We start from the raw sequence: 53434 nt of genomic DNA, 5'->3' as shown, positions 1-53434 counted from the left end.
CGCGATCCGTGAGCGCATCGAGCTGATCCTCGGCGAGGCCGCACCGGTCTACAGGTCGCACGTGCGCTACGTCGAGGCGGCCGCCGTTGACGCCCGCGCTGGTGGGCAGCTGGCTCACGAGTTGGAGCAGGAAGTGTTGTCCGGGCCGTCCTGGGTGGAGCAGTTGCGTAATCCCGAGCTGCGCAGCCACCGGCTCGCCTCGTCGCAGTCGGCGGCCGGCTTGGCGGGGGACTACCAGAACATCACGACGGAAACGTTGCACTACATCCGTGAGCACGAAGAAAGGCTGGCGGGGGCAGTCGCATGACCAGCGAGGACACCACGAAGAGCAACACGCAGATCAAGCCGCCGGGTAACCGCAACCCAGCGCCGGCGCAGTCTCTGGGCGCCGCGTTCGGTGGCCCGAACCGCGGGGCAGCCGTCGCCGGCGTACTCCAGCCGTTGCCAGCGCCTGCGGCTGAACCGCCAGTGCGGACGGAGGCGGCGCCCGCGCCCACTCCGCGTCCGGTTGAGCAGAAGCCGCAGCCGACCGCTCAGGCTCCGAAACATGCCGTCGACGAGTCGGTCGACGGGGACGCCCAGGAGCAGGCGGGCGAGGATACGCAGGAGCAGAAGCAGGCCAAAGCCCGTACGCGGCGGGCGGGGCAGCGCAAGCCGTCGCGGCGCGCGGTGGGCAGGCGCCCGTCGACCTCGGCCAGGCTCGGGCATTCGCTCAAGAAGCGGCTGGAGCGTTACTCCGCCAGGACGGGTGGGCGGACCTACGCCGCGGTGCTGATCGAGGCATTCGAACTACATCATCAGGAGATCCCGGTCCTGTTCGCCCCGAAGCCGGCTGCGGCGGCACCGCTGATGCCCGCGCTCGGTCGGCTGTTCCCGCCCCGGCCGGAGGTGGTCAAGGCAGTGAGCAGCGAGGGGACCGAGCAGGTGAACTTCACGCTCACCGCTGTGGAACGCGACATCCTGCATGGCCTGCTGGATCAGTACCCAGACGTGCCGGACCGCAACAAGTTGATCGTTGCGGTGCTGCGTCGGCATCTGGACGATGTCGAGCCTGAGATCCCTTCCGACCAGCACTGATTCGACTGGCCCTGTCGCGGTCGATCGGCCGCGACAGGGCCAGTACCCGAGAGGCTTGGATTCGGCCCTGAATTCGCCGTAGAGCGCCGTTCCCGCCGCGTCAAGCTAGGGCTACCAGGCGGCCGTAACAGCGGTTGCGCAGGCCGCGCAGTAGTGCCGCTCGCGGCCGCCGTCCCAGGGCTCGCTATAGGCGGCGACCTCACCCGAGCAGCCGTGCCAGGAAACCTCGCATTGGTCGACGGCGGCCGCCGAACGCGGCGAGCCAGGCTGCTCGGCGGGCTTCTCGCGGCGCGGCCGCACCACAGCGGGGGACTTGACCTCGGTTGTTGTGCCGGATCCGGAACGGTTAGCGATCGCGCGGGCCTGGTCGCGGGCGCTGACGCCGGCCGCCGACAACTGGGTGTCGTCCCTGCGACGCTCGGCCTCGGCTCGTGCGGAGGCCTGCTGTTCACGCAGCTCAGACGCCTGATCGGCCACAGTCTCGCGGCGCAGCTCGGCCGCCAACCGGGCGGGGAAGGGCGGCTCTTCGAGGCCGCTGAATGCCTGCGTCAGCTCGTTCTTGAGCCAGCCCGCGCCACTGTGGATCGTGTCGGGCAGTGGGCGGCCGCTGCGCTGTTTCATGATCCAGGCGGCGAGTCCGGTGGCGGTCCAGTCGGGGCCGGTGTTGCGCCCCAGTACCGCCGCGATCATTTTGCTGGGCGAGCTGCTCAACTGGGGCCAGAGTCTGCGCAGGTCACGGGCTAAATCGGCCGCCCAATCGGCCCAGTCGGGACGCTGTACTCGCTTGCGTGGCTCAGGTCGCGTTGCCTGAAGCGTCCTAGGGCGCTGTACAGGGTGTGACCTGCGCTTACGCAGTGCCACATTGGATCGGGGACCATCAAGATCAGCTCGGTTGCTCCTAGTCGATGAGCGCGAAGCGCGTTCTCCTCTCCGGCCGTCAGGCCGTCCACCCACGAGGAGCGCGTGAGTCCGGGAGGGTTCTATACCCCAGTACGAACAGGAACTTAAGTACTCACAGCTAGACGCCATGCGGGGGGGGAAGAAATTTCTATCGATGTCTTGGGCTGCCGTGGCGACGCGCCCGGCGGTCTGGCGCATCTGAGCCCGCCGGGCGCGTTCGGGCCAGTCCACATCGGCACCCGAACGGCCGCGTAGCCCGTCCAGCGCGACGTAGGCGGCCGAAACCAGGCTCAGGATGGTCTGGATAAGGTCGCCGACCGTCGCGAGTGCCAGGGGCTCGCTGGCGGCCCGTAGGTCGCGGTCGACGGGGGAGCGGTGCACCGGGGCGATGTCGAACGCGGCCCGGGCCTGGCAACGGCCGGTGGCAACACGCTCGACCATGGACAGTCGGCGGCCCTGCTCGGTTCGTGTCAGCCAGCCCAGCTGCTCCATGCGCTTCCAGGCCGCGGTGACGGTGCGCTTGTCAACGCCGGCGAGCCGCGCCGCCATCGCCCGGCCGGGCAGGCTGCGGCGGCCCGAGCGCGGGTCGCAGTCGAGCACCATCACCGCGCCGACGCGGGCCAAGGCTTCGTTCGGGCGCCCACGCAGCGTCGTGCGAGCTGCGGCGTCGCGCGCCATCAGGTCTGCTAGCAGCACGATCGGACGGCCCCAGCCGCGGCCGACGAGGTAGGCGTCGACGACCGAGCGGGCGTGCTCGAGTACGCGCTCCAGGCCGGCGATGTCCGTCTCGGACTCGGTGATCGTGGAGATCCGCTCGAACTCGGCGGCGATCGCGGCGTCCTGGGCGGCCTTGACGGCGGCCTGCTCGGCCTCGAACTCCCGGCGGGCCCGGTCCAGGTAGGTGAAGCTGCACAGCCAGCACTCCGGTGTCGGCTCGCTGGCACCGCACGCCGGGCACAGGTCGGTGTCCAGCTCGCCGACGCTGTCCCAGTAGGCGGCCTCAGCCGCCCGGATCGCGTCGGCTACCTCGCGGTCGCGGCCGCCGCGCCAGCACGGCACGCACAGCGGCTCAGAGCCGGATCCGGAGCGCGGCTCGCCGTAGCGGTGGACCCCGGCTCGGGCGCACGCGGCGCAGGGTCGGCGGTTCCAGGCCGGGTCGACCGGCCGGGCCTGACGGGGGATGCCAGGCAGCTTCAGACCTACCTGGCCGTTCCAGTCGGTGCCCGTGACCAGGGCCATGGCGGTCGTGGGGGCCGTGGCGAGCGTGGTTTCGCGGCGGCCGCCGCCGCGTAGGACGTAGTCAGGATCGTTGCGATGAGTCAGGCAGGCATCCGCGCCGGCGGCTGCAATCACGTACTGCCCGAACCGCGCCGCACACACGACGCAGTGCGTCGGGTGCATGACTTCTGACGTGCCGTCCTCGGCACGCCGAGCGTGATTTATGGCCCGGTGGTCGCGCAGGACCTCCGGGTTAGGTACCGTACGAGGCGGGTGAGAGCCCATAAGCGTCACCCACCCACAAACTTGATCACGAGATCGCACCTCTGATCAGGGAATTTGGTGGGGTTGGCCCTTGGACTGCTGTCTGCTTGCCGGCTTGAAAGCAGTCCAGGGGCTTTTTCTTATTCTGTTGTTGATCTTGCTCGGGTGACGCGTCTCGCACCGGCGTCGGTGGTCATCTTCGCCTGAAACCCCGACTTCTGCGGAGTCGGCGCGCCGACCGGGTTCCACGTCCGGCACGTGTCGCCCGTATCGGCATTCGTCCTGTTTGGACCGTTCCTGACAGTCGCCCGTCTATGCCCGCACACCCCTGCGGGAACGCCGGTTCGGTGCCGCCGTGGCGGCGGTTCGGTCCGGTTCGGGGACTGATCCGAACCCCGGCCGAACCAGACCCGAACCGTTCCGAACCACCTTCCGAACCGGGCCGAGCCAGGTTCGGAAAGCGGCCGAACTCGGCTCGGTGCGCACTCGCGCACACTCGCGCCCGTCGCGGTCTGGACGGCCGCTGCGGCGGGATGGCGGGCAGGTGGTTCGGAAGCAGCGCCGGTACCAGCGGCGCCGCTTCCGAACCAGTTCGGGCCGCTACGCAACGTGAGCCCCGTTGATCGGCGTGCCCGACACCGGCGCGTCCAGGCCGGCCTCCGCCGCCCACCGCTTGACCCACCGGCTGCACAGGCTGTCCGACGCGCCCGAGGCCATCTTCAGGTCCTTGGGGCGCGGCATGTTACCTGCGGCGATCTGCTCATCCCAGTACGCCCGAGCGAGCTGGATCTTGCTCGCGGTGGGCTCCACCGTCTCGTCTTCGTCGGCGTCGTCAGCGTCGTCTTCGTCCTTCCCGAACTGGTTCGGGTCGGGTTCCGCAGCGGGCTTTCCGTCACTCTGCGCATTGGCTCCGGCGGTCCAGACGGCCCGCAGCAGCGCCTCCAGGTCGGGCTTGCTGGGGGTGGGCTCGCTTGTGGTTTCGAACCCGGATCCGAACTGGCTCGAACCGGTTCGGTCGAGATCCGAACCACCCTGGTCGAGACCAGAACCACGCCCGTCGAGACCCGAACCGGCGCTCTGGAGGACCTTCTCGGGTTCGGCCGCCGGGCTCCAGGAAGGGACCGGCCGGTTGTCCTGGCCGTCGCTGGACGACGGCTCGTCAGCGTCGGTTCGGTCCGCCGCGTACGTGGTTCGGGAGTCGGTTCGGTCCGCCGTGACGTCGGTTCGGTCGGTCGTGCCGACCGGCAGGGCGGGAATCTCGGCGGCGTCCAACGCGGCTCGCCCGGCGCGGATCGGCTCGCGCTGGGTGACGTGACCGCCGACGCGCACGGCCGACAGCTCGGCGGCCAGGATGGCGGTCAGGCCGTCGTAGTCGGCCCCAGCGCGCAGCCGCTCAGCGACCTGGTCCATGTCGTAGGTGAGGATGGCGATCTCGGCCATGTCCTTACCCACGGTCTTCTTCAGCCGCTTTTGCAGGGCCGCCGACAGCGCTTCGTTGCGCTTCTCCTGCCGGGTCACGATCAGCGCCGCCTCCAGCGAGCCGTAGAGGCCCAGCTGCGGGTACGCCCGAGCCAGGCTGCGGGCCCGCCGGGTCAGCAGCGGGTGACGCAGCCAGTGGCCCCACAGCTCGTAGGAGGGGGTGACCGCGGCCAGCTGGTTCTTGGCGCGCAGCCGGTCGCGGCGGCGGTTCTCCATGTCGGTCCACCAGCTGATGAAGCCCAGGGCGCTCATCAGGGCGAAGAATGCTCCGAGCATCCAGTTGGTGTCCCAGTGCGAGACCAGGTTGAACGTGATGGCCGAGACGGCGACCAGTACCGCAACCACCCGCGAGACGGTGGCGTTCTCGCCCAGACGCCGGCGTACGTCGGCGTTGGACAGGAACGACACGCCGCCCAGCTCCAGGGCGATGACCGCGCCGAACGCGACCAGCCACCCGGTGCCCAGCTTCTCGACCACGCCGGACGCCTGGCCGACCAGGGCCAGCAGCAGCACCACGACGTAAAACACCTTGCGCTGCTTGCGATCCAGCCGCACCGCCTTGCGCAGGCTCTCGTCCTCTTCCTCGGCGGCGGCCGAGGCCTCGCCGTCGAGCCGCGACAGCCGCTCCAGCAGCTCCGGCTCAAGACTGACGATCATTCGTCCATTCCCCTCAGTCATGCGACAAACTTCTTTGTCGCTGTCGCTATCGTAGTAGCGACAAACTTCTTTGTCGAACTAGTGTCGGCTGGGCGACAGTTCGAGTCTGTACGGTTCTGTCCAGGCTGGTCAGTGCCGGTGAGTGACGGTGACGATCGTCTGGCAGACCCGAGGGCCGGCCTTCGCCGCGATCACGGCAACCACGACCAGGCCACCGATGACGAGGACCAGGTTCGACGCCAGCCACGCCAGGGCGACCGCGACCGCCCAGGCCAGCACCGCCAGCACGATGAACGCGAACGCGGCCGCCACGAGGGCCCGCCGGGGCGTCCAGAACGGCGGCTGCACGGTGCTGGCCTGCCGGTGGGCGATCGTGCGTGGAGCGAGCTGGACGACCAGGGCGTAGCGGCCCGGCGTGCCGTCTGGCTGCGGAATGTCCGCATGCACCAGCCGTCCCTCGGCCCGCCACTTGGCCACGTGCTGGTTGAGCTGGTGCGGAGTGCCGGTCACCATCACCCGGCCGCCGGTCAGGCTGATCAGCTCGGCAGGGGCGACTGTGGCGACTGCGTTCAGGACGACCGGCGCGGGCCGGTCGCGCTGCTCCACATAGAAGGTGGGCCGGGCCTGGATCTCCCCGTCGAGAGCCCGACCAGGCAAGGGCTCAGATGATCTGTACTGCGTGGACATTGATCATGCCTCCTCGCGGGTGGGCTCGTCGACGCCGATTTGCTCGGCGGCGTAGACGAACCAGGGCTGCTGACGGCGGTTGAAGCGGATCTTGTGGGGCTTGGTCTTGGGGAACTGGTGCAGCTGGCGCATCTTCTCGGTGCGCTTGCCCCAGGGGTCGTTGGCTGCGGGAACGTCCAGGCGCAGCCGACCGCGCCGCCACCAGGCGGCGGTGCGTAGGTCGCCAGCGCGGATCGCCCACAGCGGGAAGCTGACCTGCCGGGGTCGGCCGTCCTTGCGGTCGCGGCTCATCAGCAGCCAGCGCAGCGTCGTGACCTGCACGGTCACCATGCCGTCGCCGTGCACGGTCAACCGCCGGTTGAGACCTTTGGCGTCGTACACGAGCGGCTGGGTCATCTTGCCGAGGATTGCCAGGGTCTTCATCGCCGTCCCCACTTCCACCAGGCCAGCGCCGCGACCGCGATCGCGACGGGCAGTACGAACCGGCGCGCGGACTCGGCCAGGGCCGCGAGCCAGGCCCGCCGCACCACCGGCAGCTTGGCCCGAACGTCCTGGTAGTCGGCCCAGGCGCGGCGCTCGCGGGCGTGCCCGGCGCCGGCCAGGCCGCCAAGCACCGACGCCGCCACGGCGGCCGCGGCCGCGACCGTGATCACCGTGGCCAGGCGTTGATCACGCACGAGGCCGCAGCCCCACACGCAGCCGATCACCGCCAGCCCGGCGGCGATCATCACGAACTTCTTCACGTCACGTCCTGTCGTAGGGGTAGCGGTGCCCACGCGAGCCCACGCACGCCACGCCACGCACGCCACGAGCGGGCGCGGGCCCGTCTCTAACGCGCGCGCGCGAATCGGCCCCTGTGGGGGTCGTGGGGTGGCGGTCATGGGGAGCGTGGCGTGGGCCGAAACCCACGCCACGCGGGCCGTCAGGGCGCTCATGCGGCTGCTCCGGCCAGAACTGGGGGAGCGGCCAGGATCTCGTACCAGCCGCGGCTGTCGGAGCGGCGCAGCCACTGCGGCTGCTCCTTGATGAACTCGCCGAGGACCTTGTCCAACCAGGACGCCTTGTAGCCGACCTCGCCTAGGACCTCGCCCATCATGGATTCCTTCTTGACTAGCACGATGCCGCGCTCGTACAGCCCGGCCAGCCAGGTCCGGACGTAGACGCGGGCCTCGGCTTGCGGCATTTGCGGCGTCAGGGCCAGCCGCATGCCGCCGGTGTTCTCGCCCGGGTGGATCTCGTCGCGCAGGTTCACGCCCGCCAGCTCGCCGGCGACGTCGCCGGGAACATCCGGGTGGGCCAGGTCGACGTCGTCGAACTCGTCCAGGTCCGAGCCGTCCTCGCTGTCCAGCTCGTCGTTGAGGTCCTTCAGCAGCCCGTCGACGTCGTCCGGGTCGTCGTCGAGCGGGTCGACGTCGACGTCCTCCGCAGCGACGGCCAGGTCGTCCACGTCGGTGTCGTCGAACTCGTCCAGGTCGTCGTCGGGCTCGTCGATGTCGATCAGGTCGTCGTCATCGGCGGCGGGCCGGTTGACCGGGCGGGCCGCCTGGGTTGCCACCACCGATCCGGCGATGACCGGGTGCGGCGTCGGCTGGGCCGAGGACATGCCTCGGTCCCGCAGGTTGATGTAGTGCTCGGCCCACTGCGCCAACAGCTTGTCGTCCGGCTTGAACGTGCGGGCGGCCTCCGACCACTCCTCGCTGGGCACGCCCGGCGCGGTCATGTAGATCATGCCGGGCTGGTGGGCGCCCCACAGCCAAGGCGATGCGCCGGCCGCCAGGACCTCGTCCGGCAGCGCCATATCGGCGTCGTCTTCGGCCTGCACGCCCAGGCACATCTGGGTGTTGAAGTTGGACCGCGCCGACGTCGGGAACCGGTCGTAGCTTGCCCGCTGGAACCCGCCCACGAAGTGGATGCCCAGCGAGCGGACGGTCTCCGACAGGTTGACGAAGATCTTTTTCAGGTCGGTGGCGACGTCTGCGAACTCGTCGCAGATGATCACCCTGAACGGGATGTTGGCCCCGGGCATCCACTCCTTCATGCCCTGCTGGCCCAGGATGCGCGACCGGTCGCCGAACTCGTTGTAGAGGTCGTGCAGCGCCTGGGCAACGCCCTTGCGGGTGGACTCGTAGCGGGCCGCGCCCCGCTTGACCCAGTCGGGTTCCTGGTCGGCCTTGCGGCTGTTGAGGTACCAGTACTCGACCTCGGCCTTGGAACCACGCGACAGGACCCCGTCGATGAGCAGCATCTGGATCAGGGCCGACTTGCCGGCGCCGCTCATGCCGGTCACGGTCGCCACCGACGCGTTGCGGCCCTGGCTCGGGTCGCCCGGCATCCAGTACTGCAACGGATCGCCGCCCCGGCGTACGCCAAGCACGACCGGGTCGAGCACCGTACCGCCGCTGCGGATCGACGGCCCCGGCCACGGCGGCGAAGTCTTGAGCGGGTTGTGCGGTGCCAGGACCATCTGGCCGGCGTTCGCGTTGTCCTTCGACGGAATGATGCGCACCGCGTCCGGCGGCAGGTTGTACATGCTGGCGATCGCCGTCGCGGATTCCTGCAGCTCGGTCGCCGAGACGCCCGGCTCCATCTGGTAGGCGGCCTTGACCTGCCCGCCCTGCGTCGTCGTGATCTCGTTGATCCCGCGAACCTTCTCCAGAGCCCCACCGAGCTTGTCGAACATGCCCGTCCCTGGCTCACCCGGGCCGTGCTTGAACACCGTGTAGACGTTCGCCCCGCCGCAGGCCAGGATCGCCAGCAGCCCGTAGAAGGCGAACGGCCGCCAGGTCAGGTCCGGCAGGCCCGCCAGCACCCAGGACCACAGGCCACCAACGGCGACGCCGCCCGTGGCCAGAGTGCAGGTCAGGTTGCCGCGCGGCCGCGTCGACCGCCACGTGATCGCCGCGAAGCCGGCGTACACCGCAGCGGTCAGCACCGACCACATCCAGGAGAACGCCGAGTCGCTGGCCAGCCCGAAGCGGACCACGACGGCCAGGACGACCATCGCGACCGCCAGCAGCCACGGCAGCAGGTACGGCATCGGATTGCCGGAGGCAGAGGCCCGGATGCCGCCGGCCGAGAACCCGAAGTTCCCGCCAGCACCGGGCTTGAGCGTCATCTTCGCCATGGTCAGCTCCCGAACGTGATCGTCTTGTTGCCCGCGCGGCTGGTACGGCGGTTAGCCGCCTGGATCTCCGCCTGGTATTCGACCTGGAAGCGTCGCGCCGCCAAGGTCACGTAGCGGCAGATCAGCATCATCACCGCAGCCGCCAGGCCCAGCGGCCGCACGACCTTGTGCCGCCTGCGGACCTTGGCCCGCTTGTCGTGCGCCTTCAACATCGCCGACAGCTCAGCCGCAGTGTTCGCGTACTCACGCGCGAACATGAGCATGAGCTTGCGCTGGTACTGGAAAAATTTGATCAGGTCCTCGTCGGTCTGGACGTCGTCGATGGTGGCGATCCGGACGATCCTCATGCCTGCCCCTCCCCGGTGGTGGCGGCGGCCCGTACGGGCCGCCGCGTGGTCTTCATCGTCACTGCGCTGCCGCCTTGGTCAGCGCCTTCAGCTCCGTGTCAGTCGGCGTCCACAAGCGACGCCCACCGGTCGCCAGCACCGGGCGGGCCAGCGGCACGATTCCGGTGAGCTGCCAGTGGTACAGGTCGGGATCGTCCTGGCCCGGGTGCTGGCCCCAGCCCCAGCAGCAGTTGTCGGCGGCCAGGTGCACGTCGATCAGCTGGGCGATTGCCACGAACGCGCCTCGCTCGATGTACTGCGCGTCGGGCGTCAACTTCGGCAGAGCCGCGCCCTTCCGGGGCCGGTCCAGCCACCATGTGCCCCACGCCCGCAGCATCTGCTGCGACCGGGCTCCCACCGGGTCGAACTTCAGCCCGGCATGAATCGCCAGCAGCCCGCGGTAGGACGTCGACCAGGACCGGTTCTCGACGACCTTGCCGGCGTGCGCGATCGCCCACGCCCACGGCTGGCGCACGGTCAGCGCCTGCATCACTTTCGGGCCGGTCACCAGCCACCCCCAGGGGTGAGGCTGGCGACTCGGGCCGCCAGCAGCTCGTACCGCCACCGCTCGGCCGCCGCGAGGAGGGTCCAGCTGACCGCCTGAACGCGGCGGCCGTGCACCCACACCGACAGCTGGTCGCCGCCCGGCAAGTGCCGATCCAGCTCGTGCATGAGGTCGAGGAAGTCGGTGAACATCGCCAGGGCCTCGTCGGCGAGGGCTTCCGTGGTCTCCCAGGTGTTCCCCGGCCGCAGCGACTGCACCGCCGCGCTCACGGCCTTGTGCAGGTCTTTGCGCGTCAGCATGCTCGGATTCGGGCCGACCGCTGCGCTGAGCAGGATCCCGGCCTTGGTCAGCACGTCCGGGCCGAGGTTGGCTGTACGCGCGTCGGGAACGGTCAACGTCGTCATCGGACACCCCCGGCGAACACCAGCGGTACCGAGTCCAGGTCGGCGACCGTGACGGTCGGGCTGCCTGGCAGCTGGACCGCAGTGGCGGCCGGCGGCTGCCACACCTCCACCTGCTTCGAGCCCTTCGATACGTAAACAGCGAGGTCAGCCCGATCCAGTAGCGTCGTCAGGTCGACGGTGGAATCGCCGTCGACCAGCCCGACCGACGTCGTCACGGTGATGACCAGCTCGGCGGCGTCGCCGTCAATCTGGTCGGTCGACGCGGGCTCGATCAGCGTCGGGTCGGCCTGGATCCGGATCGGGCATGCGACGCTCTCCGCCACGCGCTCCATCACCGGCGCTGCAATGTCGGCGCTGTAGGGCGCGATGATCGCAAACTCGTCGCCGTGCATCCGCATCGCAAGGCCGTGCTCTCCGGCGCCGATCTCCAGCCGCCGAGCGACCTCCTGCAACACGAAGTTGGCGTTCTCGTGGCCGTACCTCTTGTTGACCGCCCCAAACTTGTCCAGATCGAAGCGGACGAGCGACCAGGAGCCGCCCTGAGCCTGCCGGGCGGTCAGCTCCTCGATGAGCGTGCGCCGATTGCGCAGACCCGTCATCGGGTCGACATGCTCGGCCATCCACAGGCTCGCCCGCAGCTCGTCCAGCTCGGCAAGCGTCCTCCGCTCGCGGCGGATCGATGCCCGCACCGAGATAGCGATCAGGCCAAGTCCTGCACTCGCAGCGGGCAGGGCGGTGATGAAGTTGAGGTCCATCACGGCCGACCTCCTCGCACGATCTGACGAATGCGCGTGTAGGTCATGCCGAGCGTCGCGGCGAGCACCCGACCGCTTACACGACGGGCGACCAGTTCCTTGAGCGCCAGCTGGCGCTCGGCGAGGGCAGCTTCGTACTGCTTACGCAGTGCACGAGGGCGTAGCGCCGTGGTGATTAGTTCGGCGTTGCTGAGGTTCGCCAGTTCTCCTGACGAAGGGTTGTGGACGATGATGGTCATGGGTCGGGTTCCTTTCGACGGGGCTTTTCGACCCTGAGGTCCGGATCGTTGCGAGCGGTCCGGACCTCGCTACTACTCATGTACGCCCCAACGCCACTCCTGCGACGTTGTACGTACAACAGCTATTGCATCGACGGTAGGCGAGGGCGCGGTACGTGTCAATGACTCTTCAACGGCGTTGTACGTACAATCCCGGGGTATGAGCCACCCACCTGGGATTGATCTCCACTCTCGACGGCCTCTGGCCGAGCAAGTCGCCGATGTCTTGCGGCAGCGCATCGAGTCTGGGAACCTCCCGCCCGGCAGCCGCCTTCCGGCCGAGCAGGAGATCGCTGAGCTGTACGGGATCTCGCGCGACACGGTCCGCCGAGCGCTGACCACCCTCACACAAGAGGGCCTAATCCGGGTTGCCCGCGGCAAGGGCCGGATGGTGCGAGAGCACAGTCGGATTCCGTGGTGGCCGCAGCGGTTCGAGGCGCTCAGCACGCGACAGGACACACCTGAAACCGGGCTCGATGCGTGGGCGGCTGATATCGCGCAGCAGGGTAGCGCGCCGCGCCAGGACGTCGAGGTGAAGATCGTGGAGGCTCCCGCTCTCGTCAGCGCGAGGCTTGGCCTCGATCCAGGTACGTCTGTCGTCTCTCGCCGGCGAATCAGATTCGTCAACGACCTGCCCAATCAGATCGCCGACTCCTACTACCCGATGGACGTGGCGGTGGGCAGCCCGATCATGACCCCCGGTGACGTCACGATTCCTGGCGGCCTGATGGCGGCTGCTGGGCATCCCCAGGTCCGGTTTGTAGATGAAATCGTGGGACGGCTCGCCGATGCCGAGGAGCGCCAGCGCCTGAACCTGCCACCTGTAACAGCGGTGGCCGAGCACGTCAGAACGGGTTTCGACAAGGCTGGTCGGCCCGTACGCGTGATTATCACGATCGGCGAGCGCATGACGATCATGTATGAAAGCGATGGTCAATGAGCAGCAGGTTCGTTGTCCGCCAGGCAACTGGCAGCGACGTTGACACGATCATCGAGTTGCGTGAAGAGGCTGAGCGGTGGCTAGCGGCCAAGGGTGTAGCCCAATGGACCTCGGACTACAGCGACTATGCCCGCTCGGTCCTCAAGCAGTTCGTCGATGACGGGAGCGCCTGGGTTGTTGAGAACCACGGCATAGTTGTTGCCACGTTCAGCCTGTACGCGCAGCCCGATGAGGACTTCTGGGCCTGGTCCGAAGATCGGCACGATGCGCTCTACCTGTCGAAGCTCATCGTTCGCCGCTCTCACGCCAGTCAAGGCATAGCGGACGCTGCGCTGAACTGGGCCGCGACCCGAACCCGGGATTCGGGCAAGCGCTGGCTTCGCATCGATGTTCGACGCGACAACATGGCACTCCAGAGCTACTACTTGGCGCGAGGCTTCTGCCACTTGCGCACATGGCACGCCCCAGAGCGCCGGACCGAGTCCGGTTGGCTAGCACAACGTGCGGCAGGACTGGTGCTTCCAGCCCCCGTCAGCTTGGCGCACGTTTCTTAGCTGAGGCGGCAATCACATGAAGACCCCAGCCTTCCGGCTGGGGTCTTCATGGTTCTCGCTCGTCAGTGGGCGAGCTGGACGGCAAGGGTGACAAGCAGGACGGCGACGCCAGCGGCGAGAAGCCAGACGGCCTGCTGGACGTTGCGGTACTTGGCCAGCGCGAGGCGGGCCATGCCGGGTAGCTGGCCCGCACGGTGTGCGATCACGGCGTCCGCGTCTGCGTACGACTCGGCGAGCTGCGCCGGCGTCATGGTGGACTGGTCGTACAGCGAGCCGGGAAGCCGGGGCAGCCGCGGATAGACCGCGACCAGCAGCGCGGCCGCACTGGCGGCGTAGAGCGACTCGGCCAGCCAGCCGAGAACTGCGGCCGCGCCCTGCAGCTGGGTCAGCAGGACGGAGCCGACCAGTCCGAGCAGGACGCCGTCGATGCCGAGCAGGGTGCCAGCCTTGGCGTCGACGCGGCCGAGCTCGGTGCGCGCGTCGGAAATCGCGGCGCCGATATGGTCGGCTGTGCGCAGGTCAGGGGTCATGATTGATCTGCTCCTTCGGAGTCGCGAGCGGTCTTTGCTTCCAGGCGGGGCCGCTCGTGTTGTCGGTCGGTCGGGAGATCGCGGTCAGGGGCGGTCGAAGATGTCGTGAGTGCCGATGCGGCGCCACACGATGTGAGGCTCGCCTTCACGGACGGGATCTCCGTACTCGAACGTCGCGCGGCCGTCGTCGGCCCACGTCATCTCCCAGATGTCGTCGTGGCCGGCCATCTTCTTCACGCGCAGCCCTCTGCGGAAGCTGCCTGCACGCAGGTCGGTGACGAAGTTCGCGACGGCTCGGCGAAACGCGGCCTGCTGGGCGGGAGTGAGCTTGCCGAACTCGCGCAGGAAGCCAGACAGGGCAAGGAACGTCGGCATCAGTCGTCGCTGCCCAGCGCCTTCAGGAACTCCTCGTCGCTGTCGTAGCGCTCGAACTCACCGCGAGCCAGTTCGGCGTCGGCCTCGGCTTCCTTCGCCTGCCATTCCGGCGTCCAGAACCACTCCTGGTCACGGGGGATGATGGCGGCCGGGGTGAGCACGATGCTGCCGTCGCGTTCGGTGACGATCACCTGGTCGCCTTCCTCCAGATGTAGCTTCTCGCGGACGGCCTGCGGCAAGGTGATGCCACCCTTGGCACGCAGGGTGGCGGTCATGGTGTTGCGGCCGCGGGCTTCCTTGGCCCGAGACGGCTTGCCGTCGCGGCGGGCGTCGGCCCCAGCGTGCTGTACCTCGGTCATAGACCCAGTCTGACAGTCAGACTTTCCAACTGTCCAACACTGAGTCGTCTGACAAGCATTTTTGTCGAGAATGCGCCCTACGTCACGATCGCCGGCTCGTCGTCGGCGTCGATGCGGTCAAGCGCCCTCTGGGTCTCGCGAACAGCAGGAACGATGCGGCCCGCTGCGAGCAGGCGTATATCGATCGCTCTGGCCATCGGCTCAGCCAGATCCTTGATCCTCTTCGCTTGGTCCGCGCGCGTACGGCGCGACAGGACCAGGCCGTGAACCGTCATGATGTAGCGCATTACGAGATCTCGCAGTCGCCCTGGGTACGCTCCGGCGTAACGCCCGGCGTTGAGGAAGATCTGCTGAGTGAGATCACACAGCTGGTCGTAAGCGCGGCGGCGATCCTCGAGGACGCGCAGGCGAACCTCGGGGTGTAACTGCTTGGGCAGATCTTCTGCCAGCCACGCGGCGCATAGCGCCAACTGCAACAGCAGCGCCTCAAGCTCGCGGCGGGTCGTACGCCCCTCGTTCACAGTGTTGATCAGCGGTCGGAACACCCACTCAACCACCACGAACGTCACCAGGCCACCGGCCACACCGCCCCAGAAGTTCACTTGGCGAGGATAAGAGGGACCCGCACCGGCACTAGACGTGAAGCGACCCCAGCTCGACGGGGGACGGGCTGAGGTCGCTGGTCAAGTGCCGGCGGGTGCGCCACCGGCACGCGGCCAGCGTAGGCAGGCGTTGAGGTCGCGTGCAGCACCCGGAAGGTTGAAGCATGTCGAGGGTCTGTGCCGCCGCCGCAGCTCTGAATCCGCTGCGGTGGCCGCTACGCTGCTGGCCCATGGTGTATCTGCCGAATCCGCCGACGACAGCGCCGGGGTGCCTGGCCCAGTTGGCGCTGTACGCGTCGCACCGCGACTACATCAACTCACTGCCTGGCAGCGGTTTCCAGATCGGCTCGATAGTCAACTGCGAGCTGGAGGACGCTCACGGCGGGCAGCATCTCGCCCAGCTGGCCGGCGCAGGAACGCCTGGGCACCCGGCCGAGGACCTGTGGGTGTATTTCGAACGAGCCGAGACCTACACCTCGATGGTGTTCGCACCCAGCTGCACGGCCGAGTACGGCGTGAACGACCAGTACGACAACGTCCCGTGTACTCACATCGCTGGACATCCGGGCGCGCACAGCTGGGACATCGAGCCTTCCTGACCAGGCTGCCATCCGGCGGGGGCAAGGTCTCTCAACCATTACCGAGGGCGGCCTGCAGGTCGCGTACCGCCGAACGGTACGTCTGCGCTTCTGGCGCACCTCGATACTGGGCTTGCAGCTCCGCGTCCAGCTCGCCCGCCACCATGAGCAGGCTGGGCAGGCTCTGCCGGGCAGCGGCCAGCGCAGCGATCCCACCGTCGACCGCCTGCTCCAGCTCGCCCGCTCGCGCGGCCGCCACCGCCAGGGTCAGCCGGGCCTCGGCCACTCGCATCGGCGAGGTGACCTGACCGTCCGCTGTGGTGTGGGTGTCGATCACGATCTGCGCGTACTCAGCAGCCGTCTCGGTCGCCCCCGCCAGACGCATCGCATCCATCGAGTAGAACGGCCACTTCTGGGTGTCGATCACGAAGTGGTTGTCGGTCCGTCCTTTGTTGCCGTACTGATCGAGCAGACTCTGGCCCAGGTCGAGCACCCGGCGCAGCCCGTCAACGTCTCCCAGCCGGGCCAGGGCCTTGGCTTCCTGGCCGAGCAGTTGCAGCCGCACTCCGTGCTCGGGCGCCGCGTTCTGGCCAGCCCTGGCGTGGTCGAGCACGTCCTCGTACCGGCCAGAGGTCAACGCGAACCAGGCCGCCATCTCATATCCCCAGCCGACGATCTCCGAGGCACCGGCCTCCCGCCCGAGCTGTATCGCCCCGACCCGGGTGTTCTCGGCCGACGCCGACAGACCCATGTCGTACTCAAGGCAGCCGGCCAGCAGCGCCAGCCACCCAGCCTGGACCAGTAGTTCGGTATGCGCGCGCAGGCTTGGCGAACCTCGACGTAGCACGCCGCTCACCCGGCGCAGCAGCCCGTGGGTTTCGGTCCGCAGCTGGCTGGGGTCGTCATGGACGTACCGGCAGCACAGCTGTTCCACCTCGATCGCGAGTTGATCGAGCGTTGCTGCGCCGGCGTCGGCTCGGCGCAGCCGAGCTAGTAGGTCGGTCGTCGCGGACGGGTTTGTATCCCGGCGTGCCGCCTGGTCCAGGTGGGCGGCCGCGATCAGGTCGCCGCGGGCCGACAGGGCAACGTCGAGTTCTCGGGCCGCCCGCTCGCTCGGCGTCCGCCCGGCTTCCAGCTTCGCGATATAGCTGGGGTCATAGATCACTCGCTCGGCCAGGTCCCGCTGCGACAGTCCGCGCTGCACACGCAACCGGCGCAGGCCGTCAGCGAACGTCGACACTCGGTCTCCTGTCACCCGTAGCCGCTGACAAAACGGCGCGCGCCTATTTGTCAGCGCCGATCCGGTGGATCCACTCACGACGCTACGCCCACCATCGAAGTGGCGGCGGCGACGGGCCGCCGAGGGCACCAAGGAATCGGCGGACTGCGACAAAGCCTCCACCTGCTGATTCGAGCCCCAAGGCTTACGCACGGGAGGAGTGATCGGAAAGATGTGGCCTCGTTCCCCCGGACAGGACAAGCGCGTCCCGCTCACAGACGCGCTGGCCCAGGCCGCGTTGGTCGCTCCGACCGTGCGTCTGCCGACCGTCCAAGGAACGCTCACCAGCACCGCGCCGCTGCTCACTCACGTATGGCGGCTGATGCTGCACCGACCAACCGGTGCACGAAGCTCGGCACCGTGACTGCGTGAGCAGGGGTGCCGCACACCGCACCCGGTGTGGAGGCACGGTGCCGACCGGACGCCTGGCTCGCAACCAGGCGGGCAACGGCCGGGCGAGGACACCGCGGTTCGCCCACAAACGACCGCGCCTCGCCCGGCCGTAACCGTTCCTGCCCAGTTCACAGCGCTGTGGCGGAACGCTCTATCCCTTCCAACCACGCCGGACGGTCGTTGAACCGTCGTCGGTAGAACGGAGTCCCCTCATGCGAAGAACCCTCCGAACCACCGCCGCCAGCCTGCTGGCAGTCGCTCTCGTGTTCGCGACGCCGGGCGCCGCCCACGCCATCGAGTCGTGGGGATCGCGGACCGAGTACAAGGGCCCCACGAGCGGCTCGTACGGCAAGCAGACCTGGGACGCCGGCCTGGACTATCTCTACGGCCAGGTCTACGCCGGAGGCACCCTCGCCAGCGGCTGGTGTCTGGACAGCCTGTTCGACTGGAAAGTCTCCAGCGGTCACCACGACGCCCGCGCCTGGCGGACCTGCCGGTCCACCGCCTCGATCGACTCCGAGGTCATCGACAGCGCGTCCACGATCCAGGGGCTTCAGAAGGCTGGCACCTGCTACGGCCCCGACCAGCAGACGAATACGTCCGCCTCGCAGTGCGTCAACGCGACCGGGTTCCTGATCACGGTCGTGAACTCGATCAACGTCGCGTTCCCGAACAACTGCGCGTACCACAAGACGCGCAACGTGGACAACACCGTCATTTCGTTCAGCGGCGGAAACCCGCTGTCGTGCGCCTCATGACCATCCCGCCAACGACCGTCAAGGAAGGTCTCATGCGACACACGCTCATCACCACCACGGCGGCCGCCGCCGTAGCCCTCGGGCTGCTCGCCGGCTGCGCCACGAACCAGGCCGGCCAGACCGATGGAACATTCGCGACCAGTCCGGCCGCCGCCCGCTACGAGCAGCTGGTCACCGACATCTGGGGCACCAGCGCCGATCGGCAGCTCGCCGACCGGCTCGCTCATCACCGCATGCAGCAGGCCATCGCCACCTGCATGCGCGACGCTGGGCACGACTACCAGCCGCCCGCATACCAGGGCATCGGCGGCGCGGCGCCCATCGCGATCGGCGACATCGACGGGGTGGCCCCGCTCGGCCACGACTGGGGCATCGCCGCAGGAAAGATCCAATCGGCGACCGGCGTCCAGCAGACGCGCCTCGCCGGCGGCAACCCAGCGGGGCTCGCCACCGGCGAGGCGGGCAAGGCGTACACCGCGGCGATGGACAAGTGCCAGAACGCCGGCGACACGTTCATCGCCAACACCTACCCGACCGGAGTGGTCGACCAGAGCACCTCGCTGGAGAACGGCCTGCGCGAGGTCACCGGGACCGAGCAGTATCAGCAGCTCGACGCCGAATACCTCGACTGCCTCGGACAGACGGGCATCTACGTCAAGTCATGGGCCGAGCTGCACCAGCAGACCGTGGCCCGGTTCCCCGCCGTCTCGACCGGCGTCGACGAACTGCGGCGCCTGCAACCGTTCCTGGCCGCGTCCGAAGCGGAGAAGGTCGCCGCGGCCGCCGACGCCCAGTGCCGCTCCGACCTGTACGCCTACACCGTGACCGCGATCGGCCCGCACATCGACCGCATGCGCGGGGAAGGCGGCAAGGCGCTCGCCGAGGTCGTCAACGGCTGGAATACCCTGCGCACCGAAGCCACAGCCGCCGGCCTCAACTGATTCCCCGCACCGTCTGACCAGGAGAGCCGAAACCGACCACCACAGGTCGTCCAGGATGCCGAGGACAACCCAGGCTTGATGGGAATAAGGGGCACATCGGGCACGTTGGCCTGATCATGGCGGTAAAGGTAAAGGTCAACCAGCAGGCGTTGCGCCGGATCGGCGACAACGTCGTACTCAAGATCGACCAGGAGATCGTTCAGCCGGTCGCTCGCACACACTCCGGACGGCCCGTCTCCGACGTGGTCGCCGAACTCCACCGCCGCGCCACCGCGCGCGGCCTGAAATGGGACGGCTGGACCGAAATCGCAACCGCGATCAGTGAAGGTCGGCCCGTCGTCGTACGGCGGCGGTAGCTCCCCTGGCGTTCGGCGCCCCGGTCGTGCCCTGGCACGACCGGGGCGCTGTGGTCATCGGCGGCCTTCCGAATCCTCCTGGCCTCAAGCCTTGACTCCACGGAATCGCGTGGGCGCACCGTGGGTCTTCACGTCACGATCAGGCCCATTTCGCGGGCCGGTGGAACACCCTGTTGGCGGCGTCGGTGACGGTCGGCGGCAGCTGGGCGTTGCGCAGTGCTGACTCGTTGATGAAGAACGGCCGCACGTCGCCGATCGCCGTCCAGCGGCCGGAGAAGCCGGAGTTACCGGGTGGCAGGGCGAGGTAGATCGGCCGAGTGGGGGCGACCAGCCGCACCGCTGCGAGAGCGGGCACGAGGTCGGTGTCGGCGCTGATGAGCATGGTGGCGTCGCCGATTCCTTGGGCGGCGTCGGCGACCATCATGGCGCCGAGGGCGACGTCGGTCTCCTTCTCCTCGTAGCTCTTGTAGTCACGGGGGCAGCCGCACTGGTAGGGCTTTGAGCAGCGGCGACACGGCTTGATGGTGCGGTCTTTGAACCGGCCGAGCCGGACGTCGACGAGCTGGCCGTTGTGCGCGGCCAGCGCCGCGAGGTAGTCCTGCTGGTTCTGGGCCGCCGCGGGCTCGTTCTTCACGATCGCGCTGAAGTAGCGAACGACGCTCACCTGGTCATCGCGGCGGGTTCGCCGGACCAGCTCCACGACGTCGAGCCACTGGTACCGGCGGCCGTACTTGTTGTGCATGCCGAAGTACAGGTTGAAGCCGTCGACGTAGGCCGTGATGGCTGCCACGTTGCAGAGCCTCCTGAGCGTCATACGGGCCCGTCCGGGTGGGGAGCGGGAGAGTTTGGGCGGGGAACAGGCAGGAACTGGAGGGAACTGGCGGGGCTTGGTCGTGTACAGTGGGCGTATACGACGCGGAGAGATACCGCAGGAACGGCCCCCGCAAGGGGGTCGTTTTTTTGCGCCCATGCGCTGGCGGGGGAACTCTATCGGACGGGGAGGACAACCAGCCGATATCGCTAACCGTGTACACAGCCTGCAACACCCAGGTCACACGACCAGCGGCCTCGTAGTTCGTCGCTGAGCGTATGAAGCGACCCCAGCCCGCACGGGGGGCGAGCTGAGGTCTCTGGTCTTGGTGCCGGCGGGTGCGCCACCGGCACGGACTGAGCGTAGGCCGACGAGGGACACCAGGTCACCCCTCAACGAGCAGGTCGGCGTTGGCCGGGTGGATCCAGTCGTACGCCGGCGTCTCGATCGTGTGGCCGCAGTCGGCGCACGTGCGCAGCTGGACGTCGCCGACGCGCGGGCCGGGTGGGAACATGCCAGGTCCGCCGTGGCGTGGGCAGTGGGACTCGATGGTGAACCGCAGTGGGGTTCCGGGCTTGTGAGAGGTGAGGGTCATGGCCTGGGAGTGTGCGCCGTCTCGCCAGGGTCAACCGTGGGTGTCGGAAAACGACGGTTTTTCCGACAGTCCATCATGGATGGTCGCCGGAACCATGTGACCTCGGATCCACCCCGGCGCGGAGTGTCGGAAAAGTAGTGTCGAAAAGTCGGAGTGTCGCAAAAGATGCGAAGTGGCTTTTCCCTACACTCGCGGTCATGACGACGCACCCCTCACCATCCGGCGCTCTGGTCCTGGTCGACGGTGACGACTTACTTCAGCCCGTTCCGGTCTCGCCGGGTGGCGTACTGATCGGCTATGCCCGTGTGTCGACCAAGGCTCAGAACCTCGACCGTCAGATGATCGCGTTGAAGGCCGCGGGCTGCGCCAAGATCTTCGCCGACAAGCTGTCGGGCAAGAACGCCGACCGGCCCGAGCTGATCAAGTGCCTGGAGTACGCGCGGCCCGGTGACGCCGTGGTGGTTACCGAGCTGTCGCGGATGGGCCGCTCGCTGAAGGATCTGATCACCATCGTGGGTGACCTGCGTACGCAGGGGATCGGATTCAAGTCGCTCAAGGAGCAGCTAGACACCAGCTCCCCGGCGGGACGGTTGATCTTCCATGTGTTTGCGGCGTTGGCCGAGTTCCTTCGCGAGTTGATCCTGGAGAACTCGGCCGAGGGCTTGGAAGCCGCCAAGGAACGCGGCGTACGGCTCGGCCGGCCACCGGCGATGAACCCACAGCAGGTCCAAGCCGCCCTCGATCTGCTGGCCAACCCCCGCGCCACGGTCAGCTCGATCGCGAAGATCCTCGGCGTGCACCGGTCGACGCTCTACGCACACCTGCCCGAGCTGAAGCTCACCCGGGCCAAGGCCCGCGCCGGGCAACTGGTCGACGCGAGCCGTCCGGCATCGCGCGCGCTGGATCCGGATGGCTCGCGTCCATCACCCGGTGCCTAGATCCATGCAGCCAGGGCAACCCGACAAATACCGACTTACCCGCCTGCTATATAGCAGGGCGTAACCACTTTGGGCACTCATGCAGTTGACGGGTTGAGGGCCCCAGACCTCGTGCATTTCCTTCACGGCTCCGGTGAGCGCACGTGCCCCACTCGGGGGCGGGAAGGAACGCACGATGCGCGATCTGGATCCCCAGCCGGAGCCGAGCGAGATGATCGTGGCGCTGTACGCGCTCGCGACGCTCGTCCAGGCCCTGGCGGCGTTGTTCAACGCCATGAACGGGTGCGGCCCTGCCTGACGGCAGGGCCGCTTCGGGGAGCCTCGCTTCTTGGTCTGGCCGGCCGGGCGGGGCTTCCACCGTCTCTACTCGCGCTTCGTCACGTGACGCGGCGAGGCATGACACCGTGCGCAACGATCCGCTGGCGACACACGACGCGCGACACGCCGTCCAAAAGCGGTCGACACGCGGTCATTCAGGGACATCGGACACCGTCAGACACCATCAGGAAGGCGCGAGCCGGACGTGTTCGGCGGGAACGATCATGCCCGGGAAGGTGCCGCGCGCCTCGATGACGTACTCGGCCGGCGGCCCGGATACCGCCCACTCGATCCCGATCACGAGTCCTGTTGCGCCGGTGTGTTCGCCCGAGCTGACCTCGACCCGGTTTCCCGGGGCGTAGCCACCGCTGGTGGCGGTCAGCGTGGCGTCGAGCACCTGGCGGGCGGCGCGGATCTGCACGCCTGCGTACTGGGGGAATCCGGCCTCGTTGTAGCCGTACGGGACCTTGGTTGCCTGGTGGTACCCGGACGCCACGCGCGCGGCCTCTTCGCGGCGACGCCGGTCGGGCAGCTGGCGTCCGGCTTCGAGCGCGGCGGGGATGCGTTCGCTGTGCAGCCGTTTGTGGTCGCCGTCGACGACGAGCCGGGCGGCGCGGTCCAGTTCGGCGCACGCGGCGTCGACGGCGTCGGTGTCGGCGAGCTCGGCGACCCACGCCAGGTGCTTGGGGTCGGGCCACAGGTCCGGCTGCTCGTGCAGGGCGACCAAGTACAGCAGTTCCAGGGCCAGGACGTTGCTCATCACGCCCGTCCCGCCGAACACGAACCCGTAGTGGCTCTTGGGCTTCAGCGGCGGGTACCGGTCGGCCAGGTGCCAGGCGCGGCCGCCGGCAACGAGGGTGGCGCGGCGGGCCTCGTGGGCGTGCTGTTCGGGCGTCCAGATGGTGACGCGGGCCTGCTGGTAGTACTCGCGCAGCGGGTCCACGCCGGGTGGCGGCGGGACGGACGCCGGGCGACCCGGATCGCCGTTCATGCGGCGCAGGGCGGCGGTGTAGCTGATGCCCTGCTGCGCGGCCAGGGCACGCGCGGCGGTCTTGCGGGTCTTGTCGCTGGTCATGACGGAGTCCATTCGGGCTGGAGGTCCCACACCCCTCCGCCACAGGCTCGACGTCCACAGCTGAGAAGGCGGCGCGCGAGTCGTAGACCCTTGTCCTCGGTCACCGTCGGCGGCGTGGGCGCCAGATGGCTCGGAGTCAGGCGGGCGCGGCCGCCGGGCTCCAGCGTAAAGACACCCACTGACAAGGGCCAGATCGCAGGCTCACGGTTCGTGTACCTCGATGAGGTCTGCCAGCAGGCGGCGGATCGTGTTCAGGTGCTGGTGGATCCGGCGCAGGGTCTCGGCGTCCACGCCATCCAGTTGCTCGCGCAGCTGGTCGACGTCGACCAGCTGGACGCGGTCGAGCTGGTCGACGACTAGCTGCCGCAGGTGCTGTTCGGTTGGTGCGCGCCGCTGCCGGTAGGCCGCCTGCTGGCAGGCCCGGGAGCAGTACCAGGCGCGGCGACCGCCCTGGCGCTGCTCGACGGTCTTCTCGCAGGTCGGCCCCAGACAGACCGAGCGGTCCTCCGTGCTTACGCCGCTCATTCGTTGTCGTCCTCAAGTTCGGCTGGTGTCTGCTCGTCGGCCTGGTCCTCGTCGACGTCGGCCGGCCGAATGGCGAGCAGCGCCCGGAAGTCCTCGATGGCCTTGAGGTCGACGTCGGTCAGCAGGCCGGCCGCTCGGGCGTGCCCGCCGCCGGGTAGCGCCTGACACGACAGCCGGGATCGCCTGGTCACCATCTCGCGCCTCCGTTTCCTGTTGGCCATCAACCGAGCAGGGCTGGCGGGTCATGACGGTTCGGCGGCCTCCACGTCGAGCCATCGGATGCCGTGGTCGCCTTGGACGCCGTGGTCGGCGATGACACGGAAGGTCAGGCCACGGGGGAGCACGACCTCGCCCTCGTCGTCGACGGCGCCGGGGTCGTCGCGGATCGCCACCGCGGCCGCGCCCTTGGGCAGATGCAGCCGGATGGCGAAGCCGCGGTCTTCGGGCAGCCCGGTGTAGACCTCGGCGGTGGCCGCGTTGCCGGTGACCGGCGTGTACCCGGGGCTCGACCAGGCCAGGCCGGTCAGGTCCCGGGTCTGCCAGTCGTTGGGCAGGATGTGGCTGCCGTCGCTGACGCCACGGTAGACGGTGATCTTCTTGCGGATCCTGGACAGCTCCAGGGCCCGGTCGAGCGCGGCAACGTCGGCGTGGGTCTCGTCGTTGTGTGGCATCGCACCGCGCAGGGCCCGGTTGACCGGCGGCTCGGCCATCCGGGTCTCGTCCACCTGGCCTCCGTGTGTGGCCCACCGTTGCAGGGCGGCACGGATCGGTTCCTTCTCGGCGGCCCGGGCGCGGCCGAACCCGGCCGTGGTGTCGTCGTAGGACCAGGATCCGGGGATGGCGTCCCAGGCGTCCATCTGGCCGGAGGCGATCGACGCTTCGCTGGCGGCCCGGTCGTAGGCGTCCATGCGTAGTGCCGTACGCGCGTCCTCGGCGGCGGAGTTCCGATCGGGGGCCGCCCAGACCTGGTCGGAGATGTCTCTGCCGTCTGCTGCGGTCACCCGGTAGCGGCGAGGTTCGCCGGGCAGCAACTCGTAGGTGCCGCCTTCGTACCCGATGACCGCGCCGACCGGCGGCGGCCCCTTCGGGCTGCCCAGGTCCTCCCATGTCATCACCCGATCGCCTGGACTGGGCGGTGCTGGCGGCGGCACCACTGACGAGCCCGTAGATGACGAGCTCGGCGATGACGAACCGGTCGCCGGCGTTGCGGTGGCGTGGCCCTTGCTGCCGCGGCCGCCCATCAGCGGCCGGCCCAGCGACTCGGGTACACGTGCACGGGCGTACCTGCGGTCAGGTCCTCGGGCGGTGGCGTGCCGTAGATCAGGACGCACACCGGGTCGAGCGCGGTCAGCATCGCCGTGTAGCCGGCCGCGAACAGCGCCTGGGCGTCACGGTCGCGTACGCCCACGGTGGACACCGCGACCAGGCTTTCCGGCGCGATCCCGGCGAACGCGAAGTCGAACGTGTCGGGGGTCGACCAGGAGATGGTCGGGATGATGTGCAGGCCGTGGGCGGCCATCCAGGCGCCGCACCAGCGGGCGCGGTAGACCTGCCACAGCTGCATCGCCAGAGGCATGTCGCGCCACAGGCTGAAGTCCGGCGTCAGCGCCGTACCGACCCGCTGCAGGCGGGTCAGCGGCCGCTCGGGCTTGGTCCATACGGTCTCGAACCGGTAGTCGTCGAGGAAGAAGTGCACGCACGAGCCGGGGCCGGCGTTCTCGCAGCCGCGCCGGTCGTTGTACGCCACCAACCGAGCAGGCTCGACCAGACCTCCGGCGGTGGGCAGGTCGGGGATGCCCCATGGGTTGCTGCTGGCGAAGATCATGCGGGTGTTGAGCCGGTCCCAGTTGCCGGGCATCTCGTTCCAGCGGTGGCTGGTGCGGGTGGCGCCGAGGGCGGCGGTGACAGTGGGGCCGCTCGGTTGGGGTGGGGCGAGGGTGGCGGGCACCTGGTTCTCCGTCCTGGTCGACCCCAGCCGCTGGGGCTGGGATGATCGTGGGGCGGTCCGAGGCGAGTACCAGTCGTCTCGGGCCGTCTGTCGTGTCTGGACGTTCGCCGACGCAGGTCCATCGAAAAACATCACACGCGGAAGTGTGACGTTTCGCCGGGCGTGATCACAATGCCAACCCCGGCGACAGCGCGGGCGGAACGTGCCCGTGATGGATACATGGTTCGGATCCCACCAGTGCTCTGACCAGGGATGTTGTGTTCCGCCAGCCAAACCGCCCGTTGACTGATAGCGCTTTGACCAGGGACAACGCCGTCAGATCGATTCTGAGCCAAGATCTGCCCAGCACCCTTGTTCGTACCCGCCTGAACACTGTCAAGGGGTGCGGCGATGGGCGGGGGGCGTGAGGAATGTGGACTCGCCGGGCCTTGCGCCGCACGTCCTCACGCGCGTGCGCGCGCGTCGGCGCGGGAATGTCCGGCACGCCGAGGCGGCCCCACTGTCACGGTGGCCTTCGCCGTAGGCTCGGCCGATGCCGGCCGAGCACGTCACGTCGCTGACCGGGCTCGTGCCAGACGACCCGCCGACCGTCACCGTGCACGGGGTGGACTCCCTGGAGGGCTCGCCGCGGCCGGTGAAGGCGGCACTGCTGGTGTGGGCGGCGTACCCGGAGGGCTGGGCGGCCGGGATCTGCTGGCCGTGGCAGCGGTTTCGCGGCAACCAGCTGCGGGCGCTGCTGACCATGTGGGTGCGCGCTAAGCAGGTCGAGCCGTTCGACGGTGTCGACTACTCGCGAGTGCCCCGGATCTTGGTCAGTGGTGGCGTCGACGCGTGGCCGGCCCTGCCGCCGGCGTACCCGAAGCTGGACCGTGGCGTGTGGCTGCCGCTGCATTTGCACGCGCCCCGGCCCGACGCGACCGGCGAGTACCTGCCGCTGCGGGCGGCCATGCGCGAGTTGAGCCGACTCCGCTCGTGAGGCTGCTTCGCTGCTACCTCGGCGCGGTTGGAATGTTTGCCTGGCGGGACGCCGGGCGGCGGGATGAGACGCCGCCCGGCGGGGACGTCGGCTGGGCGGCCGGTTGGGCCAGCCGCCCGGGTGAGGCGCAGACCCCTCCACATTGGGGCTGTCCTCGGCGCAGTGAACCGGAGAGGAACACGTCATCCGAAGTCTGATTACTCTAAGTAATCTAGGTATCGGCAGCGCACGACAACTATGGCGCACGGTTTTCCTGCGGCATAGCCACGGTTGTTCGCGACCGGCATCCGAGTGCGGCGGCGACACGCCGATTACCTGCTCGTTCACACGCTCGCCGCGCCTCGGAACATGATCGCCGTCGTCGTGTATAGCTTGCTTACCAGCGGCGATCGTTGTTCGGACCGCATCCGAGGTGTCCCTGCGCCGATCACGGAGAGGCACTGTTTTCGGACGCGCCTCCGAAAATCGGATGAGCGCCCGAACAACGTTCAACGTGCCGGATACGCGGCCGAACAACGCCTCAAGATCCACTATGGAGATACTTACGGGTAACCCGGTCTGGTGCGCCTACACCATCGCTCCTTACAGAGAATGCCTCTGGCCTGCTGTTTCTCCTCCTGTTTGGTCTGTACCGGATGGACGGGTCGTCACTCTCGGTTATGTTCGATGGTTTCTCGAACATCGGCTCCTTGGCGCACGCCGTGTAGGGCGGGGAGGATTTTCCGAGCGAGCCGTGTAGCCGGTGCCACATCACCTGCTGCGCCGTGGCTCGTAGGAGAGGAACACGTCGCCTCCATCCGGAGGCGACGTGTTATCACGTCAACCGAGTCAGGAGTTACAGGTGGTAGCGACGATGGACGCTGCCCTGCCGCCGATGTCGGCGGCCTGGGCCCGGGTCATCACCTTCGTGGTGGTGGTCCTCCTCATCCAGGTGTTGGTGGAGGCGGGGTGCGACCCGTACCTCGCGATCGGCTCGACAGTCGCGGCGGCCGGCACGGCGCTGCGTCTGGTCCGCGGGCGCTGATCGCGAGGGTGAGGACCGCGCGATGCCGCGGAAGAAGAAGCCGATCGACCCGACGCTGACCGGTCCGGTCGTGGAGTTCGCGCAGGAGCTGCGCGAGTTCCGCGAACGGGCCGGCAGCCCGTCGTACGCCGCGATGTACAACAGCGGCCACATGAGCGTCTCCAACCTGTCCACCGCGGACCAGGGAAAGACATTGCCCACCCCGGACACGGTGCGGTCGTACATCAAAGGCTGCGGCGGGTCCGACGATGACGTCCGCCGGATGCAGGCGCGCCGGGCGCAGATACAGGGGCTGCTCAGCGGGGAGCCGCCGAGCCCGGAGGGGCGTGGGCGGCGCCGGCGCGGCACGGTGGTGGAGCTGCCTGACCCGTACGGGATCGAAACCCTGCCGGGCCTGCTCGACCACTTGAAGCAGATCAAGGAGTGGGCGGGTAAGCCAACGTTCAAGGAGCTGGCTGAACGTGCGGAAACGGCCGGGCTGAGCCTGCGGCCCAGCACCGCCGGAGACATGCTCACGAAGGATCGCCTGCCGAAGATGGACACCATGGCGGCGTTCCTGCATGTCTGCGGCGTGCCCGAGGATCATCAGGCCGTGCTGGTCTCGATCCATCAGGACCTGGCCCGAGCCCGAGTCCAGTCTCGGCTTCGGCTGAGCGCCCGCCTGGCCAAGGAGGACTTGGCACTGCCGGTGCCGCCCGACCACACCTGGCCGGAGCCTGACGACGAGTCGGAGCCTGGCGTGGTCGAGCCGACGCTGCCGGTGATGCGGGAGACCACAACCACCCAGGCGGCCACGGCCGAGTCTCTGACTCGGATGGCCAGCGAGAGCGGCCCGTTCCGGGCGATGGGCGAGACCGACGCGTTCGTCCGCGACATCGGCACGTCGGAATGGGAGCGGATCGACCCGGCGTACCCGCGTCAGTGGCCAGCCGACCCGCAGGCTCATCCGACCTGGGCGCAGCGAGGCGTGCAGGTCACCGGGTCAACCGAGGACGATTGGTCGCCGGAGAAGGTCGCCGCGGTTGACGCGCTGAATGCTGAAGCCGACCGGGTCCTGATCGAGATGGGCGAGTTGAGGCTGCTGCGGCCAGGCATCCGGAAGGTTGTTCCGATACCGCGTCGCCCGGAGGCGACCTACCGCGTGCCGTTGGACAGGTTGTACTCCGGCACGCTCACGCAGATGGCTCGGGCGAAGACGACCGCTAGCACCGGTCCGGCCCGGACGCAGTATCGGCCGAAGCTGCCGAACCCGCCGTTGGGCAAGGCTCATCGCCCTCGGCACCAGCGGGGAATCTTCGGCCAGAAGGTCAAGACTGCCGACCGCAGCTCGACGCCGCCAGCCGCCGCAACCACCGACAGGACAGACTCCTGGGCGGTTTTGCAGCAGGCGAAGCTGGCTGCGGCGGATCCGTGGGACGCCTGGGCGGACCCGCCCGGTGGTGGGCTGGCGACACGTAGCTGGGAAGGCAGCGTGGCGGGGAAAGTCTTCACCGCCGTCGCGGTCATGCTCGCGGTTGGTTGCCTCGCGTTCTTCGCCATGGACCGCACCGCCCAGGCGACGAATCCGGCCGACAACGCCGCGACCTCGAGTACGTCGCCAGACCCGCAGGTGTTCGCCGAACTCGCCGTCCTGTGGGACCAGATGCGCCGCGAGCTCCACGGCCTGCCGCCGACGCCGTAGGACGGCTCCGCCGAGCAGCCTGGCCTGGTCGGCGGAGCCGAGCCGCCGCCGCTAGCCGAAATGGCGTCACGGCGGACACCATCGACCTGCTCATCTCGCGTTCCGAAGGACGGTGCTTCGTTGTCCACCCCTCTACCAGCGGTCTGGCGTCCTGTCACGGGCCGCATCGTCATCAAGATGCCGTACGACCCCACTGACCCGCGCGGCAACCGCCGCTGGCTGCACAAGCACCTCGGTAGCCGGATCCGTCCGGAGTACGCCGATGGCCAGTGGACCGTCGCGCGGGCTCACCTCCGCCACGTGGTAGGCGGTCTCGCCGACCGGTTCGGGGTGGTCCACGTCTACCTCGACCACCTGGAGCAGCAGAAATGTGACACCAGGTGCGTCACCGCCGAACGCGACGACTGCGTGTGCCAATGCGGCGGCGAAAACCACCGCGGCGCTGACTACCAACGGGCCTGGATCCAGGTCGGCGACACGACGTTGGTGGAGGCTGACCCGGCCACCGTCCGCGTCCACAAGGTCGTCTACCCCTGACCCTCGCGCATCACATTCAGTGCTGGCCAGAGGTCAGTGTCGTTTGCCCAGCGTCGGCAGACCTCCGCTGACCGGCCAGACCGATCCGCCACGGCCACGAGCGGCCTGCCGTGATGTGCTCTTCTTCGACTGCCTGGCCTTGTCCGCCCGGGTAAGACAGGTCCGGCAGTCCGGCAGGGTCGGCACGTTGATCGGACGGTTGAGGTAGCCGGTGGCGTCCGATCCGAAGGTTTTGCCGCACAGGGTGAGCCCGGCATGCTCGGGATGGACCCGGTGCATGCGGCGCGAGTCGCCGGACGGCACGACCCACCAGGGGTTTTTCCAGGTACCCACCGGTCGCATAAGAGGCATGGGATGCACCGGCTGGTACTTGAGCAGGTGGCGCGGTGGGCGGGCCAGCACCTCCTGCGCGTACTCGTAGCCGGCGGCGGCGAGGGCCTGTGTACGGACGAGACCGCACTTGTCGCAGTTGTCCCAGCCTTGTCTACGTCGGCCGACGATCAGAGACAGCTCGTCGAGCGGCAGCCCGCACATCACGATCGCCGGGTGTTCGGGATGACGCCGGTGGTAGATCCTGGCGGCCTCGCCGGCGAGGACCACCCAGCCCGGCCGTTCCCACGTCGGCGTCCGTTCCCGCTCCGGCACCACCGACTCCTCGGATGATCTACCGGTGTCCATGCCATCCACGCTACGGGCTGCTGGCGACACTCTCCAGCTCGTCCGGCGCAGGCATCTGCCCATCGTCGACAGGCTCGCTGACCTGCCCAGAACGCCTATTACCAGGAGTGCCGGACACTTCGAGTGTCCGGCACTCCTGGTAATCGGACCAGGCGGGCTCGGCGTTACTGCGCCTGGTCGGGGAGCAGGCGGGCGAAGAATTCCTCGAACGCGGCCATTTCGTTGTCGGCGAGCTGGCCGTCCATGCTGATCCCGGTGAGCAGGGTGTCTACGGTGATGTCGCGGGGGATGTGCAGCTGGCGTTCGGCCTGGCCGATCAGTTCGCCGAGCATGCCCAGGGCTACGGACGGGTCGTGCCGGATGTACCAGGTGAGCGTGTTGGCCAGGGCCGGCACCAGGCCGTAGAAGTGCTGGGCGTCGGGTTCGCCCGGCCGGATCGAGGCATCGGCGGCCTGTTGGGCGGCGAGGTCGCCGAGGATCGCGTACTGGATAGTGGTGGCCAGCTGCTGCATCGGGACGATGTGGTCCAGGCCCGTGGCCACGTGCCAGCCTAACTGCTCGGCGACCTGCGCGACGGATGCCTCGGTACGCCAGCGGCGCGCCCACCGCCATTGCATGCCCGCCCGCTCCCACAGGTCGTAGGTGAACTGACGGGTGAAGCGCTGCCACAGGTCGGCCACCCCACGCGACAGGTTGTCGCGGTCGCCATCGGCGTTCATCGTGGCGGCGATCTCTTCCGGGCTCTGCCTGCGAGCCTCCGCGTACTCCTCGGCGACCGGGCGGGACCACAGACTGCGCCGGCCGAGGGTCACCTGCGGGTCGGGCACGTTGTTCTCGCCGCGGGCCATGTAGGCGCGCAGCGTGGAGGCGACCATCCCGGCGTGCTCGGCGAGTTCGGCGCTGCCGATCAGTTGGTCGGCGGCCAGTTCCGGCGCGGTCGCGGTGACGACGCATTGCTCCAGGGGTAGGCCGCCTCGGCGAAGATGCTCCCTGGTCCACAGGGCCAGGTCATCGGCCCAGGTGCCGAGGTGCGGCTGGTCGGGGTCGACGTCGATGACCGACAGGACGGCGGCCTTGTCCGGGTCGCCGGCCATCGCGCGAAGGTCGGCTGCGGTCACCACGTGGGCGCCCGGCACCACCCGGCGTATGTACGTCTCGCTGGCGCGGTCCCAGACCTGTAACGGCCGGAACCAGGTCGTGCCGTCCCACCAGTAGCCGCCGAATCGGTACAGCAACGCCGGGCCCCAGAAAGCCATGTGGACACCGGAGGCGTCCTCGGCCTTGTGGAGCACGACCGTCCGGCCGTGCTGCGGATCGAAGCGCACACTCCAGGCGAGGTCAGTGCGGAGCGGGTCGGTCGTGTACGCCACCCAGCCGTCGCCTTCGCGGATCGTGTCCTTGCGGCCCCACATGCCTTCGTACGTCTTGCGGCCCACCTTCTCGACGGCGTCCGGGTCGTCGACCGGGATGTGGGAGTCGTCGACGAAGGGCAGGTCAGGGATCGGGTGGTCGGTACGCAGGCCGTTGGCGATCGGACGCCACTTGTACCTGTACATTGCTGCACTTCCTCCATCTCTGTTGCTGTAGATATCTACAGCATACACAGTGGAGGCATGATGCATCGAACTTTGTTGAGGTCGATATTCGACACTGGACAGGCCTGGCCACGCACAGGCCGCTGGTGGGCCGCGCTGCCCCGTACGGTGACGTGCGTGACGACACCGGACCGCGAATTCACCCTCACCACGCCGATCGAGCTGACCGTGACCGCGACCGGCGGCAACATCAGCGTCTGGCTCAACGGCCATGCCGTCGAAAGCCCCGTCGTCATGCCGCCGCGGCGGCCATCCGAGACGGTCGAGGAGTGGACCCGTCATCGAGATGAACGGGCGGCGGCACTGCACCGCGATGCCGTGGCCGGCCTGGCGCAGCTGCTCCGGGAGGTCATGGAACGGAGAAGGTAGCGCAGCGCCTGACCGAGGGCGGCTGTGGTTAGAAGAGGATGCCGGACTTCCCGCCGACCCAGAGCAGTTTGCCGTCCTGCAGCTTGATGTCGCCGTAGACGGTGATCTCGTACTCCTCGACGACGGTCTTGCCGCCGGTGGCGAACGCGGCGACCTCCAGCCGGGCGACGCCGGCCGTGGCGGTGGTGAGCGTGGCCAGCGGTCCGCCCTGGTAGGGCTTGTCCACTGGCGTGAGCTCGATGACCGGGTACTTGGTGATCGTCCACTTCGCGCTGTTGATTTTGCCGAGGTAGGAACCGTTGCGGCTGAAGGGGCAGGCTGGCAGGTCTGGATCGGCTCGCTGGGCGCACACGTCGACGCGGGCCCTCACCTGGTCGTTGATGGTGGCCAGCGCCTCGGGCTTGACCGTCAGGTCCAGGGTCACGGAGGCCGGCCGTCCGCGTCCGCCGGGCACTGCGACGGTCTTCGCCGCTGCGGTGAACAGGGTGTCCTGGTCGGTGCCGGTCACGGTGTAGACGCCGGGCGGGAGCGCGAGCGCGCCGTCTGTGGCCGCGGTGGTGGTGGGGCGGGGGGTGCGCAGCGTGGCGACATACGCATTGCCGATGCGGGCGCGCTGCATGGCTCCGCCGACGACATCCAGCAGGCCCGTAGTGCCGTCGCTCAGGCTCCATTCGCGTACCGGCCCGGTGCGGTCTCGGGTGACCGCCACCGATGTCTCGACGTGCTGACCGGCCACCGTGTAGGAGACGGCCACGTACGCCACGGCTTTGTTGGGGCGTTGCTGCTCTTGCGGGCCGCCGTAGGAGATCTCACCGATCTGCACATCGGCGGGCGGAACGTAGCCAGCGGCTGCGAGGAAGTCGTCGCGGAGCAGTGCTGCGGGCGACAGCGCGGCCGCGGCGGCGGTGTCTCGGCGCTCGAGTACGGCGAACCACGCTCTGACCGGTCCGTCCGGCGGGTTGACGACGTCTTGCCCGAACCAGATCACCGCCGCGGTGATGGCGAACGTCAGCACTGTGGCGATCGCCAGAACGCGGCCCCATCGGGCACGCCACCACGCCCAGCTGCGCCAGGTCGGCCGCGACGAGATGGGCACCGGCGCCAGCGCGGCGTCGACGTCGCCGGCCGGGGCAAGGTCGCGCCCGCATGTGCGGCAGAACCGGGCGCTCGGCGTCACCGGCGCTGCGCAGTGCGGGCAGGTCACGGCCTGGCTCATACCGGGCTCCCGGCCGCGGCCGCGACCTCGTCGGGGGTCCAGCCGCTGACGGCCGCGAACGCGTCGACCAGCGCGGCCGGTGGAGTGCGGACGAGGACCGGCTGATCGCTGCGGTAGAACATCCACGCGTGGAACGGGCTCAGCTGCTGGATCTCCTGGATCGGCAGGACGGGCCGGTACTGGCGGGTGATCGAGTGCTGCCGGTCGGTGTCGTGGCCGGCGGCGAAGCCGTTCGAGCGGCCCCGCTGCATGTCGACGCCGGACTGGTAGAACGTCGCGGACGGCTCGCGCAACTCTCCGGCCCAGTCGGAGACGTTTCGCAGGTCGGTGCCGCTGCTCATGCCGCCCTGGATGAGCTTGGCCGTGGTGGCGGTGAGGATGGCCTGTGCCTGGTGTTCGCCGTACCGCTCGCGCATCGCGGCCAGGGATTGCGCGGTCCAGATGGTCACCTTGCCCCGGCCGCCTCCTTCGCTGACCTGCTCGGGCAGGCTCGGGATGGGGGCGATGTTGGCCACCTCGTCCAGGGCCAGCAGCAGTGGATCGGTCAGGACGCCGCCGTTGGCTGCGGCGATCTCGCTGGCCCGGTCGCTGATGCTCTCGATGATGCCGACGATCAGCGGCGCGACCTGTTCTTGCAGGTGACGCGGCCCGACGACGAACAGGCTGGACTTGGTGGCCAGGAACAGGTCGACGTCTAGTCCCGCGAGCTCGGTGGAGTCGAGCACGACGGGCTCCACCGTGGCGTCGATCGCGTTGATCGCCGCCGAGTAGAAGCTGCTGCGTTCGCGGTCGGCGACGCGGTTGATGCCGTTGAGGTCGTCGGACCAGCCCCGCGCCGCGTCGGGGTGCGTACGCAGGATCTCGACCGGCTGGTCCAGCTCCATCAGCGTCAGCCAGCTGCGCACCACCGACAGCGGCTGGTCGGCGAGCGCGGCCGCGTGGAACACCCCACGCAGGATGCGGCTGGCACCGGTGCGCCAGTGGCCGGCGCCAGCGAGGCCGTGCGTCGAGGTGGTGGTCATCGCCGCCGCCCTGCGGTAAGCCACGGACGCGTCCTTGCAGCCGGCGTGCGGCGACCAGCCCATGGACCGCACGCCGGGCTCGGTGCCGAACGGGTCGTAGATGTACACCTGGCCGTGCGGTTCGGCGAGCCTGCGGCGCTGGTCGCCGGTGGCCTGCAACAGGTCGCCTCGCGTCGACGTCGACACCATCGGCCCGTCCCAGCTGAGCAGGTTCGGGATGAGCACGCCGCTGGTCTTGCCGTAGCCAGGTGGGCCGACGATGGCCAGGGAGTCGCGCAGCTGGTTGGTCCAGCGTCGTTGCCCGGTCGCGTCGTCGAAGCCGAGGAACAGCCGCCGGGTGGGGCGTACGGCGAAGGGCTGCAACCCGCTGATGTCGATCGCCGGGTCGATGGCTGGCCTGGTGGTCTGCTCGGCGGTGCTGGTCACGGTTCCCCCATGTGCGACGTCGTGGAGTCCAGGCTGGTTCGCGGCCCGACCAGGCTGAACTCGTTGTGCGGCGGGTAGATCCGCCCGGGGATCTCCAGCCGTTCCATGCGCAGTTCGATGTGCGGGTGCGAGGTGGACATGACCTCGTCCCAGCCGTCGAGCGCGGATTCCCAGATCCCGATGCGGGCCAGGGCTCGGCGCAGGCCTTCGCCGTGCCCGGCAGCGCGGGCGTCGGCGTCGGCGCGGTAGGTGGCCTTGCGCATTCCGCGTGCCCAGACGGGTCGGACGATGTAGCGGACGGTGGCCAGCACCGACCACAGCACCGACCGCAGCAGCCATTGGATCGGGCGCCACCGGGCGACGCGCAGCAGCCGGTACGCCACCTCGTGCAGCAGGTACAGGGGGAATCCGCAGCCCTTGATCCAGGCGGCGGCGGTGGCGTCGCCGTGGTGCCATCGCGACAGCTCGTGCGCGAGCACGCCCATGATGGCCCGCCGGTCGCGCTCGAGCTCGTCGACGAGCCCGCGGCTGATGACGATGGACCGGATGGTGGTGTACGCGCGTGGCCCTCGGTCCTCGGTGACCAGCAGCACCGGCGGCCGGGCGATGCCCATGTCCCGGGCGACTTCGGCCAGCATCGGCGACAGCCAGGCGTCCTCGCGGCGGCTGAGTCGCCGGCCGCCGGACAGCAGTACCCCGAACCGGTCGAACGCGGTCGACGCCATCATCGTGACAGTGCCGAAGAACAACGCGACGGCGATCTGCCCGAACCCGACGAGGAACGGCCAGGTGGGATCGCCTGCGTACAGGCTTTGCCACGGCCAGGCGAAGGCCAGCCAGCCCAGCGTCCGGGCACCGTTGACCGCGCCGATCACGCCGCCGACGACGCCGCCGATCTGGATGGCGGCCGTGGGCAGCAGGTCGATCGGATGGACCGGCAGCGGCACGGCCCACGTCATGAGCGTGTCGAGGCGGGCGAGCAGGGTCGGCCCGGCGAACGTGCCTTGGACGGTGCCCGCCAACCCGCCGACGATCGCGCCGAGCATGGCCATGAGCAGGACGAACGGCACACCGAACCAGGCGCAGAAGATGCTGATGGCCGTCGCTGGGGCGTGCTCCCAGCGCAGGAACGCAAACCAGGTCCTGGCCGGTGGCAGGTGGGCGCGCCGCCGCACGGCGGGCGGGTCGCCGCCGCGGCGTACGTCGTCGGCCGGCGCCCGTGGCGCGGGCACCGCGACCGGCAGCGGTTCAAGCAGCGCCTGGCAGTGCGGGCACACTGTCGCGGCTGGATCCACCCGGCCGCCACATTGGTCGCAGAACATGACCCACCTCCCCGTTAAGTGATCGACTGTAGGGGGTCGATGCTGCGGTTTCACTCAGGAATTCGGTGCGATGGCAGCGCTCACGGGTCGCTTGGGCTACAGCCCGAGATCGGGTCCGTGGCGTTCCTGCTCGGCGGCCCGCTGGGCTTCGTGCTGCCGCTGGTGCTCGCGTTCGCGCTGGGCGCGGGCGTCGGCAGCCAGCTGCTGGCGGCGGTCGTCTGCTTCGGCGGCGGCCTGGACCGGCTCCAGCTGCTGCCGGGTGGCCTGCTCGGTGCGCAGTTCCGCCGCGCTGGCCCGGTCCTGCGGGAACGCTGCGGCTACCAGGCGGGCGGAACGCTCGGCGTCGGTCGGGGTGGGCGGCTGGGCGGCGTCGTCGACGTCGCGGGTCACCGCGTCGCGGCTGGCCTGGGCCCACCGCTCGCGCAGGTCGGCCAGGGCGGCGCGGACGTCGGCTCCTTCGGGTAGGCCGGCCGCGCGGGTGTGGTGGGCGGCGCGGGCTTGCTCGGTGCTGGCCATCTGGTCGTTGCGCAGGATCGTGTCGGTGGTCTGCTGGAGTTCGGCGCGGGCCTGGTCGGGGTTGATGCCGCGCATGACTTGCGCCCAGCGGGGCCGGGCCAGGTCTTCGGCCAGTTCACGGGCACGGGCGCGGGCCCGGCTGGCTTGCTGGCCGGCGGCTGTCGCACCGCCCAGTGCGGTGATGGCGCGTTCCAGGTTGTCCCGCTGGGTGCGCAGGGCACGCGCGTGCGGTCCCTGGCCGGCTGCCGCTTCGGAGCGGCGGGCCTCGGCCTGCCGCTGGGCGTCGTCGGCGCGGGCCTGCGCGGCGGTCTCGCGCCGGTCGGCGTCCAGGATGGCGCGGGTGAGCTGGGCGTCGGTGAGCTTGCCGTGGCGGCGGTGCCGCCAGCCGCGCCCGTCGACGGCCTCGTGCTCCTCGCGGACGCGGGCCGCAGCGCGCTCTGCGCGTACGGTGTCGCGCGGGGTCTGCTGGGGCCGGGCCGTGGGCGGGGTGAGGTTGACGCCTTCCAGTTCGGACAGCACCAGCTCGTTGGTGGCGTCGGCCTGGGCCAGGGCGCGGCCGTACGCGGCGACCGCCCGGTCCAGCTCCTCGGCGGGGCTCTGGGGCGGGCCGAGCCGGGCCAGGGTCGCCTCGTCTTCGACCAGGTCGCGGGGCAGGATCAGGTGGTTCTGTTCGCGGGCGCGGGTCATCGCCGGATAGAGGGTGTTGGGATCCAGGCCCGCACCGTAGGTGATCGCGTATTCGGTGGTCAGGCCTTGCGCCTTGGCGACGGTCAGGGCGTAGCCGAGTGACAGGCCACCGTCTGCGATGTAGGTCGGCGAGACGCTGGCGGTCACCAGCTGCGGCCCGTCCGGGCCGGTCGCGCGCCACTGCACCCGCATCTGCCGGTCGGCGTCGACGCCGACGATGACGCCCCGGTAGCCGTTGAGCAGGTCCGGGCTGTCGGCCCGGCGCTCGTTGAGGCGCAGCAGCACCTGATCGCCGACATGAAAGGCGACCCGTTGCCCGCCGGCCAGGACGTAGACGTGCGGGTCGTCGCCGGGCAGCTCGCCTGCGGCCAGCCGGATCGCCTGCGCTGCGGCGTTGAGCCGGTCGACGTCGGCGTTGGTGCCGGCCATGAGCAGCAGCTGCGCGATGCGATCGTGCGGGTCTTCCCACTGCTGACGGACCTGCTCCCAGCGGGCCAGCATCGTGGCGTGGGCGTGGGCGGCGTCGGCGGCGGCGTGGATCCGCCCGGCGCCCGACCAACCCGTCAGCGCCTCGGCGAGCTTGCCCGAGCGCCACTGGACCAGGGCCGCACGCTCGGCTTCGTCACGCTGACGGCGGTTCTCGGTCAGCGTCAGCCCGCCGACGACCTCGTGCACGGCGGTGAACGTGCCGCCGATACCCGGGGCTTTGAGCTGCAAGGGGTCACCGATCGCGACCACCTTCACCCCGTGCGCGCGGGTGTGGCGCAGCAGCTGCGCCATCTGCCGGTCGTCGACCGTGGCAGCCTCGTCGACCACGAGCACGTCGACGTCGGCCAGACCGGTGCCGTGCTCGATGCGGGCCAGCCAGGACGCGACGGTGGACGACCGGATGCCGGACTCGGCCTGAAGGTTCGCCGCCGCCACGGCGGCGTTGGACGCGCCTCGCACGGTCAGGTTCTCGGCCTCGTACGCCGAGCGCAGCGCGTCCATGATGGTCGTCTTGCCGGATCCGGCGACGCCGATCACGGTGTCGACCTGATGACCGGCGTGCAGGAGCCGTTCCAGCACCTGGCGCTGCTCGCCGGACAGCTGGATGTCGCGGCCGGCCTCGAACAGGTCGAGCGCGGTCGCGGCGGCCTGCGGGTCGGCGACGGCGACGCCGGCGTCGAAGCCTTCCCGGGCGGCGGCCAGGATGTCGCGCTCGGCGGCCACGATGTCGGCGGTCGTGTAGCGGGCCGAGTTGGTCAGGTGGGTCGCCCCGGCGTCGGGCATCGCCACGGCGTACCCCTCGATCTGCAGCACCTGCTCGGTCAGCGCCTCGGCCTCGTCCAGCGTGGCCACACCGCCGGGCAGCGCGTCCAGCACCGCGGCGAGCACATCAGCCCTGGTGACCACCTTGCGGTGGACGGTCAGACCGCCGTCCTGCTGGAACATGAAAACCCTGCGGGCGGTAGATGTTTCCTGTTGCCCGTCGCGGAACACCCACTGCGCCACCTGCTGCGGCGTCGGCGGTGTCGGCGTCGACGGGCTCGTGTCCGGGCCGGGCATCGCGGCCGCGCGAATACTGGCGGGGTCCAGGCCGGCGGCGCGGGCCTGCGCCTGCCAGTCCTCACGCAGGTCACCACCAGCGCCGGGGGTCTGCTTGGCCTCACGGGACACGGCCGCGGCCATCTTGCCCTGGCCGGTCGTCACGCCGTCCGGGTCCAGACCAAGCCGGGCCAGCGTGTCGGCGATCTGGTTGTGCCGCTTGGCGAACAGCTCCCGGGCCTGCTGGGGGATCTCGGCGATCTTCCACGCGCCGGTCGCCGGGTCGCGTTCCCACCCGATGCCCCACCGGCGGCTCGTCTCTGCCCGCACCTGCGCCTTGAACAGGGCATCTGCGGCGTGGGCGTGGCGGTGCAGGTCGCGGCCGCCCGCGCCGACCGTGCTCCATTTGCCGTCCTGCCCGTGCACGAGGTTGGCCAGCGTGACGTGGGCGTGCCAGTGCGGATCCGGGGCGGCGCCTGCGACCGGCCGGGCGGTGCGGTGCACCATCGTCCAACCGAGCAGGCCCGAGGTCGCCATTCGCTGACCGGTCTGCCCGTCGCCGTGGTGACCACGCATCCCGTACCCGGCCCACTGCTCCATCGCCGCGACGGTCCGCCGGACGCTGGCCATCAGCACCTGCTCCAGCTCGTCGGCGGTGTCCTGGTCGGCCATGGCCATGAGCACGCCCACCGACTTGTCCGTGTCCAGCGTCAAGTCGTAGCCGCGGTTACCGACCACCACCCGGTCGGCGGCGTGCTGGCGGGCGGTCGCCAACTCCTGCGCCTCGTACAGCTGGTCCAGGTCGATCCCGGCCGCGATCGCGATGCGTTCCAGGTCGGCGACCGGCACCCGATGCGCCTCGCCCTTGCGCTGCACCCCGCGCAGCGCCCGGCCGTAGAGCCCGCTCACCCCGTGACCGGCGATGATCGCGCTGACGGGCTGCTCGCGGAACGCCGCCGCGGCGTCGACCGCGTCCAGCAGCGGCCGCGCCGACAGCTTCGCCCGGGGGTCGGTGGCCTGCTTCGGGTCGACCAGACGCTCGCCGGTACGCGGGTCGCGGCCGTCCATCAGCGCCCGCGCCCATTGCTTCTGGTGTTCGGTCATCGCCGTGCCGGCGTCGATCCCGACGTCGGCCAGTCCGCCGCCGATCCATTCGAGGGCAAGCTCGTCGCCGAGCCGGTAGGCGATCTGCGCGTCGGTCGCGGTGCCCTGGGCGACGGCACGGGCGTGCTGCCCGTCCAGGGCGCAGCCTGCCGCGTGCTCCAGGCGGTACTCCACCTGAGCCATATCAGGGCCGAGCGTCGTCACCCACGCCATCGCAGTCACCTCCCCCGAGACGCGCAGCGGATCGATCCTGGTCACCGCGTCAGCGGTGACCAGCTAGCTCCCGGGCTCTGCCCGCGTATCGCAGATACCTTGGTGCTTACAGAGTGAAGAGAGCTATAAGGATCAAGAGTGACATGGAAGATCAAAGATGGCTAGGGGGAAGGTCGGATAGCTGGTGTGAGGTGGGTGACGGGTGGATCGTCGGGTGTGGAGGATGGCGCGCCGAGTAGGAGTGCGACATGGGCACGGCCCGCGAATACAGTGACCGTCATGACTTCCTCAGGCGATGGCGATCGGCCGCGTTTCGGTGTCGGCAAGTTCGGGCGGCCGTTGTGGAGTAGCCGGGATCGCGACGCGGAGCGGGTCCGGGGCACGCTGCGGTCGGCCGGGTTCCGCGATTACGGAGTGAGGCACCTCGACGGGTTCGCGGTGGAGGGCACCAGCGCTGGCGACGGCGAGCCGCTGTATGTGGCGTTCTGCGGCGACAGCGGGCAGGCGGCGGTGCGGCTGGCTGCGTACCGGGTCGTGTTGCAGCGTCGTGGCTTCGGCGTCGAGCCCGACCTGCAGGACGCGCAGTCCCTGATCGTGCGTGTTCCCGACCGGCTGCGCCCGGATTGGGGCGCGGTGGCGTTGCGGGTCGCGGTGGTCCTGGCGATCGTCGCGTCCGTGCTGGTGGCGGTGTCGTTCGGGTCCGGAACCCGGGGATTGGTCGGCGGGGTGGGCGGTGCCGTCGCCGGCGTGGTCGCGGTGTGGCTGGCCGGCTACTGGTATCGGGGTCGCACGGCGTTGCGGTGACGTGGAGACGACGCAGCCCCGGCCTGCGGGCCGGGGCTGTTTGCTGTCACGGGGTCCGTTCACGAGTGCAGCGGCCGGTGGCGCAGCCGTCCGGGCGCGTAACTCGAGGACGGACCGTGGACTGGCCGGGATGGCGCGACGGCCGGGCTACTCGCTGGTCTTTCCGCGACGGACGGTGATGCCGGGCCGGGTGGCCTGGTGTGCGGCCAGGGTGGCTCGGTACCACTCGCGGTGGGTGTAGACGCCGAGGTTGTTGGTCAGTTCGGTCTCGACGTCGGGGCGGGGCAGCTGCGGGTAGCCGGGCAGGGTCTCGCCGAGGGCAGCGGCTTGCCAGTACGGGCGCGACAGGCGCACGTAGTGGTCCAGGGTGGACCGGTCGATGTGCATCGCGGCGGCGGCACCGTCTGGGTCGAGCAGTTCGCGCGGGTCTCCGTCGTCGACGGCCGGCGGTCGTCCGGCTTCGCCGCGCGCGTAGAGTTTCTGCACGTAGGCGTCCACGCCGTCCGGTCCGTCGAGCGGGTACCACCAGCTGCGGCCGATCTTCTCCAGCGGCTGGGGGAAGTCCGGGTCTCGGCCCGCGCGCACGTCGATCGCGCGGCCGGCGGCGACCCCGGCCAGGATGGCGATGCCGGGGCGGTCGGTGCACTGGCGTCCCTGGATCTGGCGGATCTGCGGGGCGGCCGGGATGCCGGGCGGTGCGGTGTCGGGCACGTAGCGCTCCTGGGTCGGCGGGCGCGCTGGGCGCCGGCGTCGTACGGGTGCGCTGGCCAGGGTATCGGGCACGGTGGCAATCACGGCTGCGTCTCCTTCGCGTTGCTGGTCAGGGACTCGTGCTCGGCCACGAGGGTTTCCAGGGCGGCGGCGTACGCCAGATGGTCGGCGAGTTCGGCGGTGCTCTTGTCGATCTGCTCGCGGGCGGCTCGGATCGGCCCGTGGTGCAGCTGGGCCAGCCGGGCGGCGGCTCCCCGGCGGGCGTGCGTACGGGCCAGGTCGGCACGGTCGGGCCGGGCGGCGTAGAGCAGCAGCAGCTGCGTGATGACGGCCAGGGCCAGGCGGTTGGTGCGCTCGGGCACGGGGCGGCTGGTGGTCGGGCCGGTGGAGCGGTGCACGCCGTAGCGCTGCTCGTCGCGGGCGAGGAAGTCGAACGGGTCGACGCGGCAGCAGCCGACCAGTTCGATGCCGTAGACGTGGGGCCGGTTCTCGCGCCGCCAGGAGGCCTCGTAGTGCGGGCCGGTGCCGAATCGCAGCTCCACGCCGTCGGGGATGACGGCGCGTTCGCTGGCCGTCCACAGGAACGCCGGCACTGCGACGAACGTGCCGCCGACGTGCGGGGCTTTCACCGTGTAGGTGATCTCCGCCCGTGCTGCGTCGACCGTCTCCCGGACAGTCAGCAGCCCATACGTTCCGGGCATGCGGCGCCGGTGGACGGTCACCACGGGATCGCCCGCGGGTGTGAGCCGGGCTGGCATGCGGTGCCTCCGTTCCGGACCAAAGTCCGTAACAACCTGACAGTCTTACGAGGATCGGCCGGGGGGCACAGGACCCCCGGCCGCGTGGTCTTGCGTAACACCCTAACAGTCTTCGCGGTCTGGGTCTACAGCGGCCGTTTCGCCCTGCGAGGCGGCGCGGTGGCGGGTGATGGTGTGGATGATGTGGCCGGTGATGTATGCCTCGGAGACGTTGCCGGGGCTGTCCCACGCGGGCGTCTCGCCGTCGTCGTCGCGGCCGATGTAGAACTCGGCTGGGCTGGCGTAGGCGCGCCGGTCTGGTCCCTCGAACCAGCCGGGGCCCGCGACCAGCTCGTAGCGTGGGCTCGGCGGGTATTCCGGGTCGGGGGTCTGGTTGCCGATGTAGATGGTGGCGCAGCCTCCGCCGGTGTGCTCGACGTAGGCGTAGATCCCGGCGTCTTTGAGCAGCTGGACCATGAGGTCCATGTCCAGCGGGGCGGCTTTCGGCTCGGCTTCGGCTTCGGCGGTCATCGCGTCGAGGGCGGCGGTGAGCTTGGCGAGGGTCGCGGGGTCGATGGGCATTCGGGGCTCCTTCGGTGTGGGTTTCCCGGCGTGGTCGCCGGGTGGGTGAGCGGTGCGCGGGGGCCGGCCGCCCCAGTCGCGATCTGGGCGGCTCGATGCCGGCCGGATCGCGTCCCGCGTGCGGCGGGTGGGGCGGCCCTGGTGGCAGGCCGCCCCGGAGGGCTGGGCTATTCGGTCAGTTCCTCGGCGTACAGGTCCTCGGGGTCTGCGGCGGCCTCGATCTCGGCGGCGTACATCTGCTCCAGGCGGTCGCCGTCGTCCTCGCCGTCGTGGTCCTGGCTGCGCTCGCCCGGGTCGTTGGTGACGGGCGCGGGTTCGGCGGGCGGGGCCTGGGCGGTGTCGGTATCGCGGTCGTCGTCGGCCTCGGCCGGTTCGGGCTTGGCGGGTTCGCCGGGGTCGGCGGCCGGGGCGGCGGTGATGGTGGCGCGCTTCTCGACGTCGGACAGGGCGTATCCGAGCGACTGGAGGAACAGCAGGTAGCGGCTGGTTGCGGTGTGGTGGTGGCGGTACGCCTGCTTGGTGGTGCGGGCTTCGTACGCCGACAGGATCAGGGCGAGGGTGAGCAGCTGGGCGCGGCCTTCGCTGGCTCGGGCCATCTGGGCGGCCAGGGCCTGGCATCCGGCGATGCGGCTGGTGGTCTTGATGCCGAGCAGGTTCAGCGCCATCTCGTTGTTGCCGCTGAGGGCCTGGCTCAGCTCGTGGTCGGCACGGGCCAGGGATTCGGCGATGAACTTGGCCGCGCCCTTGGGGGCGGTCTTGGTCTGGAAGAACTTCGCCAGCCACGCCCGGCGTACCTTCTCGGCCGAGTCCCACGCGCGGTTGCTGTCCAGGACGTCTTTACGGTCGGCCTTGGCCGCCGCCTTCTCCTCGGTGGTCATGTCGGCCGACCGGAGCTTGGTGGGCCGCTGGGCGTCGTAGTGGCGGTACGCGGACAGGTCGCGGCAGGCGTAGCCGATGACGTACGGGGGCTCGTCGCGGCCGTAGGTGTTGGCGATGTAGGCGCTGTGTCCGGCGCACGTGGTGTGCGCCTGGGGGTCGACCTTGTTGCCGTCGCGGTCGTACAGGTTCTCGACCTTGCCGGTGTTGTTCTTGATCCAGCTGCGGGGCTCGTCGATGACCCGGATTCCGGCCTCGGTGAGCTGGTCAATCAGCGACTGCCGGTAGGCCGCGCGGTCGCGGGCGTCGCGCAGTCTCTGGGCCTCGTGCTCGAACTGGCCGCTGTAGGCGGCCGAGATGAGCGTCTCGACGGCGTCCGGGTCGTCCTCGAACTCGATCAGACCGGCTGACTGCTCCAGGGTGAGCGGGTGGGCGTCGGCGACGGCCTGCGCTTTGCGGCTCTTGGTAAGACGCGTGGCGGCGTTCACCTCGGCCTCGGTGGCAAGGCCAGTGCGGGCGATGTCGCCTGCGGTCATGCCGAACAGCACCAGCTGGTCCAGGGCTGCGGCCGTGTCGCTGGCGGTCATCGCGTCGCGCAGGATGTTCTCGGTGAGCTGGGCGGCCACCCGCTGGGCGTCGTCGGGCGCGGCGCGTACCAGGATCGGGACCTCCGGGCGGCCGACCTTAACGGCGGCCAGGGCCCGCCGCTGGCCCTTGATCACCTCGAAGGTGTCGGGTTCGGTCTCGCGGACGGTGATCGGCTCCTGCACGCCGTATTCGGCGATGCTGGCCAGGAACTCGGGCGACAGGTCGACGGCGGTGCGGACGTTGGTTCCGATGATCAGCCGGGCCGGGTCGACGTAGCGCAGCTCGGCGCGGGGCTGAGGGCTGACGGTGACGGGGGCCGGGGTGGTCTTCCTGCCGCCGCGCTTGCGGGCGGGGGTCTTCGTGGTGGTCATGACGGGTGCGCTCCTTCGTGGCTGGTTCTGGGCTGGGCGGGGCATCGCGGGGTGCTGGACTGTCGTTGGCCCGGGGTTTCGCGGTCTGGCTGCGGGAGGCGGTGGGTGACCCACCTGGCCGCGAGTCGGGCGGCTCGATGCCGCCCGAATCGCGTCCGGCGTCCGCTGTGCCCGGCCGGGGCCGCAACCCCGGCCGGACGTAACAACCTGACAGACTGCTATTGCTTGGTGTTGGCGGTGTTCAGGCTGGCCACGGTGTCGGCGAGCAGGCGCAGGGCCTGGGCGCTGGTGTCGTTGCCCATGTGGATCACACGGGTGTCGTGGTCGGCGCTGGCCTGGGCGTCCGGCTCGTGGGTGAACGTCCATCCGGCGCGGGTCAGCTGCACGCGCAGGGACTGGGCCAGCGACTCGGCCGGAGTGAGCGGTAGCGGGTTGCACGCGAAGTCGTGCGGGTCGCACTCGGCGTCGCCGCACTGCGGGCACGGACCGTCTGGGCTTTCCAGGATCGGCATCACCTCGGCCGGGTCGACGTCGTCGGGGCCTTCGGTCTGGCTGACGTCGTAGACGGTCATCATGCGAAACCGCACGGGTCCGGCCTGGTCGCCGTCCCCGTCCTGCTCGACCGGCTCGGCGTCGGCGGCCTGGTCTTCGGGCCGGGCGTCGCGGCCCTTGGGCCGCACGATCCGCATCGGGCGGCGGTCGACCACTGCCCGGCCACGGGCGCGCCAGCCTTTGCCCGTGTCGACGTCGGACAACTCAATCCCGAGGTCTTCGGCCTGGGTCATGAGCAGGGCCTGATTGCGCAGGCTGTAGCCCAGAATCCGGGCCGACAGTCCCCCGGCCAGGGTCCGTGTGATCACGGCCGTGACCATGCGCCCGGCCGGGTCGGCTAGCGCGTCGTCGGCGCGGGCGGTCAAGGCGGCGTCGGCGGCCTTGAACTGCTCGATTTGCTCCGGGGTGTAGCGGCTGGCGCGGCGGCCGGTGCCCTTGGTGGTCTTCCTGCGGGTGCTGGTCCTGGTCGGCATGGGGGTGTTCTCCTCTCGGGCGGCACGCCCGGCGTGGGCGTGCCGGGGTCAGACCAGGCGGGCGGCGGCCCGGCCGATCTCGTCGGGGGTGGCGTGGGCGATCGCGTCGGCGGCAGCGGCCAGGTCAGCGGTGTCGGCTTCGGCCTCGGCGGCGCGGGCTTCCTCGGCCCATGCCTGCTCGCTGGCCCGGAGCAGCTGCCCATAGGACAGGTGGCACTGTTCGATGTAGGCGCGCAGGGCCGTGAGCAGGCCGTACGTCATCCTCACTTCAATGTGGGCGTGCTCGGGGTAGTCCTGCGGCTGCGGGTCGGTGCCGTCGACGTCCTCGATCCACAGGCCGTGCTCGGCGAGCATGTGCCGCACGTCGCAAAGGAAGTCGCTGACCACGTAGTAGGCGTCCGTCTGGACGGCGGCCCACAGCTCGTGATGCAGGTCCGGGGCGTCGGGGCCGGGCGGCGGGCCGGGGTGCAGGATGATCGGGCCCCGGCCGGTGGCCACGGAATAGGTGACCATCGCGGCATAGGCGTGATCGTTGAGCATGTCGTAGACGGCGGGGCCGAACGTCGCCGGTAGGCGGTCGACGCTGGCCGCAGCAACGGCGGTGAACGTGTGGACGGCGGCTCGCGCGCACTGGGCGCGGTGGGCGTTGTGCTCGGCAACGCTGTGCATGCGGGGTTCTCCTTCGGTCGGGTACGCCCGGCGGCGGGGCCGGGCGTACCGGGTGGGTGTCAGGCGGCGACCGGCTGCCCGGTCTCGACAAGGGCGGCCTTGCGGGGGCGCTTGGCGTGCCCGTGGGTCGGGTCGGCGGGGTCGGCCTCGACGTCGGCGATGAACGTCACGACTCGTCCGCGCAGGGCCGATAGCGGCTCGCTGCCCGAGCGCAGGGCGGTCGGGACCGTGGTCCACAGCGCCCATCCCTCGCCGGTGACCTGCATCCGGTACCGGGCGGCCCCACTGCGGGCGTACTGGTTGTCCTGAATGGACGTCGCGGCGACGGTGCCGGTGACCTGCACGGCCTTGCCGACCGGGAGTGGTTCCACGGCGGCCAGTCCGGCGGCCATGCGCTGCGCGCGGCGGGCCTCGGTCACCGCGACGGCGGCGGCCCGGCGCTGCGCGCGGCGCTCGGCGGATTCGATCCAGCGGCGCGCCCCGTCCACCTGGGCGGTGCTGAGCGCGCGGTAGTCGGCCACGCGCCCGGCCAGCGAATCCAGGAAGTCCGAATAAGGCCGGTCATCGCTGAGCAGCCACGTCACGACGTCGGCCGACTCGGTGTCGGCGGCCCACTGCTCGAACGCGCGGACGCGGCTCGCGTGGGCTCGGACGCGGCGGGCCTCGGCCTCGGCCTGCCGGTCGCGCCATGCGTGGATCTCGTCGGCCAGGGCCTCGGCGTCGGTGGTCTCCCACGTCTTGCCGTGGTTGTTGCCTGCGCATCCGCATTCGCAGTCTTTGCCGGTGGCCTGGTGGCACCGGGGGTGGCAGATCTCGGCCGTGGTGGTCGCGTAGATCCGCTGAGCTGTGGCGGGCGTGCCGCACACCGGGCACGTGATCGTGTGGCGGTCGGCGGCGGCGTGCTCGTCGGTGACCCGCACGGGCCGGGCGCAGGGCGTGCACGCGGCGACGAAGTGCGGCGTACGGCGGGCGTTGATGATCACAACTCAGCTCCTTATGTAACAACCTGACAGACTGCTAGAGGTACATTCCGGCGTGCTCGTCGCAGTAGGCCGCGCCGTTGAGCGCGGTCCATTCGGGGGCCTTGCGGCACGTGAGCGCGCCGCACGGGTCGGGCTCGATCAGCTGGACGTGAAGCCACAGGCTGCGTACGGCGGCGTCGTGGTGCCACGCCATCACGCCGCGCAACGGCCGGTGCGCGACCGGCGTCCCGTTGAGCGTGAGGCGCAGACGGTCGCGGCGGGCCTGGACGATGTGCGAGAACACGATCAGGAAACCGTCGTCCACGATCACCACCTGGTCGGTCTGGTGGTCGTCCTCGCGCCAGTAGCGGGGCATGACCGCGTGGGCCTCCCACGTCTTGCCGTCGAACACCTGGCAGACGGCCTGCGCAAACTCCCGCGTGGCGGTGTGAAACGACTCCTCGCGGTAGGTCAGCGGCTCGATCTGGGGCACCTCGTACGCCTTGCACCGCTGGAGTTCGCGGGCAGTGTCTGCGTCGGTGAACATCGGGGCTCCTTCCTGCGGTTTCTCTCTCCCTCTCATGTAACAGCCTACCAGATTGGAGGGGTTATGACTACTCTGACCTGCGGTTTTTCTGTTTCTGATCTTTGTTTTCGTCCACATTGGGGCACGGTCGGTCCGGCGGCGGGCCGGGGGTTGCCGCGCCCGATGGGCGGGGCGGCGGCTCCTGCCGCCGCCCGTACTCGGCGCCCGTGGTCCCGACAGAGGCTCGCGGTCAAGGCCGGAGGCTCCAAGATGCTTCCTGCCGCGACGCGGCGTTCAGGAAGGATGTTGGAGGTGGCCTTGACCGCGAGAGTCGGGGCCGTAAGCCGGGTGCGGCTGAAATAGCTGGCCGCCGTAGGCGGTCCGATGGCCAGGCGGTCTACCGCCTGGCGCTTGTGGCTCGCACCGGCCGGCGGTGGGTGAGGCCGGCGGATCCGGCTCGTGGTGACCAGACGATCAGCCGGCAGGAAGGCCGGCCACGGCCGACCGGTGCCCGCGGGAGCAACGGCCGCGCCCACGGCGAATGTGGGAAATGATGCTCTTGACCTGGAGTTTCCAGCTTCAACGCTCGCCGCGCCGCTCGCGCCTGGCGCACCCGGCCGCAGCGAGACGCCTGTGAGCTGGGAAATTCACACCCGTACCGGCCGGGACGCTCGTCGACGTCGCATCCGGTGGTCACTGAGGGCTTGTGACCTGGGCGGATGCTCGGCCGAGCCAGCGCCAGCCCATCGCTGCACCGTTGCTGAGCTGCGCAAACGCGATGCACTATCGGTGTGTGCTGATCTGCGGCTGCTGCGGAGCGTGGTCGGTGGAGCCCGTCGTGCTCGATCGCGGCGGACGTCGACCAGTGCGGCTGCTGCGCGTGCGGCATCTGGGCTACGTCGTGGCGGAGGTGACCTCGGCGGACGAGGCGACGGCGGTCTTGGAACGCGCCGGCGTACTGGCGCTGATGGTTCCAGCGGAACACCAGGAAACATCCCACTAGCTGCACAAACGTAGGCCAGGCTCCGCCTTGGGCACGCGACGCGCGCGTGCGCTTGATCGGTTCTTCGCGCGATCGGGCAAGCCGCCGATCTTGGTTGTGCGTTGCTGAAGCGCAGCCTGCTCGGTTCGAGCTGCCGGCGATGAGGTTCGCGCGCGGCACCGGCGTCAGCCGGTGCCGCGCAGCGGGTTCGGCAGCCTCGAACCGCGGTCGTGATCGCCGTCGTCGGGTCGTACGCCGGTATGAGCTGGGCTGCATGGCACGGGTCTTCTCTACGATGCGGCGGAGGACCGGCCGGGTGCCCGGCCGGTCCTCCTTCTCGCGGTCCTCGTCAGGTGGCGGGTTGACCGGCCAGCAGGGCACCGGTCGGCGAGTGCACGGCGGTGAAGCCTTCGGCGATCAGCTGGGCGGGGTGGGCTGTCAGGTCGCGGATGGCTGCGTGGACGTGCTGGAGGACGGGGTCGGGCACCCGCCGGCCGTACCTGCGGCCAGGCGGCGGGCCTGGCCTTTCGGCGTTGCGGGCCATGGCCAGGTCCAGGTCGACGTCGAACAGGACCACGCGGGCGGGTACGTCGACGGCCCTGGCCAGGCGGATCAGGTCGGCGCGGTCGTTGACGCTGGCCGACGTCGCGTCGACGACGGTGTCGCGGCCGTAGCTCAGCCTGGCCTCGACCAGCCCGAGCATGACCGGCACAGCGGCCGCGGTCGCGTCCTGATCGTTGATGTCGTCGCTTACCCAGCCACGCACGGTGTCCAGACAGACGACCGACGTCGCCGGCAGCCCGGCGGCCGCGCACCAGTGGCTCTTGCCGGACGCTGGGGCGCCCACCAGGACGGTGAGGGTCGGGATGGTCATCACCAGCCGCCTCTAGACCTGCTCGCGCAGATCGATCACCAGCGTGCGGACCTGGGCCGGATCCGCGCCGATGTCGTCGCTGAGCTTCATCAGCGCCTTCACGGGCGTGTAGTCCAGATCGGCCAGCAGGTCGGCCCGGCGCAGGATCAGCGCGACGGCCAGGGTTTCCCCGGTCGACCAGGCCGGCCACGGCTTGCCCGCCGCGTCGAGCTCGCGGGCGGTGCGGGCCTTGGCCAGCCAGTCAGCCGGCAACGGATCGTGTTCGTTCTGCATGGGTGGGGGTCCTCTCTACGGTTCGGTTGGGAGAACCGGCCAGGTACCAGCTGGCCGGTCTCCTACTTGTCGTCGCTGGTCAGGGTCCGGATGATCGCGCCGTCCAGGCGCTGGCGGGCGTCGAGCGTGTGGCCGGTGCACATGGGCGAGCCGTCGCCGTGGGCGTCGCTGACGAAGAACACGGCGGGCTCGGTGCACGGCAGCGCACCGCGGGCGTAGTTCCAGGTGCGGCCGCAGCCGGGCTCGCGGCACCAGCTTTTGCCGCCGCCATCCGTAAGGGTGTTGCCGTGCTCGGGGCACACGCCCCAGTCGACGGGGCAGTTGCTGCGGGCGCGTACGCGGACCAGGTCGCTGGCGGTCTTGTTCAGCGCCTCGCCCGCCATGCGGGCGTAGCCGGCCGCGTCGTCCAGGCGGAAACGCGCGGAGCGGGTCGGGTCGTCGGCGGCCGCGCCGAGCCGCTTCTCGACGTCGGCGATCGCGGCGGCCAGTTCGTCGACGCGCGCTGCGAGCGCCCGCAGCTCGGCCGGGGTGGGCACGTTCTCGCTGGTCATGCCGGGTTCTCGGTGGGCTGGGTGGGGTGGCGCTCGTTCCAATCGGCGTCGAGGTAGGCGTCCTGGGCGGCCCGGAACGCGGCGCCCAGGGCCGAGACCTCCTCGAAGTCCTTCCAGGACTCGCCGGACAGGCGGCTCATGGTGTGGCGGATCTCGGCCTCCACGCGGACGACGTCGCTGCGGGCATCCTGGTACGCGGCCTGGGCTTGGTCGACGGCGGCCGACAGGTGCGGCTGGCCGGGGTTGGCCCGGGCGGTGGTTGCGGCGGCCTCGCATGCCTGCCACGCCTGCTCTTCGCGGGCGAACGCGTCGGCCTGCCGGTCGAGGCAGGCCGCCATCTCGGCCTGGATGACCTGGGCGCGTTCGAAGTAGGCGGCCGATCGTGCCCGGTGCTCGGCGAAGAGCCGGTCGGACTCCTGCCGCAGGGCTTGCACGGCCTCCGAGCTGGTGTGCTGGGACATCTGGGTTCCCCTTCTCAGGTGTTTGTGCTGTTGAGGTCGAGTCTTGTGCAGGTCGGCGTGGTTCTCGATCCCCCGCCAGGGTTGGCGGTGCTGGTCAGTAGCCGTGGCGGCCCAGCGCGGCGAACGCCGCGTCCTTTTCGGCCGGGGTGGACTCGCCCAGCGCCGCGTAGTACTCGCGCTGTGCCTGCTCGAACGCCAGGTGGGCGGCTGTGGGCTCGTCGGCGAGCATGATGCGATCATCGGCGTCGGTCTCCCGCATGCCGAGGTTGATCAGGCGGAGCACCTGGTCCCGGCGCACCGGCTGCGGTTCGCTGGCGCGCCGCAGGCGCTGGAGGAAGGCGAACATCGGACTCTCCTTCGTGTTCGTGGTCAGTCGTTGGCGCCAGCGGCCGGTGGGGTGCGCCAGGCCGCGACCGCACCCAGGAAGGTCACGGCCAGGACGAGCAGTGTGGCCGGCCACGGGTGGCGGGTGGTGTGCAGCTGGTCGACGAGCATTGCCGCGCCGGTGACGGCGAGCGCCACCGCGACCACGCGGGCGGCCATCGGGGTGCGGATGGACTTGGTTGCCATTGCAGATCTCCTTGGGGTTGGAAAGGGCCAGGTCATCAGTTGGCGGGGATGTCCTGGGCGCGGGGCAGGCTCGTGGATCCGGACAGGCTGGCCGCACGGGCGCCGGTGTCGTCGGGCTCGGTCCACCCGGCGACGCGCCAGCCCTCCTCGGCGATCTGCTCAGCGGCCCACAGCGCGGCCTCGGTGGTGTCGGTGACGGCCAGGCCGTCATGGTCGCCGTACGGTTTGCCGTCGCGGGCGAGCTGCCAGACGTCGCCGTCGTGGCGCAGCGTCCACCGGGGTGCGCCGCGTAGCGCCCGCTGGTTGTCGCGGGCGGCCTTGGTAACGGGGGCGAGACCTGGCCAGGTGTGACGGGCCAGTTGCCGTGAGGCGAGGCCAGCGGATGCGGCCAGGTCGCTGTAGTCGGCTCCGGCCTCCGCGGCCGCCCGGGCGACGTCGGCGGTGTATTTGTCCAGCTCGGCTGCCATGTGGCGCAGCGCCTGCAGAACGACCAGGCGGGCGGTCCGGGTGGCATCGATGTCGCCGAGGTCGGTGTTGCGGTGGTACATGCCGGCGCCGGTCTGCCCGGCCAGGCGCCAGGCCAGCTCGCCCGCCACGCGCACGAGCTCGGCATGCAGCTGTCCCTGCTGGAGGCTGGTCAGGTCGTTCATCGCGCTTCCTCGCTCTGCGGTTCGGTGGTCTCGGCTTGCTCGTAGTCGGTCTCGGCGCCGGGGTACGCCCACTGCTCGGCGAAGTCGTCCAGGTCGGCTTCGGCGTCATCCAGCAGCTGGCGCAGCTGGGTGAGCGTGGCCGGGTCCAGGAGCACGGTCGGGGCGTCGGCGGGGCTGGCGGGCACGATCCGCAGCTCGACCGTCGCGGCCTGGTCGCCGTCTTCGTCAACCCACCACGACAGTCCTGGCCGCACGAGCACCTGATCACCGTCTCGGGTGGCCAGACCGCGCCAATCGGCCCTGTGCTGTTCGTACTGGTGCTCATCAGGATCACGGCGGCACCACGCCGGGCAGGCGTAAACGCCGTGGTAGCACATCGTTTCCTCGCGCTCGCCCATCGTCGTCGGGCGTCCTTCTTGGGTGCTCTCGCGCACGAGCGTGGATTCGTGCGCGAGAGCGGTCAGGCCCATCCCACCTGGTTAATGAGCGTGCTCACGCCTGCTCCCCCAGCTTCGGGCCCTCGGCGTACGCCCGGGTGATCCACCCGGCGATGACCTGCGCAGCCTCCGGGCCCAGCAGCCGTGCCACCGCGTGTGCCTGCTCCTGCTCGAAGCTGGTCAGCGGCGTCAGCCGTGCACCATCCAGTGCCCGCGCGAGCGCCAGCGCCGACAGTTCCTGCACGTCCCGCTCGTTCTGGGGCACGGCCCTGCTGCTCGCCTC

Annotated in this window: 62 protein-coding genes and 1 pseudogene (1 of these 63 cut by a window edge); 17 read left to right on the top strand and 46 right to left on the bottom strand. The window is 69.8% G+C overall.

Annotation, left to right across the window (positions count from 1 at the left end):
- Both AB0M47_RS21150 and AB0M47_RS21145 read left to right on the top strand, forming a co-directional pair.
- Positions 1–307: the end of a ParA family protein gene (locus AB0M47_RS21150; RefSeq protein ID WP_363416189.1), read on the top strand. The gene continues 695 nt to the left of window position 1, outside the view; only the last 307 of its 1002 coding nucleotides appear in the window; its start codon lies beyond the left edge, outside the window; the stop codon is at positions 305–307.
- Positions 304–1077: a hypothetical protein gene (locus AB0M47_RS21145; RefSeq protein ID WP_363416186.1), complete on the top strand. Its 774-nt coding sequence runs from the start codon at positions 304–306 to the stop codon at positions 1075–1077. The genes AB0M47_RS21150 and AB0M47_RS21145 overlap by 4 nt, the downstream gene beginning before the upstream one ends.
- Positions 1078–1188: 111 nt before the next feature.
- Here the strand turns inward: AB0M47_RS21145 and AB0M47_RS21140 are convergent, their stop codons facing one another.
- The 11 genes from AB0M47_RS21140 to AB0M47_RS21090 all read right to left on the bottom strand — a co-directional run bounded on the left by AB0M47_RS21140 (position 1189) and on the right by AB0M47_RS21090 (position 11695).
- Positions 1189–3378: a hypothetical protein gene (locus AB0M47_RS21140; RefSeq protein ID WP_363416183.1), complete on the bottom strand. Its 2190-nt coding sequence runs from the start codon at positions 3376–3378 to the stop codon at positions 1189–1191.
- A gap of 681 nt (positions 3379–4059) precedes the next feature.
- Complete coding sequence (locus tag AB0M47_RS21135; RefSeq protein WP_363416180.1) at positions 4060–5616, bottom strand: hypothetical protein; 1557 nt, start codon at positions 5614–5616, stop codon at positions 4060–4062.
- Between the two features lie 108 nt (positions 5617–5724).
- Positions 5725–6252 carry a hypothetical protein gene (locus AB0M47_RS21130; protein ID WP_363416177.1) on the bottom strand — a complete coding sequence of 176 codons (528 nt, stop codon included), beginning with the start codon at positions 6250–6252 and terminating at the stop codon, positions 5725–5727.
- Positions 6253–6285: 33 nt separating this feature from the next.
- On the bottom strand, positions 6286–6705 hold the full coding sequence (locus AB0M47_RS21125) for a hypothetical protein (RefSeq protein ID WP_363416174.1): 420 nt from the start codon (positions 6703–6705) through the stop codon (positions 6286–6288).
- The gene (locus AB0M47_RS21120) at positions 6702–7025 is read right to left on the bottom strand and encodes a hypothetical protein (RefSeq protein WP_363416171.1); all 324 of its coding nucleotides are present in this window, start codon (positions 7023–7025) and stop codon (positions 6702–6704) included. The genes AB0M47_RS21125 and AB0M47_RS21120 overlap by 4 nt, the downstream gene beginning before the upstream one ends.
- A gap of 188 nt (positions 7026–7213) precedes the next feature.
- Positions 7214–9406 (bottom strand): hypothetical protein, encoded by a 2193-nt coding sequence (locus tag AB0M47_RS21115; protein ID WP_363416168.1) that lies wholly within the window; start codon positions 9404–9406, stop codon positions 7214–7216.
- A gap of 2 nt (positions 9407–9408) precedes the next feature.
- A complete protein-coding gene (locus tag AB0M47_RS21110) occupies positions 9409–9753 on the bottom strand; it encodes a hypothetical protein (RefSeq protein ID WP_363416165.1) in 345 nt (114 codons plus the stop codon).
- Between the two features lie 58 nt (positions 9754–9811).
- A complete protein-coding gene (locus tag AB0M47_RS21105) occupies positions 9812–10300 on the bottom strand; it encodes a hypothetical protein (RefSeq protein WP_363416163.1) in 489 nt (162 codons plus the stop codon).
- Positions 10297–10701 carry a hypothetical protein gene (locus tag AB0M47_RS21100; RefSeq protein WP_363416160.1) on the bottom strand — a complete coding sequence of 135 codons (405 nt, stop codon included), beginning with the start codon at positions 10699–10701 and terminating at the stop codon, positions 10297–10299. Before AB0M47_RS21100 ends, AB0M47_RS21105 begins: the two co-directional genes overlap by 4 nt.
- A complete protein-coding gene (locus AB0M47_RS21095; RefSeq protein ID WP_363416192.1) occupies positions 10698–11456 on the bottom strand; it encodes a GGDEF domain-containing protein in 759 nt (252 codons plus the stop codon). The genes AB0M47_RS21100 and AB0M47_RS21095 overlap by 4 nt, the downstream gene beginning before the upstream one ends.
- Positions 11456–11695, bottom strand: coding sequence for a hypothetical protein (locus AB0M47_RS21090; protein ID WP_363416157.1), 240 nt, complete (start codon positions 11693–11695; stop codon positions 11456–11458). Before AB0M47_RS21090 ends, AB0M47_RS21095 begins: the two co-directional genes overlap by 1 nt.
- A gap of 199 nt (positions 11696–11894) precedes the next feature.
- On the opposite strand from AB0M47_RS21090, the gene AB0M47_RS21085 reads away from it, so the two are divergent.
- Together AB0M47_RS21085 and AB0M47_RS21080 are read left to right on the top strand one after the other, a co-directional pair.
- Positions 11895–12674: a GntR family transcriptional regulator gene (locus AB0M47_RS21085; RefSeq protein WP_363416154.1), complete on the top strand. Its 780-nt coding sequence runs from the start codon at positions 11895–11897 to the stop codon at positions 12672–12674.
- Positions 12671–13228, top strand: coding sequence for a GNAT family N-acetyltransferase (locus AB0M47_RS21080; RefSeq protein ID WP_363416151.1), 558 nt, complete (start codon positions 12671–12673; stop codon positions 13226–13228). The genes AB0M47_RS21085 and AB0M47_RS21080 overlap by 4 nt, the downstream gene beginning before the upstream one ends.
- 62 nt (positions 13229–13290) lie before the next feature.
- Here AB0M47_RS21080 and AB0M47_RS21075 read toward each other — a convergent pair whose 3' ends face one another.
- The 4 genes from AB0M47_RS21075 to AB0M47_RS21060 form a co-directional block, all read right to left on the bottom strand.
- The gene (locus tag AB0M47_RS21075; RefSeq protein WP_363416148.1) at positions 13291–13758 is read right to left on the bottom strand and encodes a Pycsar system effector family protein; all 468 of its coding nucleotides are present in this window, start codon (positions 13756–13758) and stop codon (positions 13291–13293) included.
- Between the two features lie 84 nt (positions 13759–13842).
- Complete coding sequence (locus AB0M47_RS21070) at positions 13843–14133, bottom strand: hypothetical protein (protein WP_363416145.1); 291 nt, start codon at positions 14131–14133, stop codon at positions 13843–13845.
- Positions 14133–14492 (bottom strand): AbrB/MazE/SpoVT family DNA-binding domain-containing protein, encoded by a 360-nt coding sequence (locus tag AB0M47_RS21065; protein ID WP_363416142.1) that lies wholly within the window; start codon positions 14490–14492, stop codon positions 14133–14135. The genes AB0M47_RS21070 and AB0M47_RS21065 overlap by 1 nt, the downstream gene beginning before the upstream one ends.
- A 77-nt stretch (positions 14493–14569) precedes the next feature.
- A complete protein-coding gene (locus tag AB0M47_RS21060; protein WP_363416139.1) occupies positions 14570–15094 on the bottom strand; it encodes a hypothetical protein in 525 nt (174 codons plus the stop codon).
- A gap of 230 nt (positions 15095–15324) precedes the next feature.
- Here AB0M47_RS21060 and AB0M47_RS21055 point away from each other — a divergent pair, with 230 nt between their 5' ends.
- On the top strand, positions 15325–15693 hold the full coding sequence (locus AB0M47_RS21055) for a hypothetical protein (RefSeq protein ID WP_363416136.1): 369 nt from the start codon (positions 15325–15327) through the stop codon (positions 15691–15693).
- A gap of 31 nt (positions 15694–15724) precedes the next feature.
- Here the strand turns inward: AB0M47_RS21055 and AB0M47_RS21050 are convergent, their stop codons facing one another.
- Positions 15725–16912 (bottom strand): helix-turn-helix transcriptional regulator, encoded by a 1188-nt coding sequence (locus AB0M47_RS21050; protein ID WP_363416133.1) that lies wholly within the window; start codon positions 16910–16912, stop codon positions 15725–15727.
- Between the two features lie 644 nt (positions 16913–17556).
- On the opposite strand from AB0M47_RS21050, the gene AB0M47_RS21045 reads away from it, so the two are divergent.
- From AB0M47_RS21045 to AB0M47_RS21035, 3 genes are all read left to right on the top strand, one after another.
- A complete protein-coding gene (locus AB0M47_RS21045; RefSeq protein ID WP_363416130.1) occupies positions 17557–18102 on the top strand; it encodes a hypothetical protein in 546 nt (181 codons plus the stop codon).
- 32 nt (positions 18103–18134) lie between these two features.
- On the top strand, positions 18135–19043 hold the full coding sequence (locus AB0M47_RS21040) for a hypothetical protein (RefSeq protein WP_363416127.1): 909 nt from the start codon (positions 18135–18137) through the stop codon (positions 19041–19043).
- Positions 19044–19159: 116 nt separating this feature from the next.
- On the top strand, positions 19160–19399 hold the full coding sequence (locus AB0M47_RS21035) for a hypothetical protein (RefSeq protein ID WP_363416125.1): 240 nt from the start codon (positions 19160–19162) through the stop codon (positions 19397–19399).
- Positions 19400–19538: 139 nt separating this feature from the next.
- On the opposite strand, the gene AB0M47_RS21030 is transcribed toward AB0M47_RS21035, so the two are convergent.
- A complete protein-coding gene (locus tag AB0M47_RS21030) occupies positions 19539–20189 on the bottom strand; it encodes an NYN domain-containing protein (RefSeq protein WP_363416123.1) in 651 nt (216 codons plus the stop codon).
- Between the two features lie 406 nt (positions 20190–20595).
- Positions 20596–20805 carry a hypothetical protein gene (locus tag AB0M47_RS21025; RefSeq protein ID WP_363416120.1) on the bottom strand — a complete coding sequence of 70 codons (210 nt, stop codon included), beginning with the start codon at positions 20803–20805 and terminating at the stop codon, positions 20596–20598.
- Between the two features lie 197 nt (positions 20806–21002).
- Here AB0M47_RS21025 and AB0M47_RS21020 point away from each other — a divergent pair, with 197 nt between their 5' ends.
- Both AB0M47_RS21020 and AB0M47_RS21015 read left to right on the top strand, forming a co-directional pair.
- Positions 21003–21743: a recombinase family protein gene (locus AB0M47_RS21020; RefSeq protein ID WP_363416117.1), complete on the top strand. Its 741-nt coding sequence runs from the start codon at positions 21003–21005 to the stop codon at positions 21741–21743.
- Positions 21744–21918: 175 nt separating this feature from the next.
- Positions 21919–22041 (top strand): hypothetical protein, encoded by a 123-nt coding sequence (locus AB0M47_RS21015; protein ID WP_363416114.1) that lies wholly within the window; start codon positions 21919–21921, stop codon positions 22039–22041.
- A gap of 204 nt (positions 22042–22245) precedes the next feature.
- On the opposite strand, the gene AB0M47_RS21010 is transcribed toward AB0M47_RS21015, so the two are convergent.
- The 5 genes from AB0M47_RS21010 to AB0M47_RS20990 form a co-directional block, all read right to left on the bottom strand.
- Positions 22246–23136, bottom strand: a complete 891-nt coding sequence (locus AB0M47_RS21010) for a hypothetical protein (protein WP_363416112.1) — start codon at positions 23134–23136, stop codon at positions 22246–22248.
- A gap of 201 nt (positions 23137–23337) precedes the next feature.
- On the bottom strand, positions 23338–23661 hold the full coding sequence (locus tag AB0M47_RS21005; RefSeq protein WP_363416109.1) for a hypothetical protein: 324 nt from the start codon (positions 23659–23661) through the stop codon (positions 23338–23340).
- Positions 23658–23855, bottom strand: coding sequence for a hypothetical protein (locus tag AB0M47_RS21000; RefSeq protein ID WP_363416106.1), 198 nt, complete (start codon positions 23853–23855; stop codon positions 23658–23660). The genes AB0M47_RS21005 and AB0M47_RS21000 overlap by 4 nt, the downstream gene beginning before the upstream one ends.
- 48 nt (positions 23856–23903) lie before the next feature.
- A complete protein-coding gene (locus tag AB0M47_RS20995; RefSeq protein ID WP_363416103.1) occupies positions 23904–24773 on the bottom strand; it encodes an ADP-ribosyltransferase in 870 nt (289 codons plus the stop codon).
- A 128-nt stretch (positions 24774–24901) separates the two neighbouring features.
- Positions 24902–25609 carry a DUF4417 domain-containing protein gene (locus tag AB0M47_RS20990; protein WP_363416100.1) on the bottom strand — a complete coding sequence of 236 codons (708 nt, stop codon included), beginning with the start codon at positions 25607–25609 and terminating at the stop codon, positions 24902–24904.
- Positions 25610–26141: 532 nt separating this feature from the next.
- Between AB0M47_RS20990 and AB0M47_RS20985 the strand changes: the two genes are divergently transcribed.
- From AB0M47_RS20985 to AB0M47_RS20970, 4 genes are all read left to right on the top strand, one after another.
- Positions 26142–26585, top strand: a complete 444-nt coding sequence (locus AB0M47_RS20985) for a hypothetical protein (protein ID WP_363416097.1) — start codon at positions 26142–26144, stop codon at positions 26583–26585.
- An 841-nt stretch (positions 26586–27426) separates the two neighbouring features.
- Positions 27427–27609 carry a hypothetical protein gene (locus tag AB0M47_RS20980; protein ID WP_363416094.1) on the top strand — a complete coding sequence of 61 codons (183 nt, stop codon included), beginning with the start codon at positions 27427–27429 and terminating at the stop codon, positions 27607–27609.
- A 22-nt stretch (positions 27610–27631) separates the two neighbouring features.
- Positions 27632–29290, top strand: coding sequence for a helix-turn-helix transcriptional regulator (locus tag AB0M47_RS20975; RefSeq protein ID WP_363416091.1), 1659 nt, complete (start codon positions 27632–27634; stop codon positions 29288–29290).
- Between the two features lie 177 nt (positions 29291–29467).
- Entirely contained in the window at positions 29468–29827 is a 360-nt protein-coding gene (locus AB0M47_RS20970; protein ID WP_363416088.1) for a hypothetical protein, read from the top strand.
- 33 nt (positions 29828–29860) lie between these two features.
- Here the strand turns inward: AB0M47_RS20970 and AB0M47_RS20965 are convergent, their stop codons facing one another.
- Positions 29861–30505, bottom strand: a complete 645-nt coding sequence (locus AB0M47_RS20965; RefSeq protein WP_363416085.1) for a hypothetical protein — start codon at positions 30503–30505, stop codon at positions 29861–29863.
- Between the two features lie 164 nt (positions 30506–30669).
- Complete coding sequence (locus tag AB0M47_RS20960; protein ID WP_363416082.1) at positions 30670–32061, bottom strand: hypothetical protein; 1392 nt, start codon at positions 32059–32061, stop codon at positions 30670–30672.
- 156 nt (positions 32062–32217) lie between these two features.
- On the opposite strand from AB0M47_RS20960, the gene AB0M47_RS20955 reads away from it, so the two are divergent.
- Positions 32218–32469 (top strand): hypothetical protein, encoded by a 252-nt coding sequence (locus AB0M47_RS20955; RefSeq protein WP_363416080.1) that lies wholly within the window; start codon positions 32218–32220, stop codon positions 32467–32469.
- Between the two features lie 28 nt (positions 32470–32497).
- Here the strand turns inward: AB0M47_RS20955 and AB0M47_RS20950 are convergent, their stop codons facing one another.
- From AB0M47_RS20950 to mobF, 4 genes are all read right to left on the bottom strand, one after another.
- Complete coding sequence (locus tag AB0M47_RS20950) at positions 32498–33685, bottom strand: zinc ribbon domain-containing protein (protein ID WP_363416077.1); 1188 nt, start codon at positions 33683–33685, stop codon at positions 32498–32500.
- The gene (locus AB0M47_RS20945; protein ID WP_363416074.1) at positions 33682–35133 is read right to left on the bottom strand and encodes a TraM recognition domain-containing protein; all 1452 of its coding nucleotides are present in this window, start codon (positions 35131–35133) and stop codon (positions 33682–33684) included. The genes AB0M47_RS20950 and AB0M47_RS20945 overlap by 4 nt, the downstream gene beginning before the upstream one ends.
- The gene (locus tag AB0M47_RS20940) at positions 35130–36455 is read right to left on the bottom strand and encodes a M48 family metalloprotease (RefSeq protein WP_363416071.1); all 1326 of its coding nucleotides are present in this window, start codon (positions 36453–36455) and stop codon (positions 35130–35132) included. Before AB0M47_RS20940 ends, AB0M47_RS20945 begins: the two co-directional genes overlap by 4 nt.
- A 96-nt stretch (positions 36456–36551) precedes the next feature.
- Complete coding sequence (gene mobF, locus AB0M47_RS20935; RefSeq protein ID WP_363416068.1) at positions 36552–40547, bottom strand: MobF family relaxase; 3996 nt, start codon at positions 40545–40547, stop codon at positions 36552–36554.
- Positions 40548–40781: 234 nt separating this feature from the next.
- Here mobF and AB0M47_RS20930 point away from each other — a divergent pair, with 234 nt between their 5' ends.
- On the top strand, positions 40782–41306 hold the full coding sequence (locus AB0M47_RS20930; RefSeq protein WP_363416066.1) for a hypothetical protein: 525 nt from the start codon (positions 40782–40784) through the stop codon (positions 41304–41306).
- A gap of 147 nt (positions 41307–41453) precedes the next feature.
- Here the strand turns inward: AB0M47_RS20930 and AB0M47_RS20925 are convergent, their stop codons facing one another.
- From AB0M47_RS20925 to AB0M47_RS20890, 8 genes are all read right to left on the bottom strand, one after another.
- Positions 41454–42101, bottom strand: a complete 648-nt coding sequence (locus AB0M47_RS20925) for a hypothetical protein (protein WP_363416063.1) — start codon at positions 42099–42101, stop codon at positions 41454–41456.
- Positions 42098–42775 (bottom strand): hypothetical protein, encoded by a 678-nt coding sequence (locus AB0M47_RS20920; protein ID WP_363416060.1) that lies wholly within the window; start codon positions 42773–42775, stop codon positions 42098–42100. The genes AB0M47_RS20925 and AB0M47_RS20920 overlap by 4 nt, the downstream gene beginning before the upstream one ends.
- Positions 42776–42877: 102 nt before the next feature.
- Positions 42878–43336 (bottom strand): hypothetical protein, encoded by a 459-nt coding sequence (locus AB0M47_RS20915; RefSeq protein WP_363416057.1) that lies wholly within the window; start codon positions 43334–43336, stop codon positions 42878–42880.
- 167 nt (positions 43337–43503) lie between these two features.
- Positions 43504–45171, bottom strand: coding sequence for a ParB/RepB/Spo0J family partition protein (locus tag AB0M47_RS20910; protein WP_363416054.1), 1668 nt, complete (start codon positions 45169–45171; stop codon positions 43504–43506).
- A 218-nt stretch (positions 45172–45389) separates the two neighbouring features.
- Positions 45390–46196 carry a hypothetical protein gene (locus AB0M47_RS20905; RefSeq protein ID WP_363416051.1) on the bottom strand — a complete coding sequence of 269 codons (807 nt, stop codon included), beginning with the start codon at positions 46194–46196 and terminating at the stop codon, positions 45390–45392.
- Between the two features lie 48 nt (positions 46197–46244).
- Entirely contained in the window at positions 46245–46865 is a 621-nt protein-coding gene (locus AB0M47_RS20900) for a hypothetical protein (RefSeq protein ID WP_363416048.1), read from the bottom strand.
- A gap of 59 nt (positions 46866–46924) precedes the next feature.
- Positions 46925–47848, bottom strand: a complete 924-nt coding sequence (locus tag AB0M47_RS20895; RefSeq protein ID WP_363416045.1) for a hypothetical protein — start codon at positions 47846–47848, stop codon at positions 46925–46927.
- Between the two features lie 34 nt (positions 47849–47882).
- The gene (locus AB0M47_RS20890) at positions 47883–48374 is read right to left on the bottom strand and encodes a hypothetical protein (protein WP_363416042.1); all 492 of its coding nucleotides are present in this window, start codon (positions 48372–48374) and stop codon (positions 47883–47885) included.
- A gap of 805 nt (positions 48375–49179) precedes the next feature.
- Here AB0M47_RS20890 and AB0M47_RS20885 point away from each other — a divergent pair.
- The gene (locus AB0M47_RS20885) at positions 49180–49356 is read left to right on the top strand and encodes a hypothetical protein (RefSeq protein WP_363416039.1); all 177 of its coding nucleotides are present in this window, start codon (positions 49180–49182) and stop codon (positions 49354–49356) included.
- A gap of 328 nt (positions 49357–49684) precedes the next feature.
- Here the strand turns inward: AB0M47_RS20885 and AB0M47_RS20880 are convergent, their stop codons facing one another.
- From AB0M47_RS20880 to AB0M47_RS20840, 9 genes and pseudogenes are all read right to left on the bottom strand, one after another.
- Positions 49685–50209: an ATP-binding protein gene (locus AB0M47_RS20880; RefSeq protein WP_363416036.1), complete on the bottom strand. Its 525-nt coding sequence runs from the start codon at positions 50207–50209 to the stop codon at positions 49685–49687.
- A 12-nt stretch (positions 50210–50221) separates the two neighbouring features.
- Positions 50222–50482, bottom strand: a complete 261-nt coding sequence (locus tag AB0M47_RS20875; protein ID WP_363416033.1) for a hypothetical protein — start codon at positions 50480–50482, stop codon at positions 50222–50224.
- A gap of 62 nt (positions 50483–50544) precedes the next feature.
- Complete coding sequence (locus AB0M47_RS20870; RefSeq protein ID WP_363416030.1) at positions 50545–51033, bottom strand: hypothetical protein; 489 nt, start codon at positions 51031–51033, stop codon at positions 50545–50547.
- Positions 51030–51494 carry a hypothetical protein gene (locus AB0M47_RS20865; RefSeq protein ID WP_363416027.1) on the bottom strand — a complete coding sequence of 155 codons (465 nt, stop codon included), beginning with the start codon at positions 51492–51494 and terminating at the stop codon, positions 51030–51032. The genes AB0M47_RS20870 and AB0M47_RS20865 overlap by 4 nt, the downstream gene beginning before the upstream one ends.
- Before the next feature lie 94 nt (positions 51495–51588).
- Positions 51589–51840, bottom strand: coding sequence for a hypothetical protein (locus tag AB0M47_RS20860; RefSeq protein WP_363416025.1), 252 nt, complete (start codon positions 51838–51840; stop codon positions 51589–51591).
- A 23-nt stretch (positions 51841–51863) separates the two neighbouring features.
- A complete protein-coding gene (locus AB0M47_RS20855) occupies positions 51864–52064 on the bottom strand; it encodes a hypothetical protein (protein WP_363416022.1) in 201 nt (66 codons plus the stop codon).
- Between the two features lie 35 nt (positions 52065–52099).
- On the bottom strand, positions 52100–52714 hold the full coding sequence (locus AB0M47_RS20850; RefSeq protein ID WP_363416019.1) for a hypothetical protein: 615 nt from the start codon (positions 52712–52714) through the stop codon (positions 52100–52102).
- Positions 52711–53184: a hypothetical protein gene (locus AB0M47_RS20845; protein WP_363416016.1), complete on the bottom strand. Its 474-nt coding sequence runs from the start codon at positions 53182–53184 to the stop codon at positions 52711–52713. The genes AB0M47_RS20850 and AB0M47_RS20845 overlap by 4 nt, the downstream gene beginning before the upstream one ends.
- 22 nt (positions 53185–53206) lie before the next feature.
- Positions 53207–53434, bottom strand: a pseudogene (locus AB0M47_RS20840) (hypothetical protein); the annotation flags it as partial.

The sequence above is a fragment of the Hamadaea sp. NPDC051192 genome, assembly GCF_040682475.1.
GTDB lineage: Bacteria > Actinomycetota > Actinomycetes > Mycobacteriales > Micromonosporaceae > Hamadaea > Hamadaea flava.
The sequence above is the reverse complement of the archived record's forward strand: the minus strand, read 5'-3'. Positions and strand labels throughout refer to the sequence as shown.

What these genes read in the sequence shown, in the direction of transcription:
- AB0M47_RS20965 (WP_363416085.1), bottom strand. Translation starts at nt 30,505, where the DNA reads ATGGACACCGGTAGATCATCCGAGGAGTCGGTGGTGCCGGAGCGGGAA.
- AB0M47_RS21125 (WP_363416174.1), bottom strand. Translation starts at nt 6,705, where the DNA reads ATGAAGACCCTGGCAATCCTCGGCAAGATGACCCAGCCGCTCGTGTAC.
- AB0M47_RS21065 (WP_363416142.1), bottom strand. Translation starts at nt 14,492, where the DNA reads ATGACCGAGGTACAGCACGCTGGGGCCGACGCCCGCCGCGACGGCAAG.
- AB0M47_RS20960 (WP_363416082.1), bottom strand. Translation starts at nt 32,061, where the DNA reads ATGTACAGGTACAAGTGGCGTCCGATCGCCAACGGCCTGCGTACCGAC.
- AB0M47_RS20890 (WP_363416042.1), bottom strand. Translation starts at nt 48,374, where the DNA reads ATGTTCACCGACGCAGACACTGCCCGCGAACTCCAGCGGTGCAAGGCG.
- AB0M47_RS21075 (WP_363416148.1), bottom strand. Translation starts at nt 13,758, where the DNA reads ATGACCCCTGACCTGCGCACAGCCGACCATATCGGCGCCGCGATTTCC.
- AB0M47_RS20870 (WP_363416030.1), bottom strand. Translation starts at nt 51,033, where the DNA reads ATGACCAGCGAGAACGTGCCCACCCCGGCCGAGCTGCGGGCGCTCGCA.
- AB0M47_RS21000 (WP_363416106.1), bottom strand. Translation starts at nt 23,855, where the DNA reads ATGGTGACCAGGCGATCCCGGCTGTCGTGTCAGGCGCTACCCGGCGGC.
- AB0M47_RS20845 (WP_363416016.1), bottom strand. Translation starts at nt 53,184, where the DNA reads ATGGGCCTGACCGCTCTCGCGCACGAATCCACGCTCGTGCGCGAGAGC.
- AB0M47_RS21055 (WP_363416136.1), top strand. Translation starts at nt 15,325, where the DNA reads ATGGTGTATCTGCCGAATCCGCCGACGACAGCGCCGGGGTGCCTGGCC.
- AB0M47_RS20865 (WP_363416027.1), bottom strand. Translation starts at nt 51,494, where the DNA reads ATGTCCCAGCACACCAGCTCGGAGGCCGTGCAAGCCCTGCGGCAGGAG.
- AB0M47_RS21045 (WP_363416130.1), top strand. Translation starts at nt 17,557, where the DNA reads ATGCGAAGAACCCTCCGAACCACCGCCGCCAGCCTGCTGGCAGTCGCT.
- AB0M47_RS21095 (WP_363416192.1), bottom strand. Translation starts at nt 11,456, where the DNA reads ATGGACCTCAACTTCATCACCGCCCTGCCCGCTGCGAGTGCAGGACTT.
- AB0M47_RS20880 (WP_363416036.1), bottom strand. Translation starts at nt 50,209, where the DNA reads ATGACCATCCCGACCCTCACCGTCCTGGTGGGCGCCCCAGCGTCCGGC.
- AB0M47_RS21135 (WP_363416180.1), bottom strand. Translation starts at nt 5,616, where the DNA reads ATGACTGAGGGGAATGGACGAATGATCGTCAGTCTTGAGCCGGAGCTG.
- AB0M47_RS21100 (WP_363416160.1), bottom strand. Translation starts at nt 10,701, where the DNA reads ATGACGACGTTGACCGTTCCCGACGCGCGTACAGCCAACCTCGGCCCG.
- AB0M47_RS20995 (WP_363416103.1), bottom strand. Translation starts at nt 24,773, where the DNA reads ATGACATGGGAGGACCTGGGCAGCCCGAAGGGGCCGCCGCCGGTCGGC.
- AB0M47_RS20985 (WP_363416097.1), top strand. Translation starts at nt 26,142, where the DNA reads ATGCCGGCCGAGCACGTCACGTCGCTGACCGGGCTCGTGCCAGACGAC.
- AB0M47_RS21040 (WP_363416127.1), top strand. Translation starts at nt 18,135, where the DNA reads ATGCGACACACGCTCATCACCACCACGGCGGCCGCCGCCGTAGCCCTC.
- AB0M47_RS20975 (WP_363416091.1), top strand. Translation starts at nt 27,632, where the DNA reads ATGCCGCGGAAGAAGAAGCCGATCGACCCGACGCTGACCGGTCCGGTC.
- AB0M47_RS21145 (WP_363416186.1), top strand. Translation starts at nt 304, where the DNA reads ATGACCAGCGAGGACACCACGAAGAGCAACACGCAGATCAAGCCGCCG.
- AB0M47_RS20940 (WP_363416071.1), bottom strand. Translation starts at nt 36,455, where the DNA reads ATGTTCTGCGACCAATGTGGCGGCCGGGTGGATCCAGCCGCGACAGTG.
- AB0M47_RS20855 (WP_363416022.1), bottom strand. Translation starts at nt 52,064, where the DNA reads ATGGCAACCAAGTCCATCCGCACCCCGATGGCCGCCCGCGTGGTCGCG.
- AB0M47_RS20930 (WP_363416066.1), top strand. Translation starts at nt 40,782, where the DNA reads ATGACTTCCTCAGGCGATGGCGATCGGCCGCGTTTCGGTGTCGGCAAG.
- AB0M47_RS21025 (WP_363416120.1), bottom strand. Translation starts at nt 20,805, where the DNA reads ATGACCCTCACCTCTCACAAGCCCGGAACCCCACTGCGGTTCACCATC.
- AB0M47_RS20910 (WP_363416054.1), bottom strand. Translation starts at nt 45,171, where the DNA reads ATGACCACCACGAAGACCCCCGCCCGCAAGCGCGGCGGCAGGAAGACC.
- AB0M47_RS21020 (WP_363416117.1), top strand. Translation starts at nt 21,003, where the DNA reads ATGACGACGCACCCCTCACCATCCGGCGCTCTGGTCCTGGTCGACGGT.
- AB0M47_RS21015 (WP_363416114.1), top strand. Translation starts at nt 21,919, where the DNA reads ATGCGCGATCTGGATCCCCAGCCGGAGCCGAGCGAGATGATCGTGGCG.
- AB0M47_RS21090 (WP_363416157.1), bottom strand. Translation starts at nt 11,695, where the DNA reads ATGACCATCATCGTCCACAACCCTTCGTCAGGAGAACTGGCGAACCTC.
- AB0M47_RS21140 (WP_363416183.1), bottom strand. Translation starts at nt 3,378, where the DNA reads ATGCACCCGACGCACTGCGTCGTGTGTGCGGCGCGGTTCGGGCAGTAC.
- AB0M47_RS20915 (WP_363416057.1), bottom strand. Translation starts at nt 43,336, where the DNA reads ATGCCCATCGACCCCGCGACCCTCGCCAAGCTCACCGCCGCCCTCGAC.
- AB0M47_RS21005 (WP_363416109.1), bottom strand. Translation starts at nt 23,661, where the DNA reads ATGAGCGGCGTAAGCACGGAGGACCGCTCGGTCTGTCTGGGGCCGACC.
- AB0M47_RS20950 (WP_363416077.1), bottom strand. Translation starts at nt 33,685, where the DNA reads ATGAGCCAGGCCGTGACCTGCCCGCACTGCGCAGCGCCGGTGACGCCG.
- AB0M47_RS20900 (WP_363416048.1), bottom strand. Translation starts at nt 46,865, where the DNA reads ATGCACAGCGTTGCCGAGCACAACGCCCACCGCGCCCAGTGCGCGCGA.
- AB0M47_RS20905 (WP_363416051.1), bottom strand. Translation starts at nt 46,196, where the DNA reads ATGCCGACCAGGACCAGCACCCGCAGGAAGACCACCAAGGGCACCGGC.
- AB0M47_RS21035 (WP_363416125.1), top strand. Translation starts at nt 19,160, where the DNA reads ATGGCGGTAAAGGTAAAGGTCAACCAGCAGGCGTTGCGCCGGATCGGC.
- AB0M47_RS21010 (WP_363416112.1), bottom strand. Translation starts at nt 23,136, where the DNA reads ATGACCAGCGACAAGACCCGCAAGACCGCCGCGCGTGCCCTGGCCGCG.
- AB0M47_RS20920 (WP_363416060.1), bottom strand. Translation starts at nt 42,775, where the DNA reads ATGCCAGCCCGGCTCACACCCGCGGGCGATCCCGTGGTGACCGTCCAC.
- AB0M47_RS21115 (WP_363416168.1), bottom strand. Translation starts at nt 9,406, where the DNA reads ATGGCGAAGATGACGCTCAAGCCCGGTGCTGGCGGGAACTTCGGGTTC.
- AB0M47_RS21110 (WP_363416165.1), bottom strand. Translation starts at nt 9,753, where the DNA reads ATGAGGATCGTCCGGATCGCCACCATCGACGACGTCCAGACCGACGAG.
- AB0M47_RS21080 (WP_363416151.1), top strand. Translation starts at nt 12,671, where the DNA reads ATGAGCAGCAGGTTCGTTGTCCGCCAGGCAACTGGCAGCGACGTTGAC.
- AB0M47_RS20970 (WP_363416088.1), top strand. Translation starts at nt 29,468, where the DNA reads ATGCCGTACGACCCCACTGACCCGCGCGGCAACCGCCGCTGGCTGCAC.
- AB0M47_RS20860 (WP_363416025.1), bottom strand. Translation starts at nt 51,840, where the DNA reads ATGTTCGCCTTCCTCCAGCGCCTGCGGCGCGCCAGCGAACCGCAGCCG.
- AB0M47_RS21070 (WP_363416145.1), bottom strand. Translation starts at nt 14,133, where the DNA reads ATGCCGACGTTCCTTGCCCTGTCTGGCTTCCTGCGCGAGTTCGGCAAG.
- AB0M47_RS21085 (WP_363416154.1), top strand. Translation starts at nt 11,895, where the DNA reads ATGAGCCACCCACCTGGGATTGATCTCCACTCTCGACGGCCTCTGGCC.
- AB0M47_RS20875 (WP_363416033.1), bottom strand. Translation starts at nt 50,482, where the DNA reads ATGCAGAACGAACACGATCCGTTGCCGGCTGACTGGCTGGCCAAGGCC.
- AB0M47_RS20850 (WP_363416019.1), bottom strand. Translation starts at nt 52,714, where the DNA reads ATGAACGACCTGACCAGCCTCCAGCAGGGACAGCTGCATGCCGAGCTC.